The 46035-nt window shown below is 47.8% G+C and carries 42 protein-coding genes and 1 tRNA gene (1 of these 43 cut by a window edge); 21 read left to right on the top strand and 22 right to left on the bottom strand.

Translation table 11 applies throughout. The annotated features are described in order from the left end of the window. Positions 1–332: 332 nt before the first annotated feature. From ACOJTG_RS11870 to dapF, 5 genes are all read left to right on the top strand, one after another. Positions 333–1103, top strand: coding sequence for an SDR family NAD(P)-dependent oxidoreductase (locus ACOJTG_RS11870; RefSeq protein ID WP_420153998.1), 771 nt, complete (start codon positions 333–335; stop codon positions 1101–1103). A 30-nt stretch (positions 1104–1133) separates the two neighbouring features. Continuing rightward, positions 1134–1790, top strand: a complete 657-nt coding sequence (locus ACOJTG_RS11865) for an SGNH/GDSL hydrolase family protein (RefSeq protein WP_420153997.1) — start codon at positions 1134–1136, stop codon at positions 1788–1790. Positions 1791–1846: 56 nt separating this feature from the next. After that, positions 1847–3184, top strand: a complete 1338-nt coding sequence (locus ACOJTG_RS11860) for an alpha-L-fucosidase (protein ID WP_420153996.1) — start codon at positions 1847–1849, stop codon at positions 3182–3184. A gap of 103 nt (positions 3185–3287) precedes the next feature. Further along, positions 3288–4178, top strand: coding sequence for a fumarylacetoacetate hydrolase family protein (locus tag ACOJTG_RS11855; RefSeq protein WP_094814672.1), 891 nt, complete (start codon positions 3288–3290; stop codon positions 4176–4178). A gap of 75 nt (positions 4179–4253) precedes the next feature. Beyond that, positions 4254–5033: a diaminopimelate epimerase gene (dapF, locus tag ACOJTG_RS11850; protein ID WP_420153995.1), complete on the top strand. Its 780-nt coding sequence runs from the start codon at positions 4254–4256 to the stop codon at positions 5031–5033. A 393-nt stretch (positions 5034–5426) separates the two neighbouring features. On the opposite strand, the gene tyrS is transcribed toward dapF, so the two are convergent. The 4 genes from tyrS to ACOJTG_RS11830 are packed head-to-tail and all read right to left on the bottom strand — an operon-like array spanning position 5427 to position 9471. Continuing rightward, complete coding sequence (gene tyrS, locus ACOJTG_RS11845) at positions 5427–6716, bottom strand: tyrosine--tRNA ligase (protein ID WP_420154002.1); 1290 nt, start codon at positions 6714–6716, stop codon at positions 5427–5429. A gap of 48 nt (positions 6717–6764) precedes the next feature. Further along, positions 6765–7757, bottom strand: a complete 993-nt coding sequence (locus ACOJTG_RS11840; protein ID WP_420153994.1) for a hypothetical protein — start codon at positions 7755–7757, stop codon at positions 6765–6767. Positions 7758–7800: 43 nt separating this feature from the next. Beyond that, positions 7801–9009 carry an S-adenosylmethionine:tRNA ribosyltransferase-isomerase gene (locus ACOJTG_RS11835; protein ID WP_420153993.1) on the bottom strand — a complete coding sequence of 403 codons (1209 nt, stop codon included), beginning with the start codon at positions 9007–9009 and terminating at the stop codon, positions 7801–7803. Positions 9010–9012: 3 nt separating this feature from the next. Next, positions 9013–9471: a hypothetical protein gene (locus tag ACOJTG_RS11830; RefSeq protein ID WP_420153992.1), complete on the bottom strand. Its 459-nt coding sequence runs from the start codon at positions 9469–9471 to the stop codon at positions 9013–9015. 329 nt (positions 9472–9800) lie between these two features. On the opposite strand from ACOJTG_RS11830, the gene ACOJTG_RS11825 reads away from it, so the two are divergent. From ACOJTG_RS11825 to ACOJTG_RS11815, 3 genes are all read left to right on the top strand, one after another. Continuing rightward, a complete protein-coding gene (locus ACOJTG_RS11825) occupies positions 9801–10352 on the top strand; it encodes a cob(I)yrinic acid a,c-diamide adenosyltransferase (protein WP_420153991.1) in 552 nt (183 codons plus the stop codon). A gap of 61 nt (positions 10353–10413) precedes the next feature. Further along, the gene (locus ACOJTG_RS11820; RefSeq protein WP_420153990.1) at positions 10414–11478 is read left to right on the top strand and encodes a branched-chain amino acid aminotransferase; all 1065 of its coding nucleotides are present in this window, start codon (positions 10414–10416) and stop codon (positions 11476–11478) included. Positions 11479–11565: 87 nt separating this feature from the next. Beyond that, entirely contained in the window at positions 11566–12531 is a 966-nt protein-coding gene (locus ACOJTG_RS11815; RefSeq protein WP_420153989.1) for an esterase-like activity of phytase family protein, read from the top strand. Positions 12532–12571: 40 nt separating this feature from the next. Here the strand turns inward: ACOJTG_RS11815 and ACOJTG_RS11810 are convergent, their stop codons facing one another. The 5 genes from ACOJTG_RS11810 to ACOJTG_RS11790 all read right to left on the bottom strand — a co-directional run bounded on the left by ACOJTG_RS11810 (position 12572) and on the right by ACOJTG_RS11790 (position 17541). After that, positions 12572–13312, bottom strand: a complete 741-nt coding sequence (locus ACOJTG_RS11810) for an alpha/beta fold hydrolase (RefSeq protein WP_420153988.1) — start codon at positions 13310–13312, stop codon at positions 12572–12574. A gap of 125 nt (positions 13313–13437) precedes the next feature. Continuing rightward, a complete protein-coding gene (locus ACOJTG_RS11805; protein WP_420153987.1) occupies positions 13438–14082 on the bottom strand; it encodes a hypothetical protein in 645 nt (214 codons plus the stop codon). 168 nt (positions 14083–14250) lie between these two features. Continuing rightward, positions 14251–15501, bottom strand: coding sequence for an ATP-dependent Clp protease ATP-binding subunit ClpX (clpX, locus tag ACOJTG_RS11800; RefSeq protein WP_420153986.1), 1251 nt, complete (start codon positions 15499–15501; stop codon positions 14251–14253). 46 nt (positions 15502–15547) lie between these two features. Further along, a complete protein-coding gene (locus tag ACOJTG_RS11795; RefSeq protein WP_420153985.1) occupies positions 15548–16609 on the bottom strand; it encodes an acyltransferase family protein in 1062 nt (353 codons plus the stop codon). Positions 16610–16845: 236 nt separating this feature from the next. Continuing rightward, complete coding sequence (locus ACOJTG_RS11790) at positions 16846–17541, bottom strand: ClpP family protease (RefSeq protein WP_104713923.1); 696 nt, start codon at positions 17539–17541, stop codon at positions 16846–16848. A gap of 233 nt (positions 17542–17774) precedes the next feature. Between ACOJTG_RS11790 and ACOJTG_RS11785 the strand changes: the two genes are divergently transcribed. Then, complete coding sequence (locus ACOJTG_RS11785; protein ID WP_420153984.1) at positions 17775–18131, top strand: helix-turn-helix domain-containing protein; 357 nt, start codon at positions 17775–17777, stop codon at positions 18129–18131. 194 nt (positions 18132–18325) lie between these two features. On the opposite strand, the gene tig is transcribed toward ACOJTG_RS11785, so the two are convergent. Beyond that, the gene (gene tig, locus ACOJTG_RS11780; protein WP_420153983.1) at positions 18326–19654 is read right to left on the bottom strand and encodes a trigger factor; all 1329 of its coding nucleotides are present in this window, start codon (positions 19652–19654) and stop codon (positions 18326–18328) included. Between the two features lie 172 nt (positions 19655–19826). Then, positions 19827–19908: transfer RNA gene (locus ACOJTG_RS11775), tRNA-Leu, on the bottom strand. A 334-nt stretch (positions 19909–20242) separates the two neighbouring features. Between ACOJTG_RS11775 and ACOJTG_RS11770 the strand changes: the two genes are divergently transcribed. The 3 genes from ACOJTG_RS11770 (at position 20243) to ACOJTG_RS11760 (ending at position 24508) form a co-directional block, all read left to right on the top strand. Beyond that, complete coding sequence (locus tag ACOJTG_RS11770; RefSeq protein WP_420153982.1) at positions 20243–22495, top strand: RelA/SpoT family protein; 2253 nt, start codon at positions 20243–20245, stop codon at positions 22493–22495. Positions 22496–22627: 132 nt separating this feature from the next. Next, positions 22628–23128 carry a Fur family transcriptional regulator gene (locus ACOJTG_RS11765; protein ID WP_094813933.1) on the top strand — a complete coding sequence of 167 codons (501 nt, stop codon included), beginning with the start codon at positions 22628–22630 and terminating at the stop codon, positions 23126–23128. A 90-nt stretch (positions 23129–23218) separates the two neighbouring features. Continuing rightward, entirely contained in the window at positions 23219–24508 is a 1290-nt protein-coding gene (locus ACOJTG_RS11760; protein WP_420153981.1) for an adenylosuccinate synthase, read from the top strand. Positions 24509–25155: 647 nt separating this feature from the next. Here ACOJTG_RS11760 and leuS read toward each other — a convergent pair. Together leuS and ACOJTG_RS11750 are read right to left on the bottom strand one after the other, a co-directional pair. Continuing rightward, on the bottom strand, positions 25156–27939 hold the full coding sequence (leuS, locus tag ACOJTG_RS11755; RefSeq protein WP_420153980.1) for a leucine--tRNA ligase: 2784 nt from the start codon (positions 27937–27939) through the stop codon (positions 25156–25158). Positions 27940–28065: 126 nt separating this feature from the next. Then, positions 28066–30498, bottom strand: a complete 2433-nt coding sequence (locus ACOJTG_RS11750; protein ID WP_420153979.1) for an HRDC domain-containing protein — start codon at positions 30496–30498, stop codon at positions 28066–28068. 437 nt (positions 30499–30935) lie between these two features. Between ACOJTG_RS11750 and ACOJTG_RS11745 the strand changes: the two genes are divergently transcribed. Together ACOJTG_RS11745 and ACOJTG_RS11740 are read left to right on the top strand one after the other, a co-directional pair. Beyond that, complete coding sequence (locus tag ACOJTG_RS11745; protein ID WP_420153978.1) at positions 30936–32189, top strand: asparagine synthetase B; 1254 nt, start codon at positions 30936–30938, stop codon at positions 32187–32189. Between the two features lie 132 nt (positions 32190–32321). Further along, a complete protein-coding gene (locus tag ACOJTG_RS11740) occupies positions 32322–33203 on the top strand; it encodes a DUF1684 domain-containing protein (protein WP_420153977.1) in 882 nt (293 codons plus the stop codon). Positions 33204–33284: 81 nt separating this feature from the next. Here ACOJTG_RS11740 and ACOJTG_RS11735 read toward each other — a convergent pair whose 3' ends face one another. Together ACOJTG_RS11735 and ACOJTG_RS11730 are read right to left on the bottom strand one after the other, a co-directional pair. After that, entirely contained in the window at positions 33285–34064 is a 780-nt protein-coding gene (locus ACOJTG_RS11735) for a DUF2490 domain-containing protein (RefSeq protein WP_420153976.1), read from the bottom strand. Between the two features lie 86 nt (positions 34065–34150). Then, positions 34151–34615 carry an Lrp/AsnC family transcriptional regulator gene (locus ACOJTG_RS11730; RefSeq protein ID WP_420153975.1) on the bottom strand — a complete coding sequence of 155 codons (465 nt, stop codon included), beginning with the start codon at positions 34613–34615 and terminating at the stop codon, positions 34151–34153. A 163-nt stretch (positions 34616–34778) separates the two neighbouring features. On the opposite strand from ACOJTG_RS11730, the gene ACOJTG_RS11725 reads away from it, so the two are divergent. Continuing rightward, complete coding sequence (locus ACOJTG_RS11725) at positions 34779–35972, top strand: O-succinylhomoserine sulfhydrylase (RefSeq protein WP_420153974.1); 1194 nt, start codon at positions 34779–34781, stop codon at positions 35970–35972. 68 nt (positions 35973–36040) lie between these two features. On the opposite strand, the gene ACOJTG_RS11720 is transcribed toward ACOJTG_RS11725, so the two are convergent. Further along, complete coding sequence (locus tag ACOJTG_RS11720) at positions 36041–36382, bottom strand: hypothetical protein (protein WP_420153973.1); 342 nt, start codon at positions 36380–36382, stop codon at positions 36041–36043. A gap of 131 nt (positions 36383–36513) precedes the next feature. On the opposite strand from ACOJTG_RS11720, the gene ACOJTG_RS11715 reads away from it, so the two are divergent. From ACOJTG_RS11715 to ACOJTG_RS11690, 6 genes are all read left to right on the top strand, one after another. Continuing rightward, positions 36514–36846: a hypothetical protein gene (locus tag ACOJTG_RS11715; protein WP_420153972.1), complete on the top strand. Its 333-nt coding sequence runs from the start codon at positions 36514–36516 to the stop codon at positions 36844–36846. 56 nt (positions 36847–36902) lie between these two features. Further along, on the top strand, positions 36903–37184 hold the full coding sequence (locus ACOJTG_RS11710; protein WP_104710604.1) for a hypothetical protein: 282 nt from the start codon (positions 36903–36905) through the stop codon (positions 37182–37184). A gap of 314 nt (positions 37185–37498) precedes the next feature. Continuing rightward, a complete protein-coding gene (locus tag ACOJTG_RS11705) occupies positions 37499–37726 on the top strand; it encodes a hypothetical protein (RefSeq protein WP_420153971.1) in 228 nt (75 codons plus the stop codon). 35 nt (positions 37727–37761) lie between these two features. Beyond that, positions 37762–38097: a DUF6686 family protein gene (locus ACOJTG_RS11700; protein WP_420153970.1), complete on the top strand. Its 336-nt coding sequence runs from the start codon at positions 37762–37764 to the stop codon at positions 38095–38097. A gap of 9 nt (positions 38098–38106) precedes the next feature. Then, positions 38107–38544, top strand: a complete 438-nt coding sequence (locus ACOJTG_RS11695) for a hypothetical protein (RefSeq protein ID WP_420153969.1) — start codon at positions 38107–38109, stop codon at positions 38542–38544. Further along, entirely contained in the window at positions 38541–39470 is a 930-nt protein-coding gene (locus tag ACOJTG_RS11690) for a DUF6607 family protein (RefSeq protein WP_420153968.1), read from the top strand. Before ACOJTG_RS11695 ends, ACOJTG_RS11690 begins: the two co-directional genes overlap by 4 nt. 398 nt (positions 39471–39868) lie before the next feature. On the opposite strand, the gene ACOJTG_RS11685 is transcribed toward ACOJTG_RS11690, so the two are convergent. The 6 genes from ACOJTG_RS11685 to ACOJTG_RS11660 all read right to left on the bottom strand — a co-directional run. After that, positions 39869–40252, bottom strand: a complete 384-nt coding sequence (locus tag ACOJTG_RS11685) for a hypothetical protein (RefSeq protein ID WP_420153967.1) — start codon at positions 40250–40252, stop codon at positions 39869–39871. Positions 40253–40276: 24 nt separating this feature from the next. Next, positions 40277–40615, bottom strand: coding sequence for a hypothetical protein (locus ACOJTG_RS11680; RefSeq protein ID WP_420153966.1), 339 nt, complete (start codon positions 40613–40615; stop codon positions 40277–40279). A gap of 103 nt (positions 40616–40718) precedes the next feature. Beyond that, on the bottom strand, positions 40719–41888 hold the full coding sequence (locus ACOJTG_RS11675; protein WP_420153965.1) for a glycosidase: 1170 nt from the start codon (positions 41886–41888) through the stop codon (positions 40719–40721). Then, positions 41875–43761, bottom strand: a complete 1887-nt coding sequence (locus ACOJTG_RS11670; protein ID WP_420153964.1) for a sodium:solute symporter family protein — start codon at positions 43759–43761, stop codon at positions 41875–41877. Before ACOJTG_RS11670 ends, ACOJTG_RS11675 begins: the two co-directional genes overlap by 14 nt. Positions 43762–43835: 74 nt before the next feature. Next, positions 43836–44942, bottom strand: a complete 1107-nt coding sequence (locus ACOJTG_RS11665) for a glycoside hydrolase family 26 protein (RefSeq protein ID WP_420153963.1) — start codon at positions 44940–44942, stop codon at positions 43836–43838. Between the two features lie 187 nt (positions 44943–45129). Continuing rightward, positions 45130–46035: the 3' portion of a RagB/SusD family nutrient uptake outer membrane protein gene (locus tag ACOJTG_RS11660; RefSeq protein WP_420153962.1), read on the bottom strand. Its footprint extends 693 nt past the window's final position; 906 of the gene's 1599 nt are visible here — the last part of the coding sequence; its start codon lies off the right edge, out of view — the gene reads right to left on this strand; the stop codon is at positions 45130–45132.

Raw genomic sequence — 46035 nt, 5'->3', positions numbered from 1 at the left:
AGGTAGGCTGGTTTTTTTCCATAGTGAAACGGCGGTTTAATTTCTAATGTTTCGGTTCCAGGCCAGGGGTTGAAACCCCTGGTTACAACAGGGGGCCACCCCTACGAGGTTTTCTGGGACGATGAAATGCTTCGGTACGTGAAACCTTTCAAATGTCAAACCATCCGACCTTTGGTAAGGTGCCAACTCCGTCTGCCTCTTGTATGTATTTTCTTCCATTCATTCTTTTTTCCAGGAATTACACGAAACTTGTGGCCGCAGTAAAAATGCCGATCTAAATAGGGTATTACCGCCCTCGATCTGGTCTTTTCTTACAAAAACCAACAACAAGGATGAGTGTATTTAGTCTTGCCGGAAAAACGGCGGCCATTACCGGCGGTGGCAGTGGTATTGGTCGGGCCATTAGCGTCGAATTTGCTAGTCAGGGTGCCCACATACATATTCTGGATTTGAGTGCGGAAGGGGCTCAGGCGACGGCTCAGGAAATTGAGTCAGCGGGCGGTCAGGTGACCGTACACGCCGTAAACGTAACGAATCAGGCCGAAGTACTGGCCGTTTTCGAGGCCATTGGCTCGCTCGACATTCTGGTCAATAACGCGGGTATCGCCCACGTCGGTAATCTGGAAAAAACGACCGAAGCGGACCTCGACCGTATCTACAATGTTAATGTCAAAGGAGCGTATAACAGCCTCTTTGCCGCCGTACCGAAAATGAAGGCCAAGGGCGGTGGAGTCATTCTAAATATGGCGTCCATTGCGGCTCTGGTGGGTATTCCGGACCGTTTTGCGTACAGCATGAGCAAGGGAGCCATTCACGCGATGACTTTATCCGTGGCGAAAGATTACCTGAAGGATAACATCCGTTGCAACAGCATCTCCCCTGCCCGCGTGCATACGCCCTTCGTAGATGGCTTCATCTCGAAAAATTATCCGGGTCAGGAGGAAGAAATGTTCCAGAAACTCTCGGCTACGCAACCCATTGGTCGGATGGCGAAACCCGAAGAAATTGCTCAGTTGGCTTTGTACCTTTGCTCGGATGCGGCCTCGTTCATTACCGGCGTCGATTACCCGATTGACGGCGGCTTTACTACCCTGAATAACTAGTCTATCTTTTATTAACTCCTCTATTCGCTCATGAAAAAATTACTGACGCTGTTAAGCCTGAGTACGCTTTTGTTCGCTTTCCGGGCCGATAAACCCAAGAAAATCATCTTCTTCGGTGATTCTATTACTCAGGCGGGCGTAAGCCCCACCGGGTACATCACCAAGCTGGCCAGTATGCTCGATAAAAGCAAGTACGAACTGGTCGGTAAAGGTATTGGTGGTAATAAAGTGTACGATTTGTACCTGCGGATGGACGAGGATGTACTAGCTCAGAAACCCGATGCCGTGATCATCTGGGTGGGCGTGAACGACGTCTGGCATAAAGCTAGCTCGGGCACGGGTACGGATCCCGACAAGTTTGAGAAGTTTTATCAGGCGATCATCAACAAACTCAAAGCCCAGAATATCAAGGTAGCCCTGACGACCCCCGCCTCCATTGGCGAACGCCCGGATAACACCAACCAGCAGGACGGCGATCTGAACCGTTACAGCCAAATCATCCGAAATCTGGCGGCGAAAAATAACCTTCCCGTCGTGGATTTGCGGAAAGCGTTCATGGAATACAACCTGAAAAACAATCCGAAAAACGAAGAAAAAGGCATTTTGACAACGGATCGGGTGCACCTCAACGATACCGGTAATCAGTTTGTGGCTGAACAAATGGCGAAAGTAATCGAACAACTGTAAGCTCATTATCTCATCCCGGAAACCAGACAATTCCGGGATGTTTCGTTTCTAAACCTATGAAAAGACTTCTGCTTACCGGCTTTATTTGCCTTTCCTTCCTGCAAATTTCGTTTGGACAAGCGTACCAACCCAGTCCCGAAAACCTGGCGGCCCGGCAGTGGTTTCAGGATGCCCGCTATGGTTTGTTCATTCACTGGGGTGTCTACAGCATTCTGGGCGATGGCGAATGGGCCATGAATATCCAGAACATTCCCGTGTCAGCTTACGAGAAATTGCCAAAATTCTTTAATCCAACGGCGTATGATGCCAAACGCTGGGTACAGATTGCTAAAAATGCGGGGATGAAGTACATCACGCTCACCAGCAAACACCACGACGGCTTTGCGATGTGGCATTCGAACGTTTCGCCGTACAACATTGTGGATGCGACGCCGTACAAAAAAGACGTCCTCAAACAACTAGCTGACGAATGTGAGAAGGAAGGCATCAAGCTCTTTTTGTACCATTCGCATCTGGACTGGCACCATCCCGATTATTTTCCCCGGGGAAAAACCGGACGGCAAACGGGACGACCCGAATCGGGCGATTTCGAAAAATACCTCCAGTACATGGACGCTCAGCTAACGGAATTGCTGAGCGGTAGGTACGGAAAAATTGCCGGAATCTGGTTCGACGGCTGGTGGGATCAGGCCCTGGATGAGCACGAAAAACAGGCCCGTAAAACGCACGTAGACTGGCATTTACGTCGCACGTATGATCTCATTCACCGTCTACAACCCGCCGCTTTGATTGGTAACAATCACCACGTGACGCCTTTTGAAGGCGAGGATTTTCAGATGTTCGAGCGGGACCTGCCGGGCCAGAATACCTTTGGCTATAATACGAGTTCGGTTAGTCAGTTGCCGCTCGAAACCTGCGAAACGCTGAATGGCTCCTGGGGATTCGACCTGCGGGACCAGCGGTATAAATCTCCCGAACAGATCGTCCGGTATCTGGTGGGAGCCGCGGGTCGGAATGCCAACCTGTTACTGAATGTAGGCCCCATGCCCAACGGAGAGATTCAACCCGAATTTGTCGAACGACTCGAAGCCGTAGGCAACTGGCTCAAAACCCATGGTGAAACGATTTATGGCACCCGGGGTGGTATCATTCCACCGCAGGAATGGGGCGTGAGTACGAAAAAGGGCGATACCCGTCACTTTCTGCACGTGCTAAAAAAGCCTGCGACGAATGTTTTGTTCGTTCCTAATTTTATGCCTAAGGTTAGCAGTGTCACGGCCTTTGAAGGTAAAAAACCGCTGAAATTCAAGCAACAGTCAGAAGGCTTGTTTGTCTATTTAGACGGCGTAGCAATGAGCGACTGGGACACCATTATCGAAGTACAGACAAAGTAAATTAAGGTTAGCCATTCAACGGCCCAAGAAGAAAGTATACCTTTGAAGGGCCATACTGAAAGACTTAATCATTCTTCTGCAGTATCTAAACTTGAAATAACGAATGAAACTTTTTCGCTACATTACCGATGAAGATGTTGTACCCGGCATTCTTCTGGACGGAAAAGCGTACAGCTTAGAAGCCTTTTTCGAAGCCCTGGGCGAAGAAACCGGAGCATATGATTTGGACGAAATCTTCTTTGAAGAAGAAGGCCTATCTGTACTGGAAGACTACCTCGAACAATACGGAACTTCGGAATTGCAAGCTCTGGAAGGTCCGATCGAGTATGCTTCCTGCGTGGCTCGTCCGTCGAAAATCATTTGCATTGGTTTGAATTACGCCGATCACGCGAAGGAAACCAACGCTCCGATTCCTCAGGAACCCATCGTATTCTTCAAGGCTACGACGGCTCTTTGTGGTCCGAACGACGACGTAATCATTCCCCGTAATTCCGTTAAGACGGATTGGGAAGTGGAATTGGCCGTGGTCATCGGTGCGGAATGTAGCTACGTTACGGAAGAAGAAGCTGAAGATTACATCGCCGGATACGCCGTGATGAACGACTACTCGGAGCGGGAATTTCAGCTCGAACGCGGGGGTCAATGGGACAAAGGTAAAGGTTGCGATACCTTCGGTCCGATGGGCCCCTATCTGGTAACTCCGGATGAACTCGATGACGTGGATAGTCTGCCGATGTGGTTGAAAGTGAACGGTCAGACCTATCAGAACTCCACAACGGCTCAAATGATTTTCAAAGTACCACAAATCATCAGTTACCTGAGCCAGTTTATGACGCTGCTGCCGGGTGACGTGATTTCGACAGGTACGCCTCCGGGTGTGGGACTGGGCTTTAACCCTCCGGTATACCTGAAACCCGGCGATATCGTAGAGCTTGGTATCGAAGGACTGGGCGAACAGCGTCAGGTGGCGGTATCCTGGGAGGATGCCTACTAATTGACGATCTTAAAGAATCAATTTTGATCAGGACGTGTTCCCAGTGAACACGTCCTTCTTTTTAGTCGATTCACGATGAATATTCTATTTTACAAATACCAGGGTACGGGCAACGATTTCATCATGATTGATGATCGGGCGGGTACCTTTCCTATTGATAAAGAGCGGATAGCTCATTTATGCCATCGACGTTTTGGCATTGGAGCGGACGGGCTGATTCTGTTACAAAACGACGAAGCCTACGATTTCCGCATGAAATACTTCAATGCCGACGGCGGCGAAGGGTCCATGTGCGGCAACGGCGGACGAGCTACAGTACGCTTTGCCCATGACCTGGGTGTTATTGGCGATCAGACGCGGTTTATTGCCGTGGATGGAGAACACGAAGCATCCGTAACGAGCGAGCGAATTTCGCTAAAAATGAGTAATGTCAAAGGGCTGGAAGAACATCCGGATTATGCCTACATGAATACGGGTTCGCCCCATGTGGTGGCTTTCAAGGACGATTTGCAGGACTTTAAGGTGTATCAGGAAGGCTATGCCATCCGGTACTCAGACGAGTGGGTAAAACGGGGTGGTACGAATGTCAACTTTGTGGAACAGCAGGGCAATCAACAGCTATTTGTTCGCACCTACGAACGGGGTGTGGAAGACGAAACGTATTCCTGCGGAACGGGAGTAACGGCCTGTGCTCTGACGGCTCATGTGAAGCTGGGTATGGAAAGTCCCATTAAGATTAAAGTACTGGGTGGTAATCTGGAAGTGAGCTTCGAACAAACCAGTGCGGATGCTTTTGAAAATATTTACCTCATTGGCCCCGCTGAACGGGTTTTTGAAGGTACGGTGGAAGTTTAGTTGATAGTTGATAGTTGATAGTTTTACAAATTATTTTTCTTTTCAACAAGTCAACTTTCTCTTTTTCTACTCATTATATAGTTCAGCCTGTAGCCTGGGCTATACCCCATAGGTGGTACCCATGGTTATGTACATGGAACCCCTTTGAGGTTAGAGCCTACCAACCCCGAAGGGGTTCCATGTATATAGCCCCGTATGAAATGCGGGGCTACTGCGATGATTTTAATCCATTAATTTTCTGTTTCAACAAATAATCCATGGGTTCAATGTCATTAACCCCGTACAAAATGCGGGGCGGGTTGTCCGTAGCTAATCCTACCAACAACCCGCCCCGCTATCTTTACCGGTTTTACCCAAAAACTCTAAACCGCAGCGGCGGCCGCTCTAAACCCCTTAGACCACCTTCACCAGATGATTTTTCTTTCCTTTCGCTACCAGTAAATATTTACCCTGTAACAATTGGAAATCAGCAGGCTGGTTGGGATCGCTTACTTTGGTTTTATTTACCGATACCGCATTTCCCTGAATGGCCCGGCGAATTTCTCCTTTTGATGGGTATACCTGAGCCGTCGCCAATAAGTCCGTCACGTTGGGAGCTGCTTCGTATTCAGCCAGTGAAATTTCAGTGGTAGGCACACCGTCGAAAATCTGCACGAAGGTCGTTTCATCGAGCGATTGAAGCGTTTCCAGGGTTCCTTTGCCGTACAGTACTTCACTCGCCCGCACAGCCGTTTCGTAGGCTTCAGCGGAATGTACCCGCGTTGTTACGTCCTGAGCAATCGCTTTTTGCAGGATCCGCAAGTGCGGAGCCTCAGCATGTTGGCGTTCGAGCTCTTCAATTTCCTCTTTGGAAAGTAAGGTAAATACCCGAATCAGGCGTGGGCAATCGGCATCAGCGGCATTGAGCCAGAACTGATAAAATTGGAAGGGACTGGTTTTATCCGCGTCCAGCCATACGTTTCCGCTTTCTGACTTACCGAATTTGGTACCGTCGGCCTTGGTTACCAGTGGTGTAGTTAGGGCGAAGGCCCGGCGTTCGGTTTCCTCTTCGTTGCCTCCTTCTTTACGACGAATGATTTCCGTTCCCGTCGTGATGTTTCCCCACTGATCGGAACCACCCATCTGGAGTTTTACCCCCTGGGTTTTATACAAATGGTAAAAGTCGTAACCCTGTAACAACTGATACGAAAACTCCGTAAAGGAAATACCCGTTTCCAGACGTTTCTTTACCGAATCTTTCGACATCATATAATTGACACTCAGAAACTTACCCGCTTCCCGTAAGAATCCGAGAAACGAAAAGTCTTTGAACCAGTCGTAGTTATTGACGATCTCAGCTGAGTTTTCACCGGAGTTAAAATCCAGGAATTTTTCCAATTGTTTCCGAATGCCCTCCTGATTAAACCGCAGTGTTTCTTCTGATAAAAAACTACGTTCAGCAGCCTTAAAAGAAGGATCGCCAATCATCCCCGTAGCTCCGCCCACCAGAGCAAACGGTTTATGGCCCGCCCGCTGCAAATGTACCAGCAACATAATCGTGGCTAGGTTGCCAATGTGCAGGGAAGAAGCCGTCGGATCAAAGCCAATGTACGCCGACGTCATTTCCTTCTGGAGCTGCTCTTCCGTACCCGGCATCATGTCCTGCAACATACCCCGCCAGCGGAGTTCTTCAATAAAATCAATTTTCATGTTAGTATTCACCCAATATGATGTGTAAATATGCTTATAGAGCTACCTCTTTAAGCGATTTCTTAGTTTGCTGTACCACTTGTCTATCTTTTTCTCAGCTACCATTTTAGCAATCTGTAACTTGGTTGCAGTAGAATACTCGTCTGGATGGTAATGTTTAATCATATACTCACGAGCCTGCCGCTCAATGTCTTCATAAATGAACCGATTGTTGTCAGCATCGTTGCCATTACTAACGGCACTAAATGGAGCGTGATCAGCGTACTCTTCGTAATAGAAATTCTGAATTTTCAGCCCGTGTAAATACGAATACCGGAACCAGGCCGCTGCCGTATCGCTACCGTCCCACACGCCTCCGAAATATGGCACTGGCCCATTCGGAATGGTTGATTGCCGATATAAGTCAACATCTATTAAACACGCGTATTCATTAAGACGGCATTCGGGTAAAGGGTGTATAAAGCCTTCCTGTACTAACTTACGATCCCTCTGTTCCCGTGGCGTTGGATATTCATCCATCTGCCTGAGCAACTCTTCCTGCGTGGGCTTGTATTGCTCGAATGTTTCGGGGTTACATTTTTTAGCGAAAAACGCAGAACAATTCCAGCATTGTCCGATTCGTCCCACTCCTACCAAATTAGCCGAGGCTTCTGCAAATCGCTGTAACATGGGGCCAATCAGGTCCCGACGGTACAGCATATCGTTATGACAGATTAACAAATACGGCTTATCCGTTTTTTCCAATGCATACTGATAGCGAAGGCTTAATCGAGTTGTTTCGTCAAGTCCGTTAGGGTTAACATCCGACATCCAGGGAACAAAGCGTTCCGGATGAACAATAATCAATCCCCGTTTTTCAAAAATTTCCTTGATCTTGCACACCCCCTCCCAGGCATCCCTGTAAGGCTGTTTTTTTTCAATGCTTAAGTAAATTTTATCTACGTAGTCCCGGCTATGCTCCAGTAAACTAAATAGCGTTACCATCGTCTGGTAAGGCTTTCCGTAGTAGCTAATAGCAATATCTACTTTTTGCATCACACGCTTAATTTTGGCGGAAACTGAATTAAGGTAGTAATAATTAAGGTAGTAGTACGGAAGAATCTCCATAACTCAGAAATCGATACTGCTGAGCCAAGGCTTCATTATAAATTCGTTTCCAGTCATCGCCTACCAAAGCGGCAATCAGTAACAATAAAGTAGAGCCGGGTTGATGAAAGTTTGTAATCAAGCCCTGACACACCCGAAATGTATAACCCGGAAAAATCATAATCTCCGTTTCCCCTACAATTTCCTGCCGCTGTTCTGCTGCCATCTTTTGTAAAATGGCCGCTAGCGACTCGTGCAACGTAGGGAGTTCGGTGTACTGCTGATGCACGAATTGCGGAATTCGGAAACCCTGCTCCAGCGAAACGTATTCCTTGTGAATCAATTGCACGCCCAGCCAATACATAGATTCCAGCGACCGCATGGAAGTAGTACCTACCGGAATGATTCGGTTTGCCGCTTGCAGGTGTTCCAGATTACGCCGCGTGATCACTAATTGCTCCCCGTGCATTTTATGTTCGAGGGCATTTTCCGTTTTTACGGGCTGAAAAGTACCGGCTCCTACGTGCAGCGTAAGAAACTCCCGCCGGACGCCTTTCGCCTCTAGTTCCGCGAAGACCCGGTCGGTGAAGTGTAAACCCGCCGTCGGAGCAGCTACCGCCCCTTCTTTTTCGGAATAAACGGTCTGATACGTCTGTTCATCGGAAGTCTCAGCTTCCCGCTTTAAGTACGGCGGTAATGGAATTTTTCCAATCGCCTGTACGACGTCCACAAACCGTACCGACTGTGACCAGCTCAGGCGTACCAATGACTGTTCGGTGTCCGTTAGCTCAGCCGTCAGTATAACGGCTTTCCCGTCGATTTCTACTTCTTTCCGTAAGCTTTCACCCGCTTTCCAACGCTTCCGATTTCCAATCATGCACTCCCATACGCAAGACTGCGTTTCTTCCATAACCACGGGAATTACCGGACTTGGTTCTACGGGATGAAGCAGAAATAACTCGATTAGAGCACCCGTCTGACGCTGAAAATGTAATCGAGCCGGGATGACGCGTGTATTATTGAAGACCAGTAATGTATCACTAGCTAATTCTTCAGTCAGACTACGGAATTGCCGGTGCTCAATAGTTCCCTTTCGATAGACCAACAAGCGGGATTCGTCCCGTACGGGCAGGGGAAAACGGGCAATCTGTTCGTCTGGGAGTTCGTACGTAAAATCGGCAATGGGAAGATGCTGCATCATTGCTTAGTCTTTAATGGGACTTGTCAGCAACAGTCGCAACGGAATGTATACCGCCCATAGGACTAGTAAAAACGTGGCGGCTCCCAGTACCCAGTCAAACTGCATGAGCGTAGGCGTTTCCGTTATGGCTTCCGCCGGGTTAATCATCGCCAGAATGTAAATGGAAGCTCCTAGCAAGACGTTTACTACGGCTGTACCAAAGTTCATCCACTCTCTTATGATGGAGTTGAGCTGTTTGCGGTAGAACATCCACTTGATGGCTCCCGGTAACTTAATGAAGCCATCGGGCAGTTGTGGAAACAGGCGTCCCATCCACAAAAACAGCACGTTAGAGAGTAACATGGCTCCGGCAGTCACATAAAAAATGGCATCTTTCGGATACGTGGCAGCCGTTTCACTCGAAGGCGTTAACGCAACGGGCACCTCTGGTGGAAGTTGCTGGTACCCTAAAAATAAAGCCACTATAAATCCTAGAATGGATACGTATCTCGCAACTTGAGAAGTCAGAAATGGAATAGTCATTTGATGAATGGTCGTCCCCAGCTTATCGACTGCTCGTTAGGTCAATGCTGGTTTCGGGCCGCAAAGTTACGACGAACTCGCCGTTGAGACAGGCTTTCCCTTCGAAAAACCTTTCAAAAGCCCCTGGGGCTTTGCCAAAGCACTTGTAGATCAGAAAATGTTGGAAATTCAATAATAGTTGTCAAGACAATTAATTTTTACAATCCGAAGTCTTGGCTTTCCTGAAAACCTGTAGCTTTGCAGAAAGACATTCCGGGTACAGGACAGGCATGAAGATTTACACCAGAACGGGAGATCAAGGCACCACCGCCCTCATCAGTGGACGTCGCCTTTCCAAGGCAGATGCCCGCATTGAAGCGTATGGTACCGTTGACGAACTGAACAGTTACGTGGGCATGGTTCGGGATCAGGCGGTCAATGCTTCCCGACGAGCGATTCTGAAGGAAATTCAGGATCGACTTTTCACCATTGGTTCCCACCTGGCTGATGATCCGGAACGGCATACCAGCCGTCCCCTCCCCGATTTATGGGATTCGGACGTTACCGTACTGGAAGAGCAAATGGACGAAATGGATGCCCAGTTGCCTTTATTGCGTCAGTTTGTATTGCCCGGCGGTCATCCCTCCGTATCGTTTGCTCATCTGGCTCGTACGGTTTGTCGACGGACCGAACGTCTGGTCGTTGCTCTGAGTGAGATTTCACCCGTTGAGCCAATTATCATTCAGTATTTAAATCGGCTGTCGGACTATTTTTTTGTACTTTCCCGCCTCATGGCTCAGGAATTACAAGTGGAAGAAGTAACCTGGGTCCCGCGAACTTAACTTTCGCACAAGCATACGTCTTAACCTTTTTAGTCATACTACGTTGTAACCCTCTGGCACCATGATTGACACACTGCCCATAGACATTCAGAAAACTGCTCAAAGCCGGATTGCAGAATTAAACCTCGATCAGTTGACCTTTGGGCACACCTTCGCCGATCACATGTTCGTAGCTGACTTTGACGGAAAAGAGTGGACGGATTTACGGATTATTCCCTACGGCGACATGCTGTTCAAACCTGCTCTGATGCCTCTGCATTACGGACAGGCAATTTTCGAAGGGATGAAAGCCTATAAGTCCGCCGAAGGTGAAGTGCTCATCTTCCGTCCGCAGCAGAATGCGGCCCGTCTGAACAAGTCGGCTCACCGCCTCTGCATGGCCGAAATTCCGGAAGACATTTTCATGAGCGGCCTGACCGAATTACTGCGTCTGGATTCGCAATGGGTACCGCAGCGGGATAATTATTCGCTGTATATCCGGCCTTTCATGTTCGCTACGGACGAGTACATCGGCGTATCTCCTTCTAAAACGTACCGTTTTATCATTTTCAACTGTCCGGTAGGAGCTTACTACTCGAAACCCGTAAAAGTGAAAGTAGAAATGGAATTTGTACGGGCTGCGACAGGGGGTACTGGTGCCGCTAAGTGTGCCGGAAACTACGCGGGTTCACTGTATCCTGCCAAATTGGCTCAGGAAGCTGGTTATGATCAATTGATCTGGACGGATTCAACCGAACATAAGTACGTAGAAGAAGCGGGTACCATGAACTTCATGTTCGTGATTGATGGTACGCTGGTTACGCCCGCCGTGAGCGACAGTATTCTGGACGGCATTACGCGGAAATCCATTGTACAGATTGCTAAAGACTGGGGAATGCCCGTTGAAGAGCGTAAAGTATCCATCGCTGAATTGATTGAATCACTGGAAAATGGTCGTCTGACGGAAGCGTTCGGTGCAGGTACGGCAGCGGTCGTATCGCCGATTTCGGTCATTGGCTACGAAGGAAAAGACTACGATTTACCCGAAATCAAATCGGATAATTTTGCTAATCGCGTAAAAACGTATCTGGATGACATCAAGTACGGTCGCGTAGCCGATCCGCACAACTGGGTGTATCACCTTTAATACTAATATTGTATGTTTACGAAAAGAAAGCTCACCGCGTGGTGGGCTTTCTTTTTTAATGATCCGATTAACTACTTATCTTCAACCATGAAAATTCTATTTTTTCTAACGCTATTTCTCTTCCTGAGCGGACAGGCTGATGCCCAGCACTTCCGGCTGGAATTACTAAAAGTCTATAACCTCAGTGATTCAGCCTCGCTGAAAAATGACCCGTATTTTGGGGGTTTATCCGGCATTGAATACGTACCTAAACGCGGAAAATGGTACCTAGTAACCGACGGGGCTGACTCGACGCGTCAGAGTTACCTGTTTGAGTTTGACTCGCTCTTCAATGCTCAAACGTACAAACGCTGGAAACTCGACAGTGTTTACAGTGCCGAATCCATTCGAGCCAGCCGTACGGATTCATCCTTTTTCCTTTCGACAGAATTAGGTAGCGGTAGTACCCACGGGCAGTTTCTACGGCTGATGCAAGACAGTACGGTTACGCAATTAGGTACCTACCAAGGTTTCCGAGATAACAAAGGCTTTGAAGCCATGGCGGTAGACTCGAATCAGGTTCTGTGGAGCGTCAGTGAGTGGCCCCAAACCTGCCGCGATCGGTATTGTCAGGTGACGGGTTACAGCTTAATTAGTGGAGATACGTTAGTTAGAGCCCTGTATCCGATCGACACGGTATCCTGTGGATTTCCGGATAACGGTGTTTCCGAGATACTACTGGCCCGTGACCGTCAGTTACTATTTCTGGAACGTTGCTGGACGGGCGAACGCGATCAGAGTAACTACGCGATCAATCTTTTTACGGCTTACATTCCCAAACTACTGCCGGGGCAGGAAAATACAACCAATATTTTGGAAAAGAATCCCGTTTCCGTCAACTGGGGCGGTGTGCACCTCGATAACATTGAAGGCATGAGTTGGGGGCCTATCATGAATGGATTTCGAACGCTAGTACTGGTTTCGGATAATAACTTCAATAAGTTCGACCAGAAAAAAGCCCCTGAGCACTGGCAACAATCACAGCTAATTTTTTTAAAGCTAATACCCGATTAATAAAAAAGCGGAAGATGGACGATCCATCTTCCGCTTTCGTTTATAAAGCATCTTCCCGCTCAATTCGCTGCCAAAAGGCTTGAATAGCTTCCAGACATTCATCCGGCTCTTCTACCATCCCCATATGTCCGGCTTTTTCCAAGATTAATTGACTCGTATTTTTCGCCAGATGGGTTTGTTCCAGGGCTTCTTCCGGCTTTACGGCCTTGTCCTTCATTCCTATAATGAACAGTACCGGATAATTCGCCTGCTGGAGAACCTGCCGCCGGTCGGGACGATTCATCATGCCCTCCATACCGGCTTTCAAAGCGGCCGGGGGTATTTGAGAAACGTGCGTCACGTGTTCTTGCAGTTGCCCCGGATGGCTCTCGGCGTATTCGTCCGAATACATATTCTTGACAAACGTTTTTAGAAAAGCCTCCGGCCCCTTTTCGTCAATAGCGGCGATGTTCTTCCGACGATTTTCCTTTTTCTCTTCCGTATCTGCGTACGCAGTGGAATGGAACAGCCCCAGACCTGCGATAAATTCGGGGTGTTTTTCAGCCAAAGCCAGGGCAATATATCCTCCCATCGAATGTCCAATGATGACTCCTCTTTCCACGCCCTGAGCAGTCAGTTCCTGGTATACTGCTTCGGCATATTCATCAATACTGCCCAGATCCGAACGCGAAGCGTAAGTGGGGGTAATGACGTTTTTATTGGGCCAGAAGGCCGCCTTGATCGAATCCCAAACTTTGAGATCTTCGCCGTATCCGTGCAATAAAATCAGTGGTACAATCATCGTTTAAGCGGTTTAAGGTACATTAACGTTTTGTGGCGTGTTGAGTAAAAGTAGATGCCACAAAAAAATAATCCCGGAAAAAAGCTGAAGACTTTCTTCCGGGATTAAGCGTTACTGAGGTATGATTACACGTTATCCAGCAAACCAATCAGCAGAACAACAGCACCGATAATCATCATCACCAAACCAACAATTTGCAGGGCATAAACTGGAATGATCAGGAAAATCAAACCAACCAGCAAGAGGATCAGACCAATTTTAACGTTACGATCCAACGCGTTTGTTTTCTTGGTATCCTTCGCTTTCGCCAACTGCTTCTGGACTTTCTTCGTAACCATTTTGGTCATGAATTTTTCCGTTGCAGTTGCTTTGTTAGAGGCTTGCAACTGACCACTGGCGGCATTCTTCTGAATTTTTGCCAGTTTCTTTTGTACCATCAACGCCTGCTTTTCGTACTTGGTGCCTTTAGTTTGGGCAACCAGACGCTCTGAAGCACTTGCCAGCATTTCAGGCGTTACTTTGGGCAGGTTTACTGGTTTTTCCGAAGCAGCCGGCTGATCGGTAGCTTGAGCAACGGCTTGTTCCGTTACGATGGGCTCCGATACAACGGGAGTTTGTGTTTGGGCGGCGGGCAGTGAGGCAGCTTTCGTTGATACTTGATGCTCGTACGCCGGTGTAGTCGATTTTTGGAAAACAGCGGTTGAGTTTCGATTACACGAAGTAAGCCATAACATCGACCCGACGGCCGATAGGAGTACGATTTTACGCATAGGGAAAGTTGATTTGGATTTTTTACTGAGACCGCAACATCAAAAAAGGATGCCCCCTATAAAAGTGAGGCATCCTTTTTAATATCAATTCCAGTAATGTTGAAAATAATACCCTAATTGGGGAAAATCGAGCACTGTAACCTAAACTATTGATGATCGTTAGTGCCCTTATGCCACCTTTTTCATCATAAAGAAGGCCGAACGCTCAAACTTCTCGCGGGCATAGCTCAACGAAATGGTAAACTCCTGAACACCTTCCTCGGAAGGCAGATCAAACATGGCATCGGTCATGATGGCTTCGCAGATTGAACGCAGTCCCCGGGCACCCAACTTGTATTCATTAGCCTGCTCAACAATGTATTCTAGTACATCCTCTTCAAACTGAAGCCGGATTCCTTCCATGTTGAACAGTTTTTCGTACTGTTTGGTCAGGGCATTCTTGGGCTCCGTCAGAATCTTCCGAAGCGTTAGTTTATCCAGGGGATCGAGTGAGGTTACTACGGGCAGACGGCCCAGTAATTCAGGAATCAATCCGTACGATTTTAAATCCTGCTGATTCACCATCCGGAGTAGCTGTTGCGACTCCAGAATACGAGACATGTGATCGTCCTTCGAGAACCCAATGGGCCGCGTATTGAGGCGTTTGGAAATGTGCCGTTGTACGCCATCAAATGCTCCACCGCAAATGAAGAGAATATTTTCCGTGTTAATCGGTACGAGCTTCTGCTCCGGGTGTTTACGTCCACCCTGAGGCGGTACGTTCACGATAGAGCCTTCCAGCAGCTTCAGCAAGGCCTGCTGTACGCCTTCACCCGAGACGTCACGGGTGATACTGGGATTATCCGACTTGCGGGCAATCTTATCAATCTCATCAATGTAGACGATTCCGCGTTCAGCGGCCTCGACGTCGTAATCAGCCGCCTGTAGCAAACGACTCAGGATACTTTCGACGTCCTCCCCCACGTATCCGGCTTCCGTAATTACGGTGGCATCGGCTACGGCGAAAGGTACCTGAAGAATTTTGGCAATCGTGCGGGCTAGGTAGGTTTTACCCGTACCGGTTTCGCCAACCATAATTACATTCGATTTTTCGATGTAAATATCGTCATTGCTTTTTTGTTGTTGTAAACGCTTGTAATGGTTGTATACCGCCACACTCAGTACTTTCTTGGCGTCGTCCTGACCAATCACGTACTGGTCCATAAACCGCTTAATTTCCTGAGGCTTGGGTACTTTCAATAACTGAAAAGGTTGTTGGGTTTCCTTCTTTTTAGTGGGTTGTTTAATGCCTAATTCTTCCTGCACTAGCTCCCAGCCCTGTTCAATACAAAAGTTACAGATCAGGGCATCCATGCCCGATAATAATAAATCTACATCCTTCTTTTTCCGCCCACAAAACGAGCATGAACTAGCATCCATTCGCATGTCCTTCCTAAAGTAATTATTTCAAAATCGTTGATACGCTTTATTTTTTCTTCGACCACCGGATCAGCGGTTGTTCGATTTGCTGATGCAGATACCAGCTCAGCCAGAAAATTAGCAGCATGAGTACTACATCTGCCATTCCCAATATCCATACCGAACCCCAACCGTTGAAAGTCAGTATTTTGTTGGCAAAGATAATCAAAGGAAAATGCAGCAGATAAATCATGTACGAAGCATCGCCCAAGTGAATCAGCAACGACGGAACCCGGTACAAATGGGCTCGATCTGCTTCAACGGCTCCCCATACAATAAGCATAGCGGGCAAACCCAGCGTGAGTGCTCGCGTAAAGTCACCGCCCGTTCGGGGTGCTAGGTACAGACCCGCCAGTACCCCTACCAAAATTAACAAGCCGCTTTGATTTATACGAAAATGTCGATGTAGATAATAGACTAAAACACCGAAAGCAAACTCCAAATTGATTGGACTTAATAAGAAAAATCGAAGAAGTCCAGTTCCCGAATCTCCTCCGTACCAGTAAATATATATTCCGTTTGCCAGCGTAGCCACCGCAATGAGACCTAGCAACCAGCCCATACGCCGAGATACTAGTAATAAGGCAAAGAGTAGGTAAAAATAAATTTCGTGTGAAAGCGTCCAGGTAACAGCATTCAGGGCGTAGTGCTGCGGAAACAGTACCAACGTTTTTAGTACCTCCTGCCAGTTAAAGGGGTAAGGTACAGTGATGAGCGAAGTACTCAAGTGCTGAAAGCTCCACACTACCAGCATGAGCGGTAAGGTGAGTAGCCAGTATACGGGATACACCCGGTAGAACCGTTTTTCCAGATAAGGTTTCAATTGCTGGGGCTGGTCGATATACGCCACGCTAGTGTGAGCAATAATAAACCCGCTGATTACAAAAAATAAATCAACACCCGCATAGCCTAGCGTAAACCAGTCAAAAAGAAATGTTTGATGATAGGTACGGCTAATGTTTTCGGTAATGTGGTACAGTGTAACAAGAATCGCCGCTACCGCCCGTAAACATTGAATGGAATTATATCGAATGGCAGTTTGGGTTGGTATAGCAGTAGTTATGGGCAAAACACTCATTGAATGGATAAATCGTCTTTTTCTATATGTACGCAGACACTAGGATTTTCGCAGCTAAGTCAGAAAATTATTTCCGAACGTTCCTCCTAATAACCGGGAAAGGATCACAAAATACGCGTACCTAAGCTAACGCGGTACGTGACTTGTATAGATACAAAGGTACGTAAAAAATCCCCCGTCCTTCAGTGAGGTCCGGGGGATTCGGGTAAAGTAATCTATCCAATGGATTATTTATCGCGGTACAGAACCTCATCGATCAGGCCATAGGCTTTCGCTTCTTCAGCCCGGAACCAGTGGTCACGATCCGAATCTTTTTCGATTTGTTCGGACGTTTGTCCCGTATGCTGAGCCAAGATTCCGTACAATTCGTCACGGAGCTTCACGATTTCGCGGGCCGTGATCTCAATATCAACGGATTGTCCCTGAGCACCGCCACTGGGCTGGTGAATCATCACCCGGGCGTGCGGCAGAGCCGAACGTTTTCCAGCCGCACCACCGGCCAGCAATACAGCTCCCATGGAAGCCGCCAGGCTCGTACAGATCGTAGCTACATCCGGACGGATGTATTGCATGGTATCATAAATACCCAGACCGGCGTACACGGAGCCACCGGGTGAGTTAATGTACATCATGATGTCACGCTTTGAATCGGCTGATTCCAGGAACAACATCTGGGCAACAACGATATTGGCAATGCTATCATCAACGGGCGTACCGAAGAAGATAATGCGGTCAGCCATCAAACGGGAAAATACGTCCACTTCCCGGAAAGGCATCGGACGTTCTTCGATCACCGCCCGCGTCATGTTTTCAACGTAATGACCAGCCGTTCCGCCGACTTGTTGGAGGTAACGATCAACCGATAAACCGTTCAGGCCGCGATGATGGACGGCGTATTTACGAAATTCTTCAGCGTTCAACATGTAATTAGCGTTTGTATTGATTTTATGTTCTGTTTCTCTTTCTTTGCCGGAACAGAAACGCACGAATCTGAAGAGTGTACGTTAAAAAAACAAATCCACCTCCTTCAACATTAACATTTCTGCCATTCTGTCCGACTCGGTTCTGTCAATCCGAACGGGTACAAAGTTGATAGCTCTGTTCTGGAAATGACGTTGAAATTTCCGGGAATTCATCGGAATAACTTGAGAAGACCATGAAAGTTCACGAAAAAATACGACAGCTGCGGTTGGAAAAAGGCTATTCGCAGGAAGTGATGGCTGAAGAACTCCAGATTTCCACGACTGCTTACGGGGATGTCGAACGCGGTAAAACGGAATTGAGCTTAAGTCGATTAGAGCAGATTCTGCGTGTTTTCGGTACGCCCCTGGAGGCCTTTTTCGGGGCTTCTTCCACCGAAAAAATACAGGCTGAAAATGAAAAGCTGAAGCTGGAAAACGAAAAGCTAAAACAGGAAAATCAGTACTGGCGGGAAAAATTTGACGAACGCCTCCTATCGGAACTCTACCGAATCGGAGCGGCTACGCACCGGGAGCGGATTGGGTTTAAGTAAGAGGTTAGAGTGGTTTGAGATTGGAAGTTTGAAGCGGTTGCTTGAGACAGGGCCTTACGACTTCTGCATTGTTATGGGCGGGTCATTCCAAACGAAAAAAGGTTTGAAATTCGAAGTTAGATCACTTCAAATTTCAAACCTTTTCAACGTCAAACCATTTTTTCAAATTGAAACAACGGTCAAACGGACAAAGACTACTCAGCGTCCGTAACGCCTGCTTTCGCTTTGAATGTATCTACGTCGATTTTCTCTACGTTCGGCTGGATTTGAGTCAGGATGAAGTCCATCGTTTTGCCACCGTATACCCGGTTGAAAACGTTCATGTAATTCTGTCCTTTGTTCTCCTGCAGGTAGTTCTGAGCTACTTTCTTGATGACATCGCCCATGCCGTTGTCATCACCATAGATGCCGAACTGTTGACGTACCATGGCTTCAGCGTAGGTATTCACGTCTTCCGTTTCTACTTTGATGTCAGCCGCTTCCGCTACTTTATTACGGATCAGCGTCCAGCGAAGGTCACGAGCAAATTTGTCGAAATCCTTTTCTACTTCTTCAGCCGTGATTTCACCCTGATTGGTTTCAATCAACCACTGCTTCAGGAATTCGTTCGGCAGTTCAATCTGAACATTGTCCAGCAACGTTTTCTGAACTTCGTCACGCAATAGGAATTCAGACTCACGCTTGTAGTTTTCCTGTACGATTTCCAGCAACTGAGCTTTGAATTCTTCTTCGGAAGAAACTTTACCCGGTCCGAGTACTTTGTCGAAGAACTCCTGATTCAATTCAGAATCTTGATTACGCGTAATGTCTTCGATTGTGAATTCGAATTCACCTGAAAGATCTTCACGGCCCGTAGCCAGTTTCAGACCTTTTTCGTCAGCGAATAATTTCTGAATGTCGAATGTCAGTACATCGCCTTTTTTCTTACCTACAAAACCAGCGAAGGCTTCTTCCGTCAGTTTGTCGGTAGGGATGGCTGATTTTTCGCTGTATTCACCTTGCGTAAACGTACCGTACACCAGATCACCGGCCGCGGTCACCTCTTCCACGTGAGCGTGCTCGCCCATACGTTTTTTCAGATCAACCAGCGTATCGTTGTATTCTTTCTCACCTGCCTGAATTTCGTAAGAAGTAATGGCAGGAAGTTTCGTGAAGTCAACGTCGAAATCAGAAGCCAGACCCAGATTGTAAACAAATTCGAATTCTTTCTGGCTGTCCCAATCGATTGCGTTCGCTTTTTCGCGATCCGGCATCGGATCACCTACGACCAGCAGTTTTGATTCCCGCAGATAGTCGTTAACGGCTTTTGAAAGCGTTTCGTTAACTTCATCCACCAGAATGCTTTTTCCGTACAGACGCTGAATTACGGAAGCCGGTACTTTACCCGGACGGAATCCTTTCAGGTTAGCCTGTTTGCTATATTCTTTGATCTTCTTGTCTACACCAGCCTGATAGTCTTCCGGCGTCAACGCAATCTTTAAAGAAGCTTCAGTAGTACTGCTTTTGTCGAGCGTGATGTTCATAATGAGTCTTGAATCGTATTCCGTATCTGAGCTGCGTTACGCTTCAGTGACAAGTCCAGATAGTGAACGAATACGGAAATGAATGAATGGACTTTAAAATTGAAAAAACCCTCAGAATCAGGGACTCTGAGGGCTAAATCACCTGCTGCACTCAGCATCGGTTGTTTTTACGTACGGACGGGGGGACTCGAACCCCCACGCCTCACGGCACTAGATCCTAAGTCTAGCACGTCTACCAGTTCCGCCACGTCCGTAAATCGTCCGCTTTGATGATTTAGGCTCCGTTAGGCGACCAAATCCTTCAAATCGGAACGCAAAGGTATGTCATTCCTGAGCGATAGTCAACCCCTGCGACAAGATTATTTTTCAAGTGTAGAGAAATTGAAAAATCTACCCGACCAATTCCGGGAAAAAGCCGCTGAAATTCGATTTTATTTATCCGCAATATTTGGTAAAAGTCCCTCCTTCTTAGTATATTTAGTTTTACAATGTTTCATAAACGGGCATTGTTTCCTTTTCCCTCATTTGAAGAGGCTTCTCTTCGCTAAATACATACCCATCTTCAATCCCATTTGAATTCAGGGTACAATGAGTACAGTGGAACTTACAATTGATTTAGAGGCTGAACGCCAGGAAATACTGAAACGCTACCGCAAATTATTGCGGACGGCCAAGCCTTTCTTGAAAGATAACGATGCCAAACTTATCAAGAAAGCCTTTACTCTCGCCGCCGACGCCCACAAGGACATGCGGCGGAAAACGGGTGAACCGTACATCTACCATCCGATTGCCGTCGCTCAGATTTGTGTGGAGGAAATCGGGCTAGGTACTACCGCTATTATTTGTGCTTTGATGCATGATGTAGTGGAAGATACCAGCTATACACTGGATGACATTGAAAACCTTTTTGGTCCGAAGGTCGCCAAGATTATTGACGGCCTTACCAAAATTGCGGGCATTTTCGAGCAGGGAGCTTCGGCTCAGGCTGAAAACTTCCGTAAACTATTACTGACGCTTTCCGAAGACGTCCGGGTAATTCTGATCAAGCTAGCTGACCGCCTGCATAACATGCGGACGCTTAGTTCGATGAGCCGGGACAAGCAGTTAAAAATTGCGTCCGAAACGACGTATCTCTACGCTCCCCTCGCCCACCGGCTGGGTCTATATACCATCAAAACGGAGCTGGAAGATTTGTACCTTAAGTACGCCGAACCCAAGATTTACAAGGAAATTGCGGCGAAACTTAAGTCAACCAAGACGCGTCGCCAGCAATTTATCCGGGAATTTGTTCGACCAATCGAACGCGATCTAAAGGCGGAAGGTATGCACTTTACGGTGAAAGGCCGTCCCAAGTCCATCCACTCGATCTGGAATAAGATTAAAAATCAGGGTAAAAGCTTCGAGGAAATTTACGATCTCTTTGCTATTCGGGTCATTATCGACTCCACTCCTGATCTGGAGAAAGCCCTGTGTTGGCGGGCCTATTCCATCGTTACGGACCATTACCGGCCTAATCCCGAGCGTCTACGCGACTGGATTTCCAATCCCCGGGCTAATGGCTATGAATCTCTGCATACGACGGTGATGAGTAGTTCCGGTCAATGGGTGGAAGTACAGGTACGATCGCGGCGGATGGACGAAATCGCCGAAAAAGGATACGCCGCCCACTGGAAATACAAAGGCAATAATACCAACGTTAACGAAGGAATTGATGCCTGGCTGAATCAGGTTCGGGAAGTACTGGAACACAATGACAGTTCGGCCATTGAGTTTATCAATGATTTCCGGGGGCATTTGTTCCAGGATGAAGTGTTTGTTTTCACCCCTAAAGGTGATCTGAAAGTACTACAGGCGGGCTCTACAGCCTTGGACTTCGCCTACTCCATTCACTCGCACATTGGTTCGCACTGTCTTGGAGCGAAAGTAAATGGCAAACTGGTTGAAATCAGCCATGTACTCAAAAACGGCGATCAGGTAGAGATCCTGACCTCTACCAAGCAATCCCCCCGCGAGGATTGGCTTAAGTTCGTCATTACTACCAAGGCTCGGGCCAATATTAAGGAAGCTTTGAAGGAAATTAACCGGCAACACGTCACTGAAGGACGTGAGTTGGTGGCCAAAAAGCTGAAAAACCTGGGCATTGAACTGTCTTTTGACATTACCAATCAGTTACGGGCTTATTTCAACGCCCGCGACCCAAATGACCTGTACTATCGATTTGGGAAAGGCTATCTGGGCGTAGAGGAGATTAAACGCTGGAAAGCCGCCCGCGATGCTCACAAACGGGCTCAGGAAGCGAAGAATACGCTAGCCGGAAACATTGAAGACAGCAAGTCGATCGTTAAGGAACTAAAACGAGTTCACGGCGATCGCCCCGACTCTGACATGTTACTGATTGGCGAGGATATGGACAAATTTGACTATACCCTCTCGGCGTGTTGTAATCCTATTCCCGGTGATGAAGTGTTTGGTTTTGTGACGGTTAATGAAGGAATCAAAATTCATAAAACTACCTGTAAGAATGCCCGTGAGTTACTCTCCACGCACGGTAATCGGGTCATTAAAGCCAAATGGTCGAGTCAGTTAGTTGCTTTTCTGGCGGGTATTCGCATCAAGGGTACCGATCGTGTGGGCCTCGTTAATGACGTCACGAAAGTGATTTCGAAAGAGCATAAGGTCAATATGCGGTCGATTATCGTGGATACCAATGAAGGGGGAATTTTTGACGGGAAAATTAAGTTATACGTCCACGACACCGAGCACCTGAACACGTTGATCTCCAAGCTCAAAAAAGTAAAGGGTGTTTTTGAAGTACTCCGGTTTGAATATTCCGAAGTATAACATCGATTTTCTCATTGATTCATCCAAACTATCATCGAACGGGCTGTAATGAATCTAAATTCTGCAGGAGTTTACCTTTCACTAAGCTAAACTCCTGTAAATGCCTTTTCTTTGCAACTTATTCCGAAAACAATGCCTCTTAACGAATCGAGTTTTACGACGGTGAGGCAGATCTTCACCGCGTTCCTGGAAAATAAAGGTCTTCGTAAAACGCCCGAACGTTTTGCGATTCTGGAGGAGATTTACTCTCGCGACGACCATTTTGACGTAGAAGAACTCTACGTTTCCATGAAAAATAAAAAGTACCAGGTTTCACGGGCTACGGTCTACAACACCCTCGATGTACTGGTGGAATGTAACCTGGTCACTAAGCACCAGTTTGGTAAAAACCAGGCTCAGTACGAAAAATCCTACGGCCGCCGGCAACACGATCACTTAATCTGTACCGATTGCCACCACGTAACGGAATTCTGCGACCCTCGGGTACAGAACATCCAGAACATGGTAGGTGATATGATGCAGTCGAATATCATGCACCACAGCCTGATTTTTTACGGATCGTGCACGAAGCCTAATTGCGAAAATCGAAATTCTATGCTCACGGGCCAACCCTTTGCCCTGACGAATGAATAAAGACTTATGACTCAGTAACGTCCCCCTCCCATACCGCAGGGAGGGGTTCTGTATTCTATCTGAGTTTCTTTTACATTTTAATTACTACCAATGAAAGTTGACGTATTGCTGGGCCTTCAATGGGGCGACGAAGGCAAGGGAAAAATTGTGGACGTACTGGCTCCACAGTATCAGGTGGTTGCTCGTTTTCAGGGCGGCCCAAACGCGGGGCACACGCTGGAATTTGAAGGAAAAAAACACGTACTCCATCAGATTCCTTCGGGTGTATTCCGTTCGGAAGTGCTGAACATTATCGGTAACGGCCTCGTGCTGGATCCGATCGTCTTCAAAAAGGAAATTGAAGGCCTCAGCGAAAAATTCGGCATGGATCTGACCAAGAACCTGCTGATTTCGAAGAAAGCTTCCCTGATTTTACCCTCGCACCGCCTGCTCGACGCGGCTTACGAACAAGCCAAAGGGGATTCTAAAATTGGTTCGACGCTTCGGGGTATTGGCCCTACGTACACCGACAAAGTGTCGCGGCAGGGTTTACGCGTGGGTGATGTACTTTCTCCAAACTTTCAGGCGAAGTACAATCAGTTGGTCGATACGCATAAGATGATCTTGGGCTTCTATAACTTCTCGTATGACCTGACTGAACTGGAACAACAGTTCTCCGAGTCCATCGAGTTTTTGAAGCAGTTTGAACTGGCCGATACGGAGTACGTCATCAATCAAGCGATCAACGATGGCAAAACGATTCTGGCCGAAGGGGCTCAAGGTTCCTTACTGGATATTGATTTTGGTTCCTATCCGTTTGTCACCAGCTCGACGACGATGGCCGCGGGTGTCTGTACGGGTCTTGGCGTAGCTCCGAAAAACGTCGGTGAAGTATACGGCATTTTCAAAGCCTACTGTACCCGTGTGGGTAGCGGTCCCTTCCCTACCGAATTGCACGACGAAACGGGCGAACGCATTCGTCAGGAAGGTCGCGAGTTTGGTGCGACTACGGGACGTTCGCGTCGGACGGGCTGGCTGGATTTGCCTTCGCTGAAGTACGCCATGATGGTGAACGGTGTTACGCAGCTCATCATGATGAAAGTGGACGTACTGAACATCATGGAGGAGATCAAGGTTTGTACGCACTACCAACTGCCCGACGGCACGGTAACGGAACAGATCCCGCACGACATGAACGATATCGAGATTACACCGGTATATAAAACGTTCAAAGGCTGGCAAACGGACCTGACCAATTTCCACTGCTACGACGAATTACCTGCTGAACTGGCCGAATACATTAGTTTCCTAGAAGAAAATCTGGAATTGCCCATTAGCTTTATCTCCACGGGTCCTGATCGGGAAGCGATCATTCACCGGGAAGCTCAATTGAGCGTATAGTTGTTTTTAGTTGACGGTTATTAGTTGGTCATTTTCAGTAGTTAACCGTCTTCATTTTAAAACAGGGTCACTTCGTACAAAAACGCAGGGACCCTGTTTTTTTATGCCCTATCCGTAACTCTGCTAATGGTATAGCCGATACGATACTAAACCCTTGCAGACTACCTTCAAAATTCGCAAGAGTAACCAAACTTCGCGTCACAGACGCGAAACCATTGACGCCCCAATCATTCCATGACGGTTTCAAATTGGGGCGAGCAGAGTAACTTCTTCAGCCTAAACCCCGAAGGGGTTCAATGTCATTAGCCCCGTATGCAATGCGGGGGATCGGCCCGCCCGGTAGGCACAGCCTACCAACTTTCGCGTCCGTAGTAAATACTACGGACAACGCGTCTCGCTAACTTTACCCCAATTTATCCTACCAAAATGGAAAACGGAAAACCCCAGCGGCCACCGCTCAAAATCCTAAACTCCCCCAACAAAAAACCCCGGTAACACCGGGGCCTTTCTGCCTAACCATTAAACATTTCAACTAAACACTAAAGCCGGATCGGCCTCTTGCTAGTAAAGAGACGACCCGGCTTTATACTTACTCTTATACGCTAAGCTAAAATTTCCCGGATTTCAGGACGGTACAGGATACCGTACTAGATTACCACGTTGACAATCCGCTTCGGTACTACTACCACTTTCTTGGGGGTTTTGCCTTCCAGCCACTTCTGTACCGTTTCATTCGCCAGTACTTCCGCTTCAATGTCTTTTGGCTGAGCATCAGCGGCAAACGTAAGCGTGGCCCGTACCTTTCCGTTGATCTGAATCGGATAATCGAACGAGTTTTCGACCAGATACGCCGGGTTGAATACGGGGAATGGCTGCTTGGTTACGGTACCGGGTTCGTTCCCCAGAGCTACCCATAATTCTTCGCAAATGTGCGGAGCAAAGGGAGCCAGAATCCGAACGAAATCGCTCAGGATAGCCTTCTTGTTACACTTCAGCGTAGTCAGTTCGTTAGCCAGTACCATAAACGCGGGTACGGACGTGTTGAATGACAAAACTTCAATATCCTCGCCTACTTTCTTGATTGCCTTATGCAGAGCTTTCAGTTCTTCCGGCGTGGGTTGTTGATCCGTGACCAAGAATTTACCCGTCTGATCTTCGTAGAACAACCGCCAGAGTTTCCGCAGAAAGTTGAACGTCCCGCTGATGCCGTTGGTGTTCCAGGGTTTGGAATCCGTCAGCGGACCGAGGAACATTTCGTACAGGCGTAAAGTATCGGCTCCGTATCTTTCTACGACATCATCAGGGTTCACGACGTTGAACCAACGTTTAGACATTTTCTCCACTTCCCAGCCACAAACGAACTTATCGCCGTCCATGATGAACAAAGCATCTTCGGGAACGTCCGTACGCGAAGCCCGGAATTTTTCAACATCCAGTACGTCCTGCTCTACAATGTTTACGTCCACGTGCAACGGGGTAACCTCGTATTTGTCTTTCAATTCAAAGCTCACGAACGTTACTGGCTGCGATTCTCTCACCCGGTATATAAAGTTCGAGCGACCCTGAATCATCCCCTGGTTAACCAGTTTTTTGGCAAACTCTTCTTCGGGAGCAATCCCAATATCTTTCAGGAATTTATTCCAGAAACGCGAGTACAGCAGGTGACCCGTCGCGTGTTCCGATCCACCCACGTACAGATCAATGTTCTGCCAATAGTCAATGGCTTCTTTCGAGGCCAGTTCGTTTTCGTTTTTCGGATCCATATACCGGAACCAGTACCACGACGAACCCGCCCAGCCCGGCATTGTACTCATCTCGTACTCATACTCGCCTTTGTACTTCCAGTCGGCAGCCCGGCCCAGCGGTGGTTCGCCCGTTTCGGTCGGTAGGTACTTGTCGACGGCCGGTAATTCCAGCGGCAGATCGCTTTCGTCGATCAGATACGGTAAGCCATTTTTGAAGTACACCGGTACGGGCTCACCCCAGTACCGCTGGCGACTGAATACGGCATCCCGCATCCGATAGTTAACTTTCCCCTTACCAAGACCACGTTCTTCCAGCCAGTTCGTCAGCGTTTGCGTCGCTTCCTTATACGTCATTCCATTAATGATGCCAGAATTAATGTACTGTCCTTCCTTCGTCGCATCCGCCTGCTGATCAATGTCTTTCTGAGCATCCAGAATCGGTACAATGGGCAGACCGAAGTGCGTGGCAAAGTTCCAGTCCCGCTGATCACCGGAAGGTACACCCATGACGGCACCCGTTCCGTAACCCGCCAGTACATAATCAGCCAGATAGATGGGTACTTTCTCCTCGTTGAATGGATTGGTCACGTAGCTACCCGTGAAGACGCCGGATACTTTCTTCACTTCCATCATCCGATCCAGCTCCGAGCGGCGTTTGGTGGCGTCTACGTACGTATCCACGGCTTCTTTCTGCTCGGGCGTCGTCAGCGAAGGTACCAGTTCGTGTTCGGGAGCGATTACCATGAAGCTCACGCCGTAGATGGTATCCACCCGCGTCGTAAACACTTCAATCGTCTGTTCCTGACCCTCCACCTGAAACTTCACGCTGGCACCCTGCGAACGGCCAATCCAGTTGCGTTGCTGTTCTTTGATAGATTCTGACCAGTCGATCGTATCCAGACCATTTAGTAAACGATCCGCGTAGGCCGTAATCCGCATCATCCACTGACGCATCAGTTTCTTTTCAACTGGAAAACCGCCACGTTCGGACACCCCGTCTTTCACTTCATCGTTGGCCAGAACGGTACCCAGTCCCGGACACCAGTTTACTACGGCATCGGCCAGATACGTCAGACGGTATTTCAGCGTAATTTCGTACTGCTCCTCTTCACTTTTCGCCTGCCACTCTTCCGCTGTAAATACGGGTGCATCTTCGTCGCAAACGGCATTTACGCCTTTCGACCCCTTTTGAGCGAAGGTTTCCGTAAGCGTCGTAACGGGCAGAGCTTGGTCAGCGTCTTTGTCGTAATAGTGGTTGAACAATTGCATAAAAATCCACTGCGTCCACTTGTAGTAATCGGCATTGGACGTGCGAATTTCCCGGCTCCAGTCGAAGCTGAATCCGATGTTCTTCAATTGTTCAATATATCGAGTAATGTTCTGTTCGGTCGTAATGGCCGGGTGTTGTCCCGTCTGAATGGCGTACTGTTCGGCAGGCAGACCAAAACTATCGAATCCCATCGGATGCAGAACGTTGAATCCCTTCATCCGCTTGTACCGACTGAAAATATCGCTGGCAATGTAGCCCAGCGGGTGTCCTACGTGCAGACCCGCTCCGGAAGGGTACGGAAACATATCCAGCACATAGTACTTGGGTAATTCAGACTGGTTTTCGACGCGGTAGGTCTGGTTTGTTTCCCAAAATTCCTGCCATTTCTTCTCAATATCGCGAAAAGCGTACTCCATTGGTTCAGTGTTCAGTTTACGGTTTCCAGATTGGTAGGCTGAAACCGGTTTCAAGCCGCAAAAGTACGGAAATTTGAGCAGAAGGTAAGGAAGACTTCACACCTTCCGCTTCCAGACTAACGAAACTCAACTATTAAGCGATTCCAGATACTTTAAAGCGGCCTTGATTTCGCTGTACGAGACGGCTTCGCCCAAGGCCAGTTTTGCTTCACCTAACGACTGCTGGGGATGTTCCCGTAAGTACTCAATGACCGGCGTCAACCGGACTTTCGAATAGAGATCGTACACATCCAGCTCGCCCACACCCACGTAATGCAGCAGGTGTCCTTCGATAGTGCCGACATTCAGACCGCGTTCCTCGGCAATCTCTTCCAGCGTTTTTCCGTCCTGAAACAGTTCGAAGCTGACGCGTTTGGTATCCACCTTTTCTTTCTTCAGTGGAATTTCGATCACTTCTTTTTCTACCTGATTTTCCTCGCAGTACTCTTGAATGATCTCAATGATTTCCGATCCGAATTCTTTGACTTTTGCCTTCCCAATCCCTTTTACGGTTTCCAGTTCGGCTAGCGTAGTAGGCAGCACCTCCACTAATTCAACGAGTGATTTTTGGGGTAAAATGATGTATACCGGCACGTCGCGTTCTGCGGCCTGACTATCCCGCCAGCTTTTCAAAGCATAGTATAACTCGGGGTGAACCATGTCTTTACTCGCTCTGGGGCTCGATTTACTACTGGCCGCGACCGCTTTGGTTCGTACCTTGAAGTCAATATCCGCATTGGCTTTCGCCCGCAGGTAATCGCTGGTTGTAAAGCCTTTCATACCAGCCTGTAACGTTGCCCGCTTGATGGTCACGAGTCGCTGGTAATTTTCCAGAGCCTGCCCTACTGACTTTTTCACCAGCTGGTTGTCCGTTTCCACGTCCAGCGTCTCGGCGTCAAAAATGCTTTCAAATTTTTCCAGAAAGTACTGACAGCCTTTTTGTACGCGGGTCATCAACGCTTCCTGTTCTTCGGGTAATCCTCCCTGTTGAAAATACTGGGACAATTGCTGCTGAAATTTTTCAGAAACCGTATCGATCGTCTCTTCGGAAGCGGTCCGAATGCGTTGTAGGGCCTGACGAATGGCCGGATTGATCACCGTCTGATGCGTATCCAGCAGTCGGCCCAAATACTGTCGGGTCGAGCGAATTTCCGAGAAGTTGAATAGTTCGTATAAAATCGTTTGCTGAAAGGCAATTTTGGCTTCCCTCAGTTGTTTCTCGTCGGGAATCTGCTGGCTGGCGGCCCGGTTATACGCTGATACCAATCCATCCGTTTTGACACTGCTCAACGAAAGTGGGTTTCGGAGTACCATGCCTTCAAAACTTTTGCAGCGACTTAGGGCCACGTATACCTGTCCGTGGGCGAAGGAAAGATTGGCATCGATAATGGCTTTCTCGAACGTTAATCCCTGACTTTTGTGAATCGTAATAGCCCAGGCCAGTTTCAGCGGCATCTGGGTGAAGCTGCCAATTACCTGCTCTTCAATTTCTTTCGTTTCCGCATTCAGAACGTATTTCACATTCTGCCATTCTACGGGCTGTACCGGAATTTCAGCGTAATCTTCCTTGCATTTGACGTAGATGGTTTCGTCTTCGATGCGGGTAATTCGACCGATTTTTCCGTTATAGAAAAGCTTGTCCCGCGACGCGTCGTTTTTAACGAACATCACCTGAGCGTTGATTTTCAGGGTCAGCTCTGGTTCGGTGGGATAAGCATACGTCGGAAAATCGTCCTTGATCGTGGCCTCAAACGTGTACTTCTTGCCCTTTAGCTCGTCTAACTTTACTTTGTTGATTTTCAGAGCCGTATCGTTATGGGTAGTCAGCGTAATGTACCCTTCGTCTTCCTTCGGTCTAAAATCCGGAATGTGCCGTTGGTTGAGAGCCTGCAAGCTTTCCGTACTCAACTGATTTTCCCGAATCTGATTCAGTAAATCGATGAAGAAGGTATCCGACTGCCGGTAAATGTGCGTTAGTTCAATCCGGACGGGATTACTTTCCTGCAAAGCCCGGCTACTGAAAAAATAAACCGAGTTATAATAGGGTTTTAGTAAAGCCCATTCTTCGTCTTTAATCACCGGTGAAAGCTGGTGCAAATCGCCAATCATTAGCAACTGTACGCCGCCGAAGGGCAAGTCTCGATTCTTGTATCGCCGCAGTACATCATCGATCCCGTCGAGCGTATCGGCCCGCACCATACTGATTTCATCAATGACCAGCAAATCCAGACTTTTGATGAGGTTGATTTTTTCCTTGCCGAAACGAAACTGTCGCTGCGTGGAGCCGTCGGGCACGTACGGACCAAAGGGTAACTGAAAAAACGAGTGAATCGTAACGCCCCCGGCATTGATGGCCGCTACTCCCGTGGGAGCCACAATGGCCATTCGCTTTTGCAGGTTTTTCTTTAATCCGTGTAAAAAGGTAGTCTTTCCGGTACCGGCTTTTCCGGTCAAAAAGATGTTTTTATTGGTAAAATGGATGAACTCGGCTGCCAGTTGTAAGGGCGTATTGGATTCCATAATAAAGAGTAAGAAGCTCGGCAAAACTGAATAAAGCTCCAGTCTTTTCAAAAACCAAAGGTACTGAGGGAACGGTAAAGGTGCTTGTTGCTTTTTAAGCGTTAGGGCAATGACAGATACTCTATTCCATCCTCGTACTCTTTCCACTTTGCTAAGCAGCTAAGCTGGATTCGAGTATCTATTACCCGAAAAGAAAATTACTACCCCCTAACAACCAGCAACGATCAACGTAACAACTGACGAGCGATCACCATCGATTCCCCATAAACTCCTTTCTCTAACCCTACCTAACCCCTGTAAGTTCTTTCTGTAAGTACAGGCCATCGTGATTTTCCGGGCCTGCGTCGCGAATGGATAGGAAAGACTAAAAGGATTCCATAACTTACAGATACTCTTCCAGTTACTCTTTGCTTTCGGTATGGTAAATCACTACGAACATGAGGACATTCGGGATTATCTGTTTTTTAGGTCTACTGGTAGTTGCTAATAGTTGGGCCAACTCGCTGCTGATTCCCATGGATGCCCAGCAAACCAATCATCTCAAAGCGTACGGGCTGGCGTACCGGGAGCTAAAAGCCGATCGGGAGATAGACTGGCTGCTCAATTATCGGGGTGGTAGTTTTCTGATGCAGTATTCAAAGGAACTGGACCTGGAATGTAAACTTCGCGGCGTTTCCTACGAAGTCATTTCCGACGCGGCGGTGACTACCCTACTCCAGTCAATCACGAATCCGAACGCGAATATGGACGCGGTAAAACTCTACAAAGCCGCCCGTATTGTCGTGTATAGTCCCATCAAAGTAAGTAAGGCCACTTTCGAAGACACGGACGCCGTACTGCTGGTGCTTAACTACGCCGAGATTCCCTACGAAGTCGTGTATGACGAAGAAATCCTGCGGGGTGACCTACACCTCTACGACTGGCTACACCTGCACCACGAAGATTTTACGGGCCAGTTTGGTCGGAATCGCCGCCGTATGAGTGCAGACGATATGCTGGCTCAGAAGAAAATTGCCGAAAAGTACCACTTTGCGAAAGTCTCGCAACTGAAGCTGGAAGTTGCCCGAAACATCAAGGAATTCTGTGCCGGGGGCGGCTATCTGTTCGCCATGTGCTCGGGTACTGAATCACTGGACGTAGCCCTGGCCGCCGAAGGACTCGACATTGTACCCTCCGTATTCGACGGTGACGGCGTAGATCCCAAAGCTCAGGCGAAACTGGATTTCAGTAAGACCATTGCCTTCGACAATTTCGAACTGGAGCTTTCCGACGAAGATTACCCGGGGATGTCCTTTTCCAATATCAACGCTTCTTCGGGGTACGGCTGGGGGGATGATACGTATTTTTCCCTGTTCGATTTTTCGGCCAAGTGGGATGTGATTCCAGCGATGCTCGTGCAGAATCATGAAAGTACCATTCGGGAGTTTTTTGGACAAACGAGTGCGTTCAACAAAGCTACGGTCAAGCCTAGTGTACTGGTACTGGGTCAGAGCAAATCTACGTACCGCTACCTCTACGGCGAGCTGGGCCGGGGTCAGTTTACCTTTTATAGCGGTCACGACCCGGAAGGTCAACGCGGTTTTCATCGGACGCCTACCGATTTGAACTTACACCCCAACTCACCGGGCTATCGGCTGATTCTGAATAATGTACTCTTTCCTTCGGCTCGCAAAAAGAAACGGAAGACCTAAATTCTAACGCTATAGTAAAGAATAGCAAAATCAGGGTCTTTAAAATATTAACCTACTAAGTCACTAGATTTAATGTATTTTATTACTTTTGCTGCCGTTCGCTTCGTCTTTCTCACGCTAACGCATTCAATCATGACTTATCGTTCTATTCTTTTTGCGGCTTCGAGTCTGTTACTGGCTTCATTCCGCCCGATTTCTGACGATCCGGCTTATAAAACCCGGCTAGAAGAATGGCATCAGAAACGCGTCGCTTCTTTGAAACGTGAAGATGGCTGGCTGAATCTAGCGGGCTTATTCTGGCTCAAAGAAGGAGAAAATACGGTAGGCAGTGCTTCGGATAATAAGGTGGTTTTTCCCGGAGGTGCCGCCCATTTGGGTACCTTTAAGTTACAAAACGATGTCGTACAGTTTACGCCGACCGCCGATGCGGTGGTGACGGTAGACGGACAAAAAGCAACGGGTACGCAAACTATTTTCACGGCCGATGCGAAACCCCATACCGTACAACACGAGTCCTTAAAATGGGTAGTGATCAAGCGAGGCGATCAATACGGCATTCGTTTGCGTGATCTGGACAGCGAGCAGTTGAAAAACTTCCACGGCATCGAACGCTTTGCCGTCAACGAAAAATACCGGGTTACGGCTCGTCTGGAAAAACCCAGTACGCCCCAGACTGTAGCCATTACGAATGTTCTGGGTCAAACTTCTGATCAGCCACTGGCGGGTACGCTGGTGTTTGAACTCGAAGGAAAAACCTACCGTCTCGACGCTACGGGTGAAGACAAGCTTTTCATCGTATTTGGGGACGAAACGAACAAAAAGGACACGTACGGAGCCGGTCGCTTCTTATACGCCGACCAGCCGAATGCCGATGGTACAACGGTACTGGATTTCAATCAGGCCATCAATCCGCCCTGTGCTTTTACGCCTTACGCCACCTGCCCGTTACCGCCTAAGCAAAACAAACTGGCCGTACGGATTCCGGCGGGTGAAAAGCGATTTGGCGATCATTAAGCGTCTTTCTTCCTTAACCAAAACTATATAAACGAAAAGCCTGATCAAATGATCAGGCTTTTCGTTTATATAGTCGCTGGCTTAATCGACCGAAGAGGGTAATTTTTCAGCTGACCCTAGACTATTCAGACGGTACGTCCAGGAAATGAATATGTTGTTTTTTCCGGAATGGGCAATGGGCGTAAAGATCCCCTTGTCGAAACTCGCCGGACTATAATTGGTCTGATTCACCCAGCCGATCTGGGCAGTCCAGTGTTTATTGAACTGGTAACCAATTCCCGCAAAAAGACGATTCCGCTCAAACGTAGGGCCTTTGGGGTTTAGGAAAATCTCATCAAAGATGGAAATGAAGTAGGTCTTATCCTTGATACTCTTATTGTTGAGCGGAATAAACATGTTCAATCGGTAACGAATCCGATTGCGATACGGATGCGTCCCATCCCGGAACGTAAACCAGCGTTGTTCCACGCGGTAACGGTGCTCGAAACGTAAGCGATCCAGGTACTGATTGATAATCAGTTGCTCCCACATCCGACCTTCCGTATTCAACGGACCCGCCGACAAATCCTGAAAATCGTAGGTAGCGTACCTACCCCCGGCCATTCCTACCGTAAAATTTTTATTGATGTCGTAGGTAACCCCACCCTTCATTTCATTGTAAAAAAACTGACGGAAAACGCCATTACTACGAGCCTGTACTTCGGCAAAACCGCCCCATTTTTTATCGCCACCGGGTAGTACCAACGTACCAATAAACCAGCTTCCCCAGGGAGCGGCGGGCGTTAAAGAGGTTTGTGCATAGGCCGTAGTACCCAGCAGGAGGCAGGCCCAAAACTTGAAAGATACGCGTAGCTTAGTCACAGAAAAGAATTAAAATCCCACAAAAGTATAGCATGTGACTAAATCATGATTTTACGGATTACATTCTTAACAATTACATAATATAGCTAGTCAACGGGTAAGGCCGTAGTAACCTTGATCTCAGCCATTACGAACACACTTTGCGGGCCGCCAATGTGGGCCAGAGCCGCCAGTTGTTCGACTACAAAGCGGCGGTAATCGTCCATATCTTTCACGATCACTTTCAATAAATAGTCATATGGTCCGGCAATGTTATAACATTCCATCACCTCGGGCAGACTACCAATTTTTGCCTCAAATTCCTGAATAAACGCCTGCGTATGCTCCTTTAGAGAAACCTGGCAAAATGCAATCAGGCTGCGTCCCATTTTTCGGCGGTCAACCAACGCGACATATGCTTTTAAATAGCCTTCGCGTTCGAGGCGTTTGACCCGTTCGTGTACGGGCGTGAGCGAAAGTCCTACTTCCTGAGCCAGTTCTTTGTTGGAAATGAACGCATTGGTTTGTAACAGCGATAGAATACGGCGGTCAATGGGGTCGAGTTGATCCATAGATTATTTTTCTAGTTAGCAGGTAAAAATCATCCATAAATAGAGTATTCCTTTTACCAAAACAGCATTTACTAGATTTGTTTTCTAATTATGACCACAAATTCACAATATATTCACTAAATACCGAACTTTGCAGACAGAAATTTGATAGCATTGATTGATTATGGCATCGAAAGAAACACTAGCAATCCGGGCTCAGGCGGAACGTTCACACAACCGCGAGCACTCGGTTCCCTTATATTTAACGTCCAGTTTTACCTTCGACGACGCCGAAATGGGTCGGGCCATGTTTGCCGATGAAATTGCGGGCAACGTGTATTCCCGGTACTCCAATCCCAACGTGGACGAGTTTATCCGTAAGGTTTGTTTACTGGAAGGCGGCGAAGAAGGGATCGCCTTTGCTTCAGGTATGGCGGCCATTTTCGCCACGTTTGCCGGAAGCCTACAGGCGGGCGATCACGTAGTTGCTTCAAAAGCCCTGTTTGGTTCCGCCATTCAGATTTTGAACAAGATTATGCCGAAATGGGGCGTAACGACTACGTTCGTTGAGGGACACGATCTTTCCCAATGGGAAGCGGCTACGCAGGAAAACACAAAATTTTATTTCTGTGAAAGTCCATCAAATCCTGGTTTAGAGCTGACCGATTTACGAGCCTTGTCAGCCATTGCCAAACGGCATCAGGTCGTGCTGGCCGTTGACAACTGCTTTGCCACGCCAGTCATTCAAAATCCGATTGAACTCGGTGCTGACCTGGTGATGCACTCGGCTACCAAATACATGGATGGCCAGGGTCGCGTACTGGGGGGTATTCTGGTCGGCCGCAAAGATCTGATCGAACCGATTCGTTTCTTCGCCCGTCATACGGGTCCGGCTTTATCGCCGTTTAATGCCTGGGTATTATCGAAAAGTCTGGAAACGCTGTTTGTCCGCATGCGGGCTCATAGTGAAAACGCTCTTACGCTCGCTCGAACCCTAGAAGGCAATGCGGCTTTACAAGCGGTGCATTATCCCTTCTTAGAAAGCCATCCGCAGTATGAATTGGCCAAACAGCAGATGAAATACGGTGGAGCGATTCTTACGCTGGAAGTAAAAGGTGGATTCGAGGCCGTTAATGCGTTGACGCAGCACCTCGAAATTGCCTCGATCTCTCCGAACCTGGGTGACACGCGTACCATTCTAACTCACCCCGCGAGTACGACGCACTCCAAATTAAGTAAAGAAGAACGGGCCGAAGTAGGCATTACCGATGGTCTCGTACGGATTGCGGTAGGTCTGGAAAATATTGACGATCTGATTGAAGATTTTCAGCAGGCCTTAGCCAAAGTAGCGGCTTCGCAGGAAGCTGCTACAGTTTAAGAGCGAATTAAAAGTTTGATTGGGTTTATGCAAAAAGCGGCAGAGAGTTTTCTCTGCCGCTTTTTTGATTACCTCGGTCCTCTGGAACGGGGTCCACCACCCCGGTTTCCAGGATTAGGCTTTGCCCGGAATGAATTATGGTTTCGGAACGAATCATTTCTTCGATACGAATTATTCCGGCGATAAATATCATTTCTCCGATTGTTATAATGCCGATGGCGGTATACCCGCGGCGGAGGTGTTACGTAAACCCGGGGCCGAGCATAATAGGGACGGTAGCCATAAGCGGGTCCGTAGTACCCGCCGTAACTAGGTCCGTAACCTCCGTATCCATCGGAGTAAACGCGTGAGGAACACCCGGTCAGTATACTGCCCAAGGCGACCAATGTTATAATCAGTAGTTTTTTCATGGCTTCTGGCGTTTCTTCTCTGATCTAATTACGTAAGCTACGTTTAAAACAGCCTTATATTCAGCTGTTAAAAAGAGTTAATCCACGAGGTACAGCTTTTTTAAGGGATTCCGCAACCAACCCTTATGAACATGGCCGCACTCTTGCCCAAAGTGACGGAGTCACTAAAAAATCTGTTACACTATGCGGAGGACATTCGCCAACATCACCCAAACGTCTGGAAAAAAGGCGGTAACATCCAGGGTAATGATAGCTATGATACATTAAAAAAAATCGTTCAACGGGGTCACTTTGAAGAGGGGGATGCCGAGTTTATAAAAACCTGGAAGGCTTGGAAAGCTCGTCATACGAACCATACTAATATTGAAGGGATGGTTGCTAGTTTAAAATGGCTGGCTGTACCTGAAGTAGGCTTACGGGAAATGAAAAAGGTGATTAACACTGAAATTGATAAGTCTAACTAGATTACTATTGATCCTATTCCGCTTTTTAAATAAACCAACAACCAATCCATCTACGTATGAAACGTTTAGAAAATCAGGTAGCCGTCATTACGAATGGCACGCAAAGTGCAGCCACTACGCTGGCCGAAATTCTCCGCAATGAAGGAGCTAAAGTACTCTTGGTAGACGAAGACAAAGAAGCTCTGCAAGAGGCCATGCATCGACTGGGCGTTGGCAGTGGGGATGATCTGGGTTATACCATAGGTTCCAGTGAATCAGGTCCCTCAGCGTATGCTCAACAAGCCATTGAGCGTTTTGGCAAAGTGGATCTGTTCATTGCCTTATCGTCGCTTTCATAGGATACAGCAACCTTTCTTTACATTTTTGATTGTTAGCTTCGCCCCGATTTGTAACCCTTGTGGTCAGATCGGGGCGAATGTTGTTCATAAGTGAAAGCCCTTCGTTTAATCTCGCGTCACTAACGCGAAACCATCTCCGCCCCGATCATTCCCTGACGATTTTACATCGGAGCAAGTCCAATCCAAAAACTTTTCAACAATTTTTTCCGATCACTTGTATGGCATGATTTCATCATGCACCTTTGCATTAATTATAATTAGTCTAAATAAATATTAACTCAATTACCTCATCAATCACTTCATTGATTCAGCCTATGAAAAGAATCTGTTTTCAAACGAATTTGAATTCTCCTTTGGGTATTCAAGCCGTCAAAGAAAGTCTGGGTCAACTGGGTATCACCCGATTCAGCGTTGATTTCCTAACGCAGTCACTGGAGGTTTTCAGTGAGTGGATTGCTCCCGAGCGAATTGTAGAAGCCTTGAAGCGTACGGGCGTCACCTGTAAACTGCGGCATATAAAAACGCCTTCATTGGCTGATTAAATTCGATCCTTTTCTCCGATTTAACTCCGGTACTCATGCACCAATCTCATTGTTTCCGTACGCTCACGCAACAGGAAAATGGCTACATCGGCTACTGCGAAGGCTGTCAGACGTACAACCTGGCTTTCAACAATATCTTACTGATTTTCAACGCCGAAGACTTTCAGTATTTTCTGGAAATGCTTCAGGAACGGTGTAACATGAGTTACTTCTCTACCTCACACGGCAAGGAAATTATCATGCGGTCGCCGGTATTGAATCTGAATATTCTGCTCGCTGAATCGGAGCTAGAAGAACTAATTAACATGATGCAGGAAGTCAATCTGATTGTGGAAGCTCATAAAATTCTGTATACCAGTTCACTTAACTAACGGATTTCCATGAGTATTTCCCGCTTCCGTATTCTGCTCTTCTGGGTGTTAACCACCGTGTGCATGATCCTACACTTCAATTTTCACGTAGGCGATTTATTCTACGGCATCAACATTGTTCGTGAAGGAGCCAATGGACAGAAACCCACGTCGCTGGTCATCATCCGATTCATCTTTGAATTATTTCCGCTCATCTGGGCGGTTGCTCTGCTCTATCTTCAATCTATCGAGTGGCGGAGGGTAAACTTCTTCCTCAGCATTCCCTTTACGCTGGCTCACCTGAGTCACGTCGTAGGTGAACTGAAGGAAGGAGACCCTTCGCAACTTTTATTGTTAACCTTCGTCCTGCTGATGAGTATACTGCTGACGATTGAATCCTGGAAGTGGCTTAAAACCCCTGATTATCAATTTACGAACCAGCAAAAATCGAAACCCGTATTCGAATGAAACGCTTTATCTTCACCCTAACCTTGGGTAGTCTGCTTAGTACTGCCTTCGCCCAGAAATCTGCTGACATTCAGGCCATCAAAGGTCAATGTGGTTGTCACGCCATCACTTTTAAATACGCCGAAACGTTCTCTCCCAATCGCGAATACAAATTCAAGGAACGCAAGGAAATGGGTGCCTTGGAATACGTATTCGTGGACGAAGAAACGCCCAATAAACTGGTACTGATGCACCTGCTGGTCATCAACGACAGTACCATTATCAAACACTGGCGGGAAGACTGGAAATTCCAGAATACCGATCTGCTGGCGTACGAACAGGACGCGGAGTGGAAATACAAAGCCCTAAACGCTAATCAAGCCAAAGGCCAGTGGACCCAACAGGTTTTTGAAGTAGACGACAGTCCCCGTTACGAAGGTTCTGCCACCTGGTTCCACGCCGACGGCCGCCATATTTGGGATAATACCACCGACGCTCCCCTGCCCCGCCGCGAATACACGACCCGCAACGACTACAATGTGATGCGTCGCGGCAATCGCATTCTCATCACGGATTACGGCTACTTGCACGATCAGGACAATGCCAAAGTCCTGCGTACGCCCGACGGCGAGAAAATCATTGCCTACGAAAAAGGCATCAATGATTACCACCGCGTCAAGGAAGCGGCCTGTAACTCAGCGAAAGAATGGTGGACGAAACACCGGACGTTCTGGGTGGATGTCCGCAATGTATGGGGTGATCTGATTGCCCAGAAAAAAGGCATTCAACTGGAAAAGAAAATTGACGGCAAAAGTCTTAATCAGTCGCTGGATGAACTTTCGGCGGCGTACCTAAAAGCTCCGAAAGCGACAGTCGCGAATAAAGCCGAAATCAAGGCTACTATTCAGAAGTTTTTGAAAAATAAGGAGTTGGTGGGTTTACGGTAATTCATTTTCGAGTAAGCATATAAAAAGGTCCATGCCGAAACCGGTAAGGACCTTTTTATATGCTTACTCTTTATTTAACTCTTCTAATACGCTACGATTTAAGTAGACAATGCAGGAACGCCAGACACTTACCGTTTTCCTATTTTCTTTACTTAAGTACTTTTCTTTCGCTTCTGGAAATTCGTAGAGAATTTTTATGATATCCCGGTCATTGCAGGCATAACTTACACCCATTAGAAAGTCTACAATAAACCCTAGATGATTAACTCCGTATTGCACGGGATCTAATGGATCATCGATTAGAAAAAACCTTCCCGTTTCTCGTACCAAAGCAAAATAGTCAGCTCCTTTAAGATATGTTTCAGCATTAAGGTATAATTGTTTACCATCAGAATAAGCTAAAAGTTTCTTCCTTTTTTGACATCTTTCGAAACTTTAACAGCTATTCGATTTTCAAATAAGGAGCGTTTCTTCAAATCAGCAAAAGCAATAGTAGGCTGATTTTTTAGCAATTCGGTAATGGTAGTATATCCACCCGGTATAAATTCTTTTTTTTCGAACAGTTCTGCTACTCTCGGTTCTCCTGCCCACTCCTGAAATACTGACTCATGTTTTTGATTCTTCCAGTCCGTCCCAGCAAAATGCTTGAGATACATTTTAAATAACTTTTGCAGGGTTTTCATATAGAAATCTTCTTTATTTCGAGTCCCTCCTGAAAAACCGTAGCGGTAAGCTCGAAGACGCTTTACATTACCCAATGAATCTTTTCGGGCCAGCGTCATGGCTAGAGTAACATCAAATAATCCTCATAACCCTTTTTTCTCATCGCTAACCCATAATTCATCAATAATTAACGTAAGCGGCTCACCTTGAGTAGAAAAATTTCTCTGTAAATACCCCTTCAGGTACGTGGGTAACTGGTCCGGGAAATTACACTCCAAAACATTCTTTGTTTTACCATCCTGAACTACGCCAATGTGTGGTTTTATTTGACGAGCATCAATAACTGTATCAATTATAAATCCAGGAGATTCAATAGCCAGTGGTTCTTCCGGCAATTGCAAGATGCGTTGGGCTTGGACAGTGAACCCGCATACTAAGACCAGATAACTAAATAATAATTTTTTAAATATACTTTTACTCATTCGTGAAAATAGATTAATGGATTGATTAGGTTAAGATAAAGTCCACAAAAAAAGCAATCTGAAAACTCAGACTACTTTTTTGTACCCATTATTTTTGAATTTATTAGAACAGAGCTTTATTCCGATCAATCAAAGCCGTCAATCGCTGTACCGAAGCCGCCGACCGCATGCCATCCGCCGGAGTATTCACTACATAATCAAGCAGTCGATCCAGCGTAGTAGTCGCCACGTGCATACGCGTGTCGGACGAGCCGTAGTAGATAAATACCGTACCGTCGTCGTCCAGAATCCAGCCGTTAGAAAAGACCACGTTCGATACGTCGCCGATCCGTTCGTCCCCTTCGGGAGCCAGCATGTAACCCGCCGGTTTATAAATCACCTTCGTCAGATCGTGTAGGTCCGTCATGAATGTATACAGCACGTATCGCAAGCCCGCCGCCGTATTTCGCACGCCATGAGCCAAATGAAGCCAGCCCAGCGACGTTTTTAGCGGAGCCGGTCCCTGACCATTTTTAACTTCGTATACCGTATGATAGTCTTTCGGATCGATGACCGTCTCCTGCGTAATGATGGCTTTTTCCATTGAATCCGCCAGGGCCAGGGCAATGCCTCCGCCCGTACCCGCCTGAATAAATCCATCCTGCGGCCGGGTATAAAACGCGTACTTGCCTTTCACCCATTCGGGATGTAATACTACATTGCGTTGCTGCGGCGAGGGGGTTTGCAGATCGGGTAATCGCTCCCAGGTTTTTAAGTCACGGGTCCGGGCGATACCGCACTGGGCAATTGCCGCCGATTCATCGCCGGGTTGGGCGTTCGGGTCTTTACGTTCGGTACAGAACAGGCCATAAATCCAGCCATCTTCGTGTGGTACGACCCGCATGTCGTAGACATTGACGTCCGGTTCATCGGTTTCGGGCATGGTAATGGGATACTCCCAAAACTGAAACTGATCAATTCCGTTGGGACTTTCAGCTACGGCAAAGAATGATTTTCGATCCAGTCCTTCCACTCGCAGAATCAGCAGATACTTGTCTTCTATTTTGATGGCCCCGGCATTGAAGGTAGCATTGATACCGAAACGCTCCATCAGAAACGGATTGGTTTCGGGATTCAGATCATACCGCCAGAAAAGCGGCGTATGGGCAGCCGTTACGATGGGATACTGATAGCGATCGAACAGACCATTACCCAGATCTGCCTTCACGTTGGGACGTCTGATCAGTCTATCGTGGGCTTCCTCCAACTGAGCAAGCCGTTCATGAAAGGTCATTTAAGGTTTTAGTTAAACGGTGAGCGGAAACCTTTGAGGCAGGTTCTTCCGTCGGTAAGCGATCCCACCAGGTTTTCTTCAAAATCACTACACAAAGGCCCAATACACCCAGGGTTATCGTCAGCTCAACGTTCATTTTCAAAATCAGATACATGGGTACCAGCGTCAGTGCACACTGAGCGATAATCCCAATGATGACATTAAAGGCGTCTCGACCAAACGCTTCATTGGGCCGAAAATCGGGGTCTTCGACCTGTACCTGTCGCTGAATGGGCTTCCAGAAACCCCAAGGACGTACGGTCCGGTAAAAGGTGATCAGCGTCTGCCGATCCGTCGGCGGCGTTACCAGCGAGCCAATGATACACCCCGCCAGCGAAAGCAGAAACAGCAGCGGGAAATAGTACAGACTCAGTGTTTCGCGGAACACATAAGGGAAAATCAGAGCCGGAACGATTCCCGCCAGCATGCCCCAGAAAAAGCCATTGGCATTAAATCGCCACCAGTGCCACTTCAATACATTGGCCGCAACGTAACCGCCGTACAAAGCCGAGACGATCCATTGCAGAATACTATTGACGTCTTTGGCGAACAGTCCTAGCAGAATACCGACGCTGGCTACTACCAGTCCAGAGAAGTAATTCATCCGGGAAATACGGCTATTGCTGGCTCCGGGGTCGATGTATTTCAGGTAAATGTCATTCACTACGTAGGCCTGAGCGGCATTGAGCGTACCGGCAAAGGTGCCCATAAACGCCGCCAGTAATCCAGCCAGCAGCAGCCCCATCAGTCCGGCGGGTACGAACTGCAAAATGGACGCAGGCAGGATTTTCTCGAAATCAATACCCCGCGGCGTATGCAAGCCCAGCTGATCGAAATGCAGCAGAGCCAGTACCGTCAAACCCATGACCATCGCGTACCGTACGGGCAGTAGCACGATGGAGACAATCCCACTCATCTTGGCGGCTTCCTGGGGTGATTTGGTGGATAAAATTTTCTGCATATCGTAATTCGGAGCCGGTCCGGCCAGACTCGCCAGAATACCCTTGAAGGTCATCATCATGAAGAAGATTCCGAACAGGGAAAAACCATCCGACTTGATTTTGGTATTCACTTCTTCCAGAATCCCCGACCAGTTCAGATCATCAAGTTTCCAACCGAAAAAGGGCGTATACCAGCCCTGCGGCACTTCCAGCGTTCTACCGGAAAGCTGTTGCATGGCAATGACGGCAATTACGAAAGCCGAAATCGTCATGATGCCGTACTTGAGCACATCGCCAATCACAATGCTCGTCATGCCACCCAAAATGGCGTAAAATACGGCAAAGGCGGTGAAGATGATGCCGTAGAAAGGTCCCACGTACTCCGGAGCGATGCGGAACGGCAGGTACGGAGCAATGCTTTCAAACGGAATAAAAATTTCCATGAATTTGCCCAAACCCACAAAACCATACGCCAAAAACCCCAGGCAACTCAACAGGGCAAACACGACGACGATCGTATGCGAGGCCGTTACCCCAGGCCCCTTTCCAAATCGCGTTCCGATCCATTCGGCTCCGGTCGTCACGTTTGAACGGCGTAGCCAGACCGACAGGTACATCATCATAAAAACCTGATTGAATACGGGCCAGAGCCAGGGAATCCAGAGGCTTTTTAGTCCGTACACAAAAGCCAGTGAGACCATCCACATGGTACCGGAAATGTCGAACATATCCGAGGCGTTCGACAGACCCAGCATATACCACGGCAGGGTCTTACCGCCCAGCATATACGCCTCCTTGTTGCGGGAAGCCCTTTTTTTGAGGACTAATCCCAGCACAATGACTGCCACCAGATAGATGATGATGATACAAAAGTCCAGTAGGGATAATTTCATGATTGCTCCGTTGCTAGCTAACCAACTCAGTATACGTTAGGCAAGTTCCGGAGAGTCATGCATGAGCCGAATACTTAGCGGTAGAGTTGGGCAGCAGCCGTTTTCTTTTGGAGGTAAACGTCCGATTGCTGGGAAAATTTCTTAAAATCTTCCGCAGTGGCTTGTCCGGCGTAGGGAGCGTAAAAGTGTCCCGGGTTGCCATTTCGCCAAACCAGCACGTAAGATAAACCCGCGTTTTTGATAATCGGTGCTAGTACCTGCGTCCACCAGTTGGGCTGGGGCAGTTTTTCGAGGCCAGTTTCGGTGATGGCGTATACTTTTTTCTTTTCCTGCCCCACCTCTTTCAGGATCTCCACCATTTGACGCGTATTCGCTACAAAATGGTCAGGCTGACCGGGTTGCGGACGGTGGTAAATGTCAAAACCAACGATGTCGATATACGCATCGCCGGGATAGCGTTCGAGGTATTCTTCTTTCGTCGGGAAACGGTCGGTCGAATACGCATACAGTACATTATGAACGTCTTTTTTATCGCGTAAATACTCGACGGTGTATCGCCACAATTGCACGTATTCGTCTACGGTAGCGTGGGCTTTCCCCCACCAGAACCAGCTACCCGTATGCTCGTGGAAGGGCCGGAAGATCACCGGGATGGCTTCGCCTTTGGGTCCTTTCAGGCTTTTGAAATAAGCCGCGACCCGATCCAGCCAGGCATCGTACCGTTGCTGAGCCTGCGAATCACTGAAGAGTGCACGAATGGTGAAATCTACTTTATCCCAGCTCGTTTTCGTAGGGTCGGTTGGGTTGTTTAGGTGCCAGCTAAACGTATTAACCCCTCCCTGAGCGTAGACCTGCTCCACAAATTTCCGCTGACTTTCGAACGGAATCCCGTCGATTTCGTGAGTACTATCGAATTCAATCCGGCCCAAATCCCAGCCGAATACGGCGGGGTACTCGCCCACGACCTCCTTCACATCCGAACGACCGGCTTCGGCCCGCCAGTTCACGCCATACCCCAGATCGTCCTGATGGCCGAACATGGTTCCCTTTTTCGCCAGCTTCTGCAAATTGGTATACAGATTCCGGGTTTCTTTCGTGGCTTTTTTATCAATGGGGGCGGTCTGAGCACCGAGGCTCCCCGCGTATAAAGTCAAACAAACCAGAGCCGTACGTAACATCATTTTTTTCGTTTAAAGATAAAACAAAGGCTTCTACCCGATTCGAATAGAAGCCTTTGTTTGGTTATTGGTTGTTAGTTGCCTGACTAGTACTATCGTTCGTTGAGGTGCGATTCGGATCTGATTAGTGGTTTACAAATAATCGATCGTATGTACCTGACTGCTTAAAAACTAAAAACCAACAACCCAATTAATACCCCGGATTCTGCTCCAGACCCCAGGATTGTACTTCGTTTGCCGGAATCGGCAGTACCGGGATGGAATTAACCGAACCCTTAATGCTATGACTCATCGCGGAAGAACGAATCGAAGCGGGTAGTGAGTTAAAGTACGTTCCGGTACGAACCTGATCCCAGAAGTGCAGGGCTTCCATACCCAGCTCTACGCGACGCTCGTGGTAAATGGCGTCCAGCAAAGCCGTTCCCGTTACCGTAGCGGCGATCGGCGGTAAAGCCGAAGCGGGCGTATTGGCGGGTTCGTAGGTCATGGTATTGAGTTTCGAACCTTTAGGTAGCGTAGACTTACGAGCCCGGTCACGAATCTGATTCAGGATTGTACGAGCTTCGCTTTCGTTGCCCAGGTGAGCGGCGGCTTCGGCTCGCATCAGCAACACGTCCGCGTACCGCAATTTACGAATGTTTTGCGGCGACTGCGAAGGTTGCGTAGGCTTGATGATGGCCGCTTTCCGGTTCAGGAAACCCGTTGAGTTTTCGGAAGGGAAGTTGATCACCTGCTCGATACCCGTAACGATGTCGCCCGTTTTGTAGATCGTAGCGGCTTTACGGGGATCATTCGCTTCAAAGGCATTCACCAGACTTTGCGTCGGGTTATTGAAGCCCCAACCCCAGGTATTCCGGTTGTTCTGAATCTGGTTGTTGTTCGTTCCAGAACGCTGGATACCCCAGGTTACGTTAGATTCGGCAAACTGAATTTCGAACAATGATTCCGCATTGTTTTCATTTTCACCTTCCTGAATCGCGGCGTAGTTGTCGGTCAACGCATACTGTCCCGATTTGGCAATTACATCGGTCAGATCGTATAACTCTTTCCAGGTATGACCCCGGGGATTGTCGGTTCCCATTTGATACAGGATCGC

Origin of the sequence: Siphonobacter sp., assembly GCF_048595215.1 — a bacterium.
Classification (GTDB): domain Bacteria; phylum Bacteroidota; class Bacteroidia; order Cytophagales; family Spirosomataceae; genus Siphonobacter.
This window is presented reverse-complemented; position numbering and strand designations above follow the sequence as displayed.

Bases quoted from the DNA above. Each gene is read 5' to 3' on its own strand.
- ACOJTG_RS11835 (WP_420153993.1), bottom strand. From the start codon at position 9,009: ATGATGCAGCATCTTCCCATTGCCGATTTTACGTACGAACTCCCAGAC.
- ACOJTG_RS11675 (WP_420153965.1), bottom strand. From the start codon at position 41,888: ATGACCTTTCATGAACGGCTTGCTCAGTTGGAGGAAGCCCACGATAGA.
- ACOJTG_RS11670 (WP_420153964.1), bottom strand. From the start codon at position 43,761: ATGAAATTATCCCTACTGGACTTTTGTATCATCATCATCTATCTGGTG.
- ACOJTG_RS11725 (WP_420153974.1), top strand. From the start codon at position 34,779: ATGGCATCGAAAGAAACACTAGCAATCCGGGCTCAGGCGGAACGTTCA.
- dapF (WP_420153995.1), top strand. From the start codon at position 4,254: ATGAATATTCTATTTTACAAATACCAGGGTACGGGCAACGATTTCATC.
- ACOJTG_RS11665 (WP_420153963.1), bottom strand. From the start codon at position 44,942: ATGATGTTACGTACGGCTCTGGTTTGTTTGACTTTATACGCGGGGAGC.
- ACOJTG_RS11820 (WP_420153990.1), top strand. From the start codon at position 10,414: ATGATTGACACACTGCCCATAGACATTCAGAAAACTGCTCAAAGCCGG.
- ACOJTG_RS11740 (WP_420153977.1), top strand. From the start codon at position 32,322: ATGACTTATCGTTCTATTCTTTTTGCGGCTTCGAGTCTGTTACTGGCT.
- ACOJTG_RS11695 (WP_420153969.1), top strand. From the start codon at position 38,107: ATGAGTATTTCCCGCTTCCGTATTCTGCTCTTCTGGGTGTTAACCACC.
- ACOJTG_RS11680 (WP_420153966.1), bottom strand. From the start codon at position 40,615: ATGAGTAAAAGTATATTTAAAAAATTATTATTTAGTTATCTGGTCTTA.
- leuS (WP_420153980.1), bottom strand. From the start codon at position 27,939: ATGGAGTACGCTTTTCGCGATATTGAGAAGAAATGGCAGGAATTTTGG.
- ACOJTG_RS11715 (WP_420153972.1), top strand. From the start codon at position 36,514: ATGGCCGCACTCTTGCCCAAAGTGACGGAGTCACTAAAAAATCTGTTA.
- ACOJTG_RS11865 (WP_420153997.1), top strand. From the start codon at position 1,134: ATGAAAAAATTACTGACGCTGTTAAGCCTGAGTACGCTTTTGTTCGCT.
- ACOJTG_RS11745 (WP_420153978.1), top strand. From the start codon at position 30,936: ATGAGGACATTCGGGATTATCTGTTTTTTAGGTCTACTGGTAGTTGCT.
- ACOJTG_RS11760 (WP_420153981.1), top strand. From the start codon at position 23,219: ATGAAAGTTGACGTATTGCTGGGCCTTCAATGGGGCGACGAAGGCAAG.
- ACOJTG_RS11765 (WP_094813933.1), top strand. From the start codon at position 22,628: ATGCCTCTTAACGAATCGAGTTTTACGACGGTGAGGCAGATCTTCACC.
- ACOJTG_RS11710 (WP_104710604.1), top strand. From the start codon at position 36,903: ATGAAACGTTTAGAAAATCAGGTAGCCGTCATTACGAATGGCACGCAA.
- ACOJTG_RS11810 (WP_420153988.1), bottom strand. From the start codon at position 13,312: ATGATTGTACCACTGATTTTATTGCACGGATACGGCGAAGATCTCAAA.
- tig (WP_420153983.1), bottom strand. From the start codon at position 19,654: ATGAACATCACGCTCGACAAAAGCAGTACTACTGAAGCTTCTTTAAAG.
- ACOJTG_RS11730 (WP_420153975.1), bottom strand. From the start codon at position 34,615: ATGGATCAACTCGACCCCATTGACCGCCGTATTCTATCGCTGTTACAA.
- ACOJTG_RS11855 (WP_094814672.1), top strand. From the start codon at position 3,288: ATGAAACTTTTTCGCTACATTACCGATGAAGATGTTGTACCCGGCATT.
- ACOJTG_RS11790 (WP_104713923.1), bottom strand. From the start codon at position 17,541: ATGTTGAACGCTGAAGAATTTCGTAAATACGCCGTCCATCATCGCGGC.
- ACOJTG_RS11720 (WP_420153973.1), bottom strand. From the start codon at position 36,382: ATGAAAAAACTACTGATTATAACATTGGTCGCCTTGGGCAGTATACTG.
- ACOJTG_RS11685 (WP_420153967.1), bottom strand. From the start codon at position 40,252: ATGACGCTGGCCCGAAAAGATTCATTGGGTAATGTAAAGCGTCTTCGA.
- ACOJTG_RS11840 (WP_420153994.1), bottom strand. From the start codon at position 7,757: ATGCAAAAAGTAGATATTGCTATTAGCTACTACGGAAAGCCTTACCAG.
- ACOJTG_RS11700 (WP_420153970.1), top strand. From the start codon at position 37,762: ATGCACCAATCTCATTGTTTCCGTACGCTCACGCAACAGGAAAATGGC.
- ACOJTG_RS11785 (WP_420153984.1), top strand. From the start codon at position 17,775: ATGAAAGTTCACGAAAAAATACGACAGCTGCGGTTGGAAAAAGGCTAT.
- ACOJTG_RS11815 (WP_420153989.1), top strand. From the start codon at position 11,566: ATGAAAATTCTATTTTTTCTAACGCTATTTCTCTTCCTGAGCGGACAG.
- ACOJTG_RS11770 (WP_420153982.1), top strand. From the start codon at position 20,243: ATGAGTACAGTGGAACTTACAATTGATTTAGAGGCTGAACGCCAGGAA.
- ACOJTG_RS11705 (WP_420153971.1), top strand. From the start codon at position 37,499: ATGAAAAGAATCTGTTTTCAAACGAATTTGAATTCTCCTTTGGGTATT.
- ACOJTG_RS11870 (WP_420153998.1), top strand. From the start codon at position 333: ATGAGTGTATTTAGTCTTGCCGGAAAAACGGCGGCCATTACCGGCGGT.
- ACOJTG_RS11860 (WP_420153996.1), top strand. From the start codon at position 1,847: ATGAAAAGACTTCTGCTTACCGGCTTTATTTGCCTTTCCTTCCTGCAA.
- clpX (WP_420153986.1), bottom strand. From the start codon at position 15,501: ATGGATGCTAGTTCATGCTCGTTTTGTGGGCGGAAAAAGAAGGATGTA.
- ACOJTG_RS11805 (WP_420153987.1), bottom strand. From the start codon at position 14,082: ATGCGTAAAATCGTACTCCTATCGGCCGTCGGGTCGATGTTATGGCTT.
- ACOJTG_RS11690 (WP_420153968.1), top strand. From the start codon at position 38,541: ATGAAACGCTTTATCTTCACCCTAACCTTGGGTAGTCTGCTTAGTACT.
- ACOJTG_RS11750 (WP_420153979.1), bottom strand. From the start codon at position 30,498: ATGGAATCCAATACGCCCTTACAACTGGCAGCCGAGTTCATCCATTTT.
- ACOJTG_RS11825 (WP_420153991.1), top strand. From the start codon at position 9,801: ATGAAGATTTACACCAGAACGGGAGATCAAGGCACCACCGCCCTCATC.